Origin of the sequence: Lacibacter sp. (assembly GCF_035299325.1) — a bacterium.
Taxonomy (GTDB): Bacteria; Bacteroidota; Bacteroidia; order Chitinophagales; family Chitinophagaceae; genus Lacibacter.
The window spans coordinates 115344-157712 of record NZ_DATGWT010000029.1 but is presented as its reverse complement, the minus strand read 5'-3'; the positions used below and the strand labels follow the sequence as shown (position 1 = coordinate 157712).

The 42369-nt window shown below is 40.4% G+C and carries 40 protein-coding genes and 1 tRNA gene; 28 read left to right on the top strand and 13 right to left on the bottom strand.

The genetic code is table 11. From position 1 onward, the window contains the following. On the bottom strand, positions 1-854 hold an 854-nt coding region (locus tag VK159_RS17720), incomplete at its 3' end, for a UvrD-helicase domain-containing protein (RefSeq protein WP_324231501.1). Between the two features lie 429 nt (positions 855-1283). After that, on the bottom strand, positions 1284-1943 hold the full coding sequence (locus VK159_RS17715) for a hypothetical protein (protein ID WP_324231500.1): 660 nt from the start codon (positions 1941-1943) through the stop codon (positions 1284-1286). 115 nt (positions 1944-2058) lie between these two features. On the opposite strand from VK159_RS17715, the gene VK159_RS17710 reads away from it, so the two are divergent. After that, positions 2059-2133, top strand: a tRNA-Arg gene (locus tag VK159_RS17710). 73 nt (positions 2134-2206) lie between these two features. Here VK159_RS17710 and VK159_RS17705 read toward each other — a convergent pair. Beyond that, entirely contained in the window at positions 2207-2596 is a 390-nt protein-coding gene (locus VK159_RS17705) for a hypothetical protein (protein WP_324231499.1), read from the bottom strand. Between the two features lie 409 nt (positions 2597-3005). Here VK159_RS17705 and VK159_RS17700 point away from each other — a divergent pair, with 409 nt between their 5' ends. The 4 genes from VK159_RS17700 (at position 3006) to VK159_RS17685 (ending at position 7657) form a co-directional block, all read left to right on the top strand. Next, entirely contained in the window at positions 3006-3650 is a 645-nt protein-coding gene (locus tag VK159_RS17700; RefSeq protein ID WP_324231498.1) for a carbohydrate-binding family 9-like protein, read from the top strand. A 12-nt stretch (positions 3651-3662) separates the two neighbouring features. After that, positions 3663-4700, top strand: a complete 1038-nt coding sequence (locus tag VK159_RS17695; protein ID WP_324231497.1) for a LacI family DNA-binding transcriptional regulator — start codon at positions 3663-3665, stop codon at positions 4698-4700. 428 nt (positions 4701-5128) lie between these two features. After that, positions 5129-6481, top strand: coding sequence for a Gfo/Idh/MocA family protein (locus tag VK159_RS17690; protein ID WP_324231496.1), 1353 nt, complete (start codon positions 5129-5131; stop codon positions 6479-6481). Between the two features lie 108 nt (positions 6482-6589). Next, on the top strand, positions 6590-7657 hold the full coding sequence (locus VK159_RS17685) for a phosphotransferase enzyme family protein (protein ID WP_324231495.1): 1068 nt from the start codon (positions 6590-6592) through the stop codon (positions 7655-7657). A gap of 36 nt (positions 7658-7693) precedes the next feature. On the opposite strand, the gene VK159_RS17680 is transcribed toward VK159_RS17685, so the two are convergent. Together VK159_RS17680 and VK159_RS17675 are read right to left on the bottom strand one after the other, a co-directional pair. Further along, the gene (locus VK159_RS17680; protein WP_324231494.1) at positions 7694-8107 is read right to left on the bottom strand and encodes a DUF4345 domain-containing protein; all 414 of its coding nucleotides are present in this window, start codon (positions 8105-8107) and stop codon (positions 7694-7696) included. Positions 8108-8192: 85 nt separating this feature from the next. Then, on the bottom strand, positions 8193-8408 hold the full coding sequence (locus tag VK159_RS17675) for a hypothetical protein (protein ID WP_324231493.1): 216 nt from the start codon (positions 8406-8408) through the stop codon (positions 8193-8195). A gap of 250 nt (positions 8409-8658) precedes the next feature. Between VK159_RS17675 and VK159_RS17670 the strand changes: the two genes are divergently transcribed. The 10 genes from VK159_RS17670 (at position 8659) to VK159_RS17625 (ending at position 18978) form a co-directional block, all read left to right on the top strand. Then, a complete protein-coding gene (locus VK159_RS17670; RefSeq protein ID WP_324231492.1) occupies positions 8659-9603 on the top strand; it encodes a cytochrome c in 945 nt (314 codons plus the stop codon). Positions 9604-9614: 11 nt separating this feature from the next. After that, positions 9615-10889: an OmpA family protein gene (locus VK159_RS17665; RefSeq protein ID WP_324231491.1), complete on the top strand. Its 1275-nt coding sequence runs from the start codon at positions 9615-9617 to the stop codon at positions 10887-10889. An 11-nt stretch (positions 10890-10900) separates the two neighbouring features. Beyond that, positions 10901-11365 carry a hypothetical protein gene (locus VK159_RS17660; RefSeq protein ID WP_324231490.1) on the top strand — a complete coding sequence of 155 codons (465 nt, stop codon included), beginning with the start codon at positions 10901-10903 and terminating at the stop codon, positions 11363-11365. A 95-nt stretch (positions 11366-11460) separates the two neighbouring features. Further along, positions 11461-12054: a c-type cytochrome gene (locus tag VK159_RS17655; protein WP_324231489.1), complete on the top strand. Its 594-nt coding sequence runs from the start codon at positions 11461-11463 to the stop codon at positions 12052-12054. A gap of 79 nt (positions 12055-12133) precedes the next feature. Further along, positions 12134-12817 (top strand): CPBP family intramembrane glutamic endopeptidase, encoded by a 684-nt coding sequence (locus VK159_RS17650; protein WP_324231488.1) that lies wholly within the window; start codon positions 12134-12136, stop codon positions 12815-12817. 102 nt (positions 12818-12919) lie between these two features. After that, complete coding sequence (locus VK159_RS17645) at positions 12920-14326, top strand: S41 family peptidase (protein WP_324231487.1); 1407 nt, start codon at positions 12920-12922, stop codon at positions 14324-14326. Positions 14327-14441: 115 nt separating this feature from the next. Beyond that, entirely contained in the window at positions 14442-15797 is a 1356-nt protein-coding gene (locus tag VK159_RS17640; RefSeq protein WP_324231486.1) for a nucleotide disphospho-sugar-binding domain-containing protein, read from the top strand. A gap of 148 nt (positions 15798-15945) precedes the next feature. Further along, entirely contained in the window at positions 15946-17010 is a 1065-nt protein-coding gene (locus tag VK159_RS17635; RefSeq protein ID WP_324231485.1) for a sensor histidine kinase, read from the top strand. After that, positions 17003-18094 carry a sensor histidine kinase gene (locus VK159_RS17630; RefSeq protein ID WP_324231484.1) on the top strand — a complete coding sequence of 364 codons (1092 nt, stop codon included), beginning with the start codon at positions 17003-17005 and terminating at the stop codon, positions 18092-18094. The genes VK159_RS17635 and VK159_RS17630 overlap by 8 nt, the downstream gene beginning before the upstream one ends. A 104-nt stretch (positions 18095-18198) precedes the next feature. After that, complete coding sequence (locus tag VK159_RS17625) at positions 18199-18978, top strand: LytTR family DNA-binding domain-containing protein (protein ID WP_324231483.1); 780 nt, start codon at positions 18199-18201, stop codon at positions 18976-18978. Between the two features lie 76 nt (positions 18979-19054). Here the strand turns inward: VK159_RS17625 and VK159_RS17620 are convergent, their stop codons facing one another. Both VK159_RS17620 and VK159_RS17615 read right to left on the bottom strand, forming a co-directional pair. Next, positions 19055-19567, bottom strand: a complete 513-nt coding sequence (locus VK159_RS17620; RefSeq protein ID WP_324231482.1) for a GIN domain-containing protein — start codon at positions 19565-19567, stop codon at positions 19055-19057. 117 nt (positions 19568-19684) lie between these two features. After that, positions 19685-22750 (bottom strand): ligand-binding sensor domain-containing protein, encoded by a 3066-nt coding sequence (locus tag VK159_RS17615; protein WP_324231481.1) that lies wholly within the window; start codon positions 22748-22750, stop codon positions 19685-19687. A 260-nt stretch (positions 22751-23010) separates the two neighbouring features. Between VK159_RS17615 and VK159_RS17610 the strand changes: the two genes are divergently transcribed. From VK159_RS17610 to VK159_RS17600, 3 genes are all read left to right on the top strand, one after another. Then, a complete protein-coding gene (locus VK159_RS17610; RefSeq protein WP_324231480.1) occupies positions 23011-23778 on the top strand; it encodes a hypothetical protein in 768 nt (255 codons plus the stop codon). A gap of 230 nt (positions 23779-24008) precedes the next feature. Further along, on the top strand, positions 24009-24689 hold the full coding sequence (locus VK159_RS17605; RefSeq protein ID WP_324231479.1) for a hemerythrin domain-containing protein: 681 nt from the start codon (positions 24009-24011) through the stop codon (positions 24687-24689). Between the two features lie 28 nt (positions 24690-24717). Beyond that, a complete protein-coding gene (locus VK159_RS17600) occupies positions 24718-25557 on the top strand; it encodes a hypothetical protein (RefSeq protein WP_324231478.1) in 840 nt (279 codons plus the stop codon). Between the two features lie 54 nt (positions 25558-25611). Here VK159_RS17600 and VK159_RS17595 read toward each other — a convergent pair whose 3' ends face one another. Beyond that, complete coding sequence (locus tag VK159_RS17595) at positions 25612-27009, bottom strand: MATE family efflux transporter (RefSeq protein WP_324231477.1); 1398 nt, start codon at positions 27007-27009, stop codon at positions 25612-25614. Between the two features lie 272 nt (positions 27010-27281). On the opposite strand from VK159_RS17595, the gene VK159_RS17590 reads away from it, so the two are divergent. Next, positions 27282-27896 carry a PsbP-related protein gene (locus tag VK159_RS17590; protein ID WP_324231476.1) on the top strand — a complete coding sequence of 205 codons (615 nt, stop codon included), beginning with the start codon at positions 27282-27284 and terminating at the stop codon, positions 27894-27896. Positions 27897-27963: 67 nt separating this feature from the next. Here VK159_RS17590 and VK159_RS17585 read toward each other — a convergent pair whose 3' ends face one another. Beyond that, entirely contained in the window at positions 27964-29475 is a 1512-nt protein-coding gene (locus VK159_RS17585; protein ID WP_324231475.1) for a peptide MFS transporter, read from the bottom strand. Between the two features lie 151 nt (positions 29476-29626). On the opposite strand from VK159_RS17585, the gene purD reads away from it, so the two are divergent. The 8 genes from purD to VK159_RS17545 all read left to right on the top strand — a co-directional run bounded on the left by purD (position 29627) and on the right by VK159_RS17545 (position 38207). Then, entirely contained in the window at positions 29627-30931 is a 1305-nt protein-coding gene (gene purD / locus VK159_RS17580; protein ID WP_324231474.1) for a phosphoribosylamine--glycine ligase, read from the top strand. Positions 30932-31123: 192 nt separating this feature from the next. Then, positions 31124-32152, top strand: a complete 1029-nt coding sequence (locus VK159_RS17575; RefSeq protein ID WP_182803849.1) for a rod shape-determining protein — start codon at positions 31124-31126, stop codon at positions 32150-32152. A 44-nt stretch (positions 32153-32196) separates the two neighbouring features. Continuing rightward, a complete protein-coding gene (mreC, locus tag VK159_RS17570) occupies positions 32197-33045 on the top strand; it encodes a rod shape-determining protein MreC (protein ID WP_324231473.1) in 849 nt (282 codons plus the stop codon). Further along, positions 33042-33572 (top strand): rod shape-determining protein MreD, encoded by a 531-nt coding sequence (locus VK159_RS17565; RefSeq protein WP_324231472.1) that lies wholly within the window; start codon positions 33042-33044, stop codon positions 33570-33572. Before mreC ends, VK159_RS17565 begins: the two co-directional genes overlap by 4 nt. 32 nt (positions 33573-33604) lie before the next feature. Next, entirely contained in the window at positions 33605-35695 is a 2091-nt protein-coding gene (gene mrdA / locus VK159_RS17560) for a penicillin-binding protein 2 (protein WP_324231471.1), read from the top strand. After that, positions 35695-37038 (top strand): rod shape-determining protein RodA, encoded by a 1344-nt coding sequence (rodA, locus tag VK159_RS17555; RefSeq protein ID WP_324231470.1) that lies wholly within the window; start codon positions 35695-35697, stop codon positions 37036-37038. Before mrdA ends, rodA begins: the two co-directional genes overlap by 1 nt. A 54-nt stretch (positions 37039-37092) precedes the next feature. Beyond that, positions 37093-37386, top strand: coding sequence for a hypothetical protein (locus tag VK159_RS17550; protein WP_324231469.1), 294 nt, complete (start codon positions 37093-37095; stop codon positions 37384-37386). A gap of 77 nt (positions 37387-37463) precedes the next feature. Then, positions 37464-38207, top strand: a complete 744-nt coding sequence (locus VK159_RS17545) for an MBL fold metallo-hydrolase (protein WP_324231468.1) — start codon at positions 37464-37466, stop codon at positions 38205-38207. A gap of 268 nt (positions 38208-38475) precedes the next feature. Here the strand turns inward: VK159_RS17545 and VK159_RS17540 are convergent, their stop codons facing one another. From VK159_RS17540 to VK159_RS17530, 3 genes are read right to left on the bottom strand one after another with little or no spacing between them, the layout of a single operon-like run. Continuing rightward, positions 38476-38904, bottom strand: a complete 429-nt coding sequence (locus tag VK159_RS17540; protein WP_324231467.1) for a hypothetical protein — start codon at positions 38902-38904, stop codon at positions 38476-38478. Positions 38905-38924: 20 nt separating this feature from the next. Further along, positions 38925-39695 carry a hypothetical protein gene (locus VK159_RS17535; protein ID WP_324231466.1) on the bottom strand — a complete coding sequence of 257 codons (771 nt, stop codon included), beginning with the start codon at positions 39693-39695 and terminating at the stop codon, positions 38925-38927. Positions 39696-39731: 36 nt separating this feature from the next. Continuing rightward, positions 39732-40280, bottom strand: coding sequence for a sigma-70 family RNA polymerase sigma factor (locus VK159_RS17530; RefSeq protein WP_324231465.1), 549 nt, complete (start codon positions 40278-40280; stop codon positions 39732-39734). Positions 40281-40677: 397 nt separating this feature from the next. On the opposite strand from VK159_RS17530, the gene VK159_RS17525 reads away from it, so the two are divergent. After that, positions 40678-41259 (top strand): hypothetical protein, encoded by a 582-nt coding sequence (locus tag VK159_RS17525; RefSeq protein WP_324231464.1) that lies wholly within the window; start codon positions 40678-40680, stop codon positions 41257-41259. Between the two features lie 147 nt (positions 41260-41406). Here VK159_RS17525 and VK159_RS17520 read toward each other — a convergent pair whose 3' ends face one another. Then, positions 41407-42366, bottom strand: a complete 960-nt coding sequence (locus tag VK159_RS17520; protein ID WP_324231463.1) for a transketolase family protein — start codon at positions 42364-42366, stop codon at positions 41407-41409. Between the last annotated feature and the right edge of the window lie 3 nt (positions 42367-42369).

Below are 42369 nucleotides of genomic sequence, written 5' to 3'. Positions count from 1 at the left end.
TTATTTTGTGTGCCGCTTGAATCCTGGAACTCATCAACCAATATATATTGAAACTGTTCCTGGTAGTTGGCCAACATGTTTTTATTTTCTTCAAATGCTTTGATGACCCATGTAATCATATCATCAAAATCATAACGGTTGCGTTTACGCATGAGCTGTTGAAAACGATCGAACTCTTTTACAGCTGCACGGAGTTTTTCCATGCGTTCGGTTTCTTCATCCAGCTTTTCTTTCTTCAGATCGCCTGCGTTGAATTGTTTGTACTTGCGTTTGTAAACATATTCATCACGTGTTGGGAGGTCGGTCAGGTACTCATCGATCTTTTGTTCAATGAAAGTTGCTGTCCAGCCTTCTTTTTTCATGGTGCTGAACAAGCGATCAAGATTCGTTATCTCAAAATACACATCACCTCTGTATCGTTTCAGTGGATGATTTTTCGGAAATGAATCAATGAGTTCTTTAAACAATTCGATCTTCTCCAGTTCAGATAAAGGATCGAGTGCTGTTTTCTCAAACTGCGAAAGATTTTCCTGTATTACATCATTACAAAAAGCATGATAGGTGTAGATGTTTACTTTGTATGCATCGGGCCCGATAAATTTTAATAAACGTTTACGCATGGCAACAACACCTGCATCGGTATAGGTAAGGCATAAAATGTTTTGTGGCAGTGCATCGGTTTCCAGTAAAATTTTTCCAATGCGGCTGGCAAGGATTTGCGTTTTACCGGTGCCGGGTCCGGCAATCACCATTACCGGTCCTTCGATATGATCAACCGCCAGCTTCTGTTTTTCATTCAGGCGTTCGTATTCTTCAAGGAACCGTTGTTCCAGGCGTTCTTTGTTAATGGACATGCTTCAAAGTTAATTCTCTGGTCTTGTGCCCGTAAAGATTTTTGAATAGTCGGGAAATGGCTTTTCACCCGTTTGTGGATAAAGCTTGCAAAAGATAAAGTGGCAAAAAGTTAAACAGAAATGGTTTTAGCCTAATTTCCATGTACTAACTACGAAGCCCGTTTTTAAAATCCAGCCAGCCGTACAGTATTGACCGTCTTTTTTAGTAAAAAAGACGGTTTTTTAATTAAGTGAGGTATAGAATATACCCTAAAAGTGGTATTTTTTGAATGAGGTGGTAGGGGTACTTTTACAAAGTTGAAGGTTTTAGCCGTTGTTTATCCTACACACCCGCTGATTATTCATCAGCTTACCTGTAAAGAGATTTTAAGAGGCAGAACGAATAGCTATCCATTCACAAAATACCCTTCTGCCTCTTACTTTACTTTCTTAGCCCGGCATCCGGGAAATATATTTCTCCATTTGTTTGATCTGGTCGGCCAATTGTTGTGTTGAAGGTTTTAGCGCTTTTGCTTTACGGAAAAACTCTTTTGCAGCCCTGAACTCCCTCTTGTTCATCATAATACTGCACATCTGCAGGTTGGCAGCAGCCTGGTTTTCTTTGTCGGGCAAACCTTTACGCAATGCCTGGCGGATATAGCTTTCAGCTTGTTTGAAATTGTTCTTCTGCATGGCCAGCATACCCATCTGTAATAAGCTTGCACCTTCCGTACCCTGCATGAGTGAAGAACCTGAGCCGAGATCCATTCCTTTCTTCATCATTTTTTCGGCACCATCAAAATCCTGCTTCATCATAGCGATATTACCCTTCAGGGTGTAAAATACTGAGCGGATTGGCTTGAAGAGTAAACCGGGAAACGTAACTGAATTGAGGATCTTTTCTGCACCATCCATATCACCGGCTTCCATATACTCCTGAATGAGACGGAGAGGACCAAAGAAGAAATGGCCGAAAATGCTTACTACGGCGATAAGGTAAATAATAAAGGATGGCCAAAAGCTTGTATAATAATGAACAACACCGGCAACTACCAGTAATACTATTCCGATAATGAGTCTGTAGCGTATATAAACGTTTAAGAGTTTCATATGTAAAACAAATTGGGCTGCAAAGGTAGGGTTTGAGGGTAGATTTTAGGTTGGAGATTGCTGAATTCTGTTATTTTTGCCGCCCGAGGTAAGCAGAATCACTGTATTTTCTTGCGGTCCCGTAGTTCAATGGATAGAATAGAAGTTTCCTAAACTTTAGATACAGGTTCGATTCCTGTCGGGACTACCAAATAAACAAAAGCTCCTTACCATTAAGAAGTAAGGAGCTTTTGTTTTTAACAGGAGCATTGCGTTTTACCCCTTTATCTTTTCAGATTGATGCTGTATTCAGAGTAACTGCCTGGAGAGTAATCATAGCGATAATATAGCACTACAGAACCAGCAGTTAAATTCTTTATTTCATAGATCTCACCATCAAGATCCAGTTTACTGTTGTTCAGAATCTTGTATTGAAACATTTCACTGCCATATTCGTCTGTAATAACCAGGTAGCCATTGTTTTGAAAATCATAGGTTGTTTTTTCGGGTGTTTCGGTGTAGCTGTACTGCAATGTAGAATTGTCAAAATCTTGGTAAACAATGCTCTGAGGTGTCCATTTGCCTTTTAAAGAAATTACAACTTCTTCATTTTTTTTCTTGCAAGCCGATAGTATAAATAATACTACCAAACTGAGGAGTAATGTACGTTTCATGATGTTTTGTTTTGATTGTGAAAGTTGATTTGTTTACTACTAATCCCACAACAAAGATGATTCGCCCAAGTCCCGATTACTAATCGATTGCTGTCATGAAAGAGGAATTGTTTTGCAGCTTTTCCCGAAAAAATCAATCGCTTATAATGCATTAGTAAGAATTAATAACAAACGAAACCGGACTTGCAGTTATATCAAATTTTTGAAGAAAGACATTCCCGGGTGAATGATGAAACAGGTGGTTTTGTTGTTGTCAGCCTTAGTCAAGATGAACTTGAACCTTTTCAACGGGCAGTTTTTTAACTGCGCATACGTTTGTGCAAAAGCACCCAATGATAATTCTTTACATTTATAGGCCGGGCACACATCAACAAAACCATTTGTAACCGACAGTGATTTAATTAATAGCATGCGTTCTCTTACCATTCCATATCTATCTGCAGGCTCCGATTTGTCATCAGCTGATTATTTATCTGCATTATTACAGCCATTGTCAATGCAGGAAGTTGGTGAACAACCCTGGCCATCATATGCCTATAAACCTGATGTAAAGTTTTCTATTGCTCATACGGATGAGCATATTTTACTGGCCTTTAAAGTGCGTGAAGCAGAAGTGCGTTATGTAAATACTATGCCTAACTCGGCTGTGTGGGAAGATAGTTGTGTTGAATTTTTTATCAGCTTCGATGACAGCGGATATTACAATTTTGAATTTAACTGTATAGGTACTGTGTTAGTTGGTTTTGGGAAAGACAGAAACGATCGGAAATTGCTTCCCGAAACATTGGTAAAACGTGTTGAATGTTTTTCCTTTATGAACGAAGCAAAGGGCGATAATAAGTGGCAACTATTGGTGAAGATCCCCGTAACTGTGTTTATGTATCATCCTGTTTTTAAGCTCGATGGGAAAAAATGTAAGGCTAATTTTTATAAGTGTGGAGATAAGCTGCAGCAACCACATTTTCTTGCCTGGAATAATATTGAAACAGCCGAACCGGATTTTCATCAACCGGCATTTTTTGGTGATATTGAATTTGAAGCGAAAGTTTCATAAACTTCTAGAGATATGGAGAAACTGCCAACAATAAAAGAAATTGCCAAACAACTGAAGGTATCAGTATCAACAGTATCAAGAGCGTTGAGCGATCATCCACGTATTGGTCTTGGTACAAAACTGAAAGTACAACAGTTGGCAAAAGAGATGGGTTACGAACCCAATGCACAAGCCATCTTTTTCAAGCAAAAGAAAACTTATGTTATTGGTGTGGTGATCCCGTATATACGGGAAGAATTTTTTTCGCAGGCTATCAGTGGTATTGAAGCTGCTGCTATGGAACATCAATACACCATTTTGTTTGGTCAGAGTTACGACGATCCGGAAAGAGAGAAAGCTGTTGTGGATGCGATGAAAAAGCAACGGGTTGATGGGTTGATCATTTCTTTATCGAAACAAACAAATAAATACGATCACCTTGAAGCGTTGAATAAGTTTGAAATACCGGTTGTGTATTTTGATCGGGTACCTCCGTTCAAAGAAGCACATAAAGTATTTTGTAACCTTTACAAAGGAACGGTTGATATGGTAGGATGGCTGTTCAACAAAGGCTACAGACGTATTGCATTTATTAACGGACCTGATAAGCTGAATGCAAGCAAAGAACGCATGAATGGATACATTGAAGGCATCTCCAAGCAAAAACTGAAAGTGGATATGCAGATGGTGGAGAAAACAGACCTTTCAAAAGAAAGCACACATCATGCAATGAAGAAATTGCTTGCATTAAAACACCCGCCAACAGCAATTATTACATTTAATGACTATGTGCATATGGATGCTGTGCAGTATGCACAGAAACATAATATACTGGTGAATAAAGATATTGTGTTTGTGAGTTATGCCAACCTGCCCATTACAAGTTACACGGCGTTCCCTCCGCTTGTATCAGTTGAACAATATCCTTACGGTCAAGGTGAGCGTGCCATGGAGCTGATGATAAAAATCCTCAGCGAAAAAACTGATAACAAGATCACCTCTTCCTCTTATTATGTGGAAGAATTACCGGCAACTTTAGTTGCATATCAACAGGCAACAACCGGTGCCTGATGAATTTCTGTTATACCGGTAATTTTCTTTTCCTTTAACTCCTTTCTGAATAGATAGTATTAAGACGGCTGCTTTTCCAGCTTGTGGACGATTTTGCGCACCCGATTGCATTTAAAAAAGTCTTCCCGGCATAATAACTTGCTTCCTGTTTACTGAAAAGGCATATAAGCAGTTTTCTCATAATCAATAGTTATAGTTTACAACCGAACCGGCTTTTCAGTCGGTTTTTTTTATAAGTGTTGCCCAATGGCCGCTTCAATTTTGCGCACCCGTTTGCATGCTAAAACTGAAAATTTATGTATTATTTTCATTCTTCCAAGGAAGAGTACAAACTTTCGGATACTCCGGTTTACTGCAAGGGCCGGCACTAACGGTGTTTTACAACTGCTTGTTATAACCAATTCATCTCTAATTTTTCAATCGCTTATATGAATAGAAAAGATTTTATAAAGAATACCGGCCTTACGGCTGCTTCACTGGCGGTATTACCCACCGGCAGTTTGTTTGCTTCAAATGCAGATGCAAAAGTGAAAATGGTAATGATAGGTGTTGGCCTTCGTGGACAAAATCATCTTGATCTTGTGTTGCGTCGCAATGATGTAGATCTCATTGCGATCTGCGATATTGATGACCGTATGCTTAGTCGTTCAAAGGAAATGATCACCAAGAGCGGAAAGAAAATGCCACAGATCTTTACCGGCGATCCTTATGCATGGAAGAAGATGCTGGAACTGAAAGGCATTGATGGTATCATCATTTCTACACCGTGGGAATGGCACAAAGAAATGATCATTGGTTCTTTGCAGGCCGGTATTAAATATGTGGGTAGTGAAGTAATGATCGGTATTACATTGCAGGATCATTGGGATGTGGTGAAAGCTGCAGAGCAATACAATGCGCATGTAATGATGCTGGAAAATGTTTGCTACCGCAGAGATGTGATGGCAGCGTTGAACATGGTGCGCCAGGGATTGTTTGGCGAGCTGGTACATTTACAAGGCGGTTACCAACACGACCTGCGTGAGGTGAAATTCAACAACGGTGTTGATGCATATGGTAAAGGTTGTGAATTTGGTGATAAAGGATGGAGTGAAGCAAGATGGCGTACACATCACTCAGTACATCGCAATGGCGATTTATATCCAACACACGGCATCGGCCCCGTAGCGCATTATATCAACATCAACCGTGGCAACAGGTTTGTCAATATCTCTTCCTTCTCATCAAAGGCGAGAGGCCTTCATGAACATATTGTAAAGAAATGCGGACCTGAACATCCCAATGCAAAAATTAATTTCAAATTAGGTGATGTTGTTACTACTTCTATAGGTTGTGCAAATGGAGAAACCATCTTGTTGCAACATGATACCAATCTGCCACGACCTTATTCATTAGGTTTCCGTGTGCAAGGCACCAACGGTATCTGGATGGATGTAAATAAAGGTGTACACATCGAAGGCAAATCAAAACCACATCAATGGGATGCTTCAAAAGATTGGTTCGATAAGTATGATCACCCATTATGGGCACGGTGGAGTAAAGAAACGGAAGGCGCTGGTCATGGTGGTATGGACTTTTTCGTGATCCATTCCTTTGTTGAAAGCATTAAACGCAAAACAGCTACCCCAATGGATGTTTATGATGCTGCTGCATGGAGTGCCATTACACCCCTGAGCGAACTCTCCATTGAAAAAGGAAATGAAACAATTGAGTTCCCTGATTTTACCGGAGGTAAATGGATGTACCGCAAACCTGTGTTTGCATTGAATGATGATTATTAATAAAGATGTGGCTGTTACTGAACGAATGATCGATGATGATTGTATAACAGGAATGGAACTGCCATAAGCGAGAATATGACATATAATATATTGGAATATCAGCAAATAATGTCGCAATCCGTATTGCCTGTTTTTGGCCTCACGGAAAAGAAAGTGAAACTGGAAGCTTTTGGAAGCGGCCTGATCAACAGCACCTGGAAAGTAACCACCACGTCGGATGAATATATTCTGCAACGATTAAATCATTTAGTTTTTAATGAGCCGGAAGATATTGCATACAACATCAGTTTAATTGCATCTTATCTCAAACAACACTATCCTGCTTATTCATTTGCTGCACCAATAACTGCAGAAGATGGAGCTTCACTTGTTTACTTAGAGAACGAAGGTTTTTTTCGGATGTTTCCCTTTGTAAAAGGTTCATATGCAAAAGAAGTGGTAGAAACTGCAACGGAAGCGTATGAAGCAGCTGTACAGTTTGGACGGTTCACGCATCTGTTAAGTGGGCTTGATGCAACGAAACTGAAAATTACCATTCCTTCGTTTCATGATCTTTCGTTGCGTTACCGTCAGTTCATGCTGGCGTTGGAAACCGGGAACGCAGAACGCATTATTGAAGCTGATGCGCTGATAAAGAAAGTAATGGATAACAGATCCATTGCAGAACAGTATCAGCTGATCAAAACAAACCCTGAATGTAAGCTGCGTGTTACACATCATGATACAAAGATCAGCAATGTGTTATTCAATAAAGATGGCAATGGATTATGTGTGATCGATCTTGATACGGTGATGCCCGGCCATTTCATCAGTGATGTTGGCGATATGATGCGCACTTACTTATCACCAGTTAGTGAAGAAGAAAGTGATTTCAGTAAAATTGAAATACGTGCATCAATTTTTGAAGCGATCGTTCAAGGCTACTACAGTGAAATGAAAACCGATCTTACAGAAACAGAAAAGCAACTCTTCTTTTATGCCGGTAAGTTCATGATCTATATGCAGGCCATCCGTTTCTTAACTGATTACCTGAATGATGATGTGTATTACGGTGCACGTTATGAAAAACATAATTTCATCAGGGCATCAAACCAATTGGCGCTGCTTGAACAACTTATTGCAAAAGAAAACGAACTAGTTCCTTTGATCAACCGAATTCTTTCAACCAATGAATAAGAAAATCCCCCGCAACTACGGGGGATTTTTTATTGCTTATCTTTTTGCTTCCTGCAGTTTAACCCGAATGATCAATAAAGTAACAGCTGCAATACAAAGTATACTCTCGATCATTAACCATTGCTGACCGAAAGCACCCAGTGGTCCTTCAAGCGAAATGGTCATCAGTCTTGATAATGCATAGCTACCCCAGAGAATAGATGCAAATGCCAGTCCTCTGGTATGATCTCTAAAGGCGAGGTACACTAAGCTGATGAAGATGGTAAGCCCAACGCCACCGTATACTCCACGAATAGAACTGAAGGCATCGTTGTTGGTGAGCTTTACCTGCACCAGGTCCATCACGGCTTGCGGGTTTTGAAAAGCCATGAGGCTTACCATTAAAATAGAAAAAGCTGAAAAGCCGATGAGTGTGGCAGAAGAGATGCGTAAAAGTTTGTGCTGTTTCATATATGTGTTTTTTGTTAACACAAAAATCGAAACAGCACAGAACTTGGTTCTTGGTGTTTGCCAAGATTTTCAGATGATCCTGTGGTCAGGCTGCAAAAGATTGTTTGTTGCTGTTGAAAATCCTTGCTTTTAATTCTTCACTTGGCTGCAATTGAAACGCAGCTGCATCGCACAATGCCTGCCAGAATGAATAAGGCTGATGCATACATCCACGATAGGTGTAGCAATTACTGCAGGTATTTGTACTGCACTGATCTCCCGCAACGGGTTCCCCGTTTTTTAAAGGTTGTTTTTCGGTCATGATAAATAAGGTTAGATGATAAGGTTTAATAACAATACAAACATAAGTTCACTCAGCTCCCATACAAATAACTGCTAACATGAACTGGAAAAACAAGTGCATGAATTGTTTTATTCCGGCCGGTTAACAGCACAGGGGAGTGGGTAATTAACACTTTTGCAGTTCATCAACCAAAAAATACAATTCATGCAAAGCCTGTTATGGAATGCAGTTGCATCCAGACATCTTTGCCATCCAAAACCTTATTATCATGAAGCGATTTAAAAAAATTGCGAAGTGGACAGGCTTTATTCTGCTGTTCATTATCGTTGCACTTACGGCTTTAACCGCCACACGTCAGGATCTTCGTTTTGAAGCACCTTATCCAAACATAAAAGCATCAACCGACAGTACAACCATTGCACAGGGAAAACATCTTGTTTACAGTATGGCGCATTGTGCCGATTGTCACAGTAATCAAAACACCGATTCATTATCACAGCTTGGTATTGAACCCACATTGAGTGGCGGGCGTAAATTCGAATTCGAACTTGGAACATTTTACAGCAGAAATATTACAGCCGATGAAGAAACAGGCATTGGTAAATTAACTGATGCTGAGATTGCACGTACGTTATATTATGGTGTAAATTCAAAAGGGCAGACTATGATCGACTTTATGCCTTTTCATAATGTAAGTGAAGAACACATGACGGCGATCATTTCTTACCTGCGCACACTAAAGCCCGTAAAAAACATTGTGCCTGAAAATGAATACAGCGCCTTGGGTAAAGTGTTGAAAGCATTTTTAATAAAACCTGTTGGCCCCAAAGGCACCATTCCAAAAAAAGTAACACCTGATACAACGGCTGCTTATGGTAATTACATCGTAAACAATGTGGCCAATTGTGCCGGATGTCATACACTACGTGGCCCAACCGGTGATTACATTGGTGAACCTCTTGCAGGTGGTAATGCATTTGTTGAACCGGGATTGGATACATTAACACCTCCTAATCTTACGCCACATCCTGAAAGCCGCATCTACGACTGGAGTAAAAAGAATTTCATTGATCGTGTACGTATGGGTAAGCTTATTAAGCATAGTCATATGCCATGGAACTCTTATAAGAAAATGACCGATGATGAATTGACAGCGATCTATAATTACCTGCAATCGGTTAAACCAGCTAAAACATCAGTTGAAGAAAAATAAACTAATTAACCATGAACAAACATCTTCTTATTGCAGCTTTGTTTTTATTGCCGATAATGACACAGGCGCAGATCGGCAATGTATTGAACCGGGCAAAAGCAAAAGTAAACCAGCGTGTCAATAATAAAATTGACAAAGGAATTGATGAAGCCTTGGATGAAGTGGAAGGAAAAGGCAAATCAAAGCCTGCTGCAAACAACTCAACAGATGCAGCTGCTCCTTCAACCAAAAAGAATGTGGGATATGCCAGCACATTCGATTTTATTCCGGGTGAAAAGTTATTGTACACTGAAGATTTTTCGCAGGATGCTATTGGTGAGTTACCACTTAACTGGAACACAACCGGCAAAGGCGAAGTAGTAACTGTAGATGGCCTGAGTGGTAAGTGGACAAAGATGTACCAGAATTCTTTTTACTTAACTGGTAACAAAACAGAGTTCCCTAAAAACTTTACTGTTGAGTTTGATCTGTTGTTAGCATTCAACTACAAAAGTTATACGCTTCCATTGGTTACGTTTGGTATGCTTGCAAGCAGTGAGCTTGCAACAACCGAAAATGAGTTGATGACCAACCACAGCAAGTACCAGTCAACAGAAATAATGCTTCGACCCGGTTATAAGAGTACACCCAGTTATGCAACTGTGAAAAGTTTTATTGAACGAAGAGATTATTACAAAAGTGCCGACCAGGAACTGGACAGGTTCGATGACAATTATAATAAAGTAATTCACATCGCTATGCAGATGCAGGAAAGTCGCTTACGTATCTGGATCAACAGTGATAAAGTTTTTGATATACCAAAGGCATTGGCCACCCAATACATGTTTAATCAACTGTTCTTTAAGATCCATAACTCCGGATACAAAGAAAATGAAATTGGTTTTTATCTCGGCAACATCAAAGTGGCAACAGGCATCCCTGATACAAGGCATAAACTGATGGAAGAAGGAAAGTTCTCTACCACAGGAATTCTTTTCAATGTAAACGAAGCAACATTACAACCTGCATCGTATGGTGTGATCCGTGAAATAGCTGCTGTGTTAAAAGCAAATCCATCTGTTCGCATCAGCATTACCGGACATACAGATAGTGATGGTGCCGATGCTGCCAATCTCAGTCTTTCACAAGAAAGAGCAGCTACTGTAAAAGATGTGTTGGTCAATGAATTTGCAATTGATGCAGCAAGAATGGAAACTGATGGTAAAGGCGAAAGTAAACCGGTGGCTGATAATAAAACCAAAGAAGGGAAAGCAGCAAACCGCAGGGTTGAATTTGTAAAACTATAAATACAGTGTTTATGGAACTGAAAATTTTGATTTTACTAAATCTTCTTATTTACAGTGTGATTGTAAGTCAATCGTTCATGTACATGATTGCATTGCGTAATGTGCAGGAAAGTATGGGAGCAGCTTCATATATTGAATTGAGAAAACTTTTAGACAGGAATTTCCTGAAAAAATTTAAGCCCGTTGTTTATTCTGCATTAGTGCTTGGGTTTGCATTGGTAGTGGCAGCTTTATTTCAGTCATCAGCGCTTTTACTTGCAGGCAGCAGTATTGCTTTTGCAGGTTTGCTGACAGATGTTGTTCTGATCTTAAAAGGCGATATGCCTATTAACCGCATCATCAATAGCTGGTCGTTGGAAACATTCCCAGCTAATTGGGTTGAGTACCGGAGTAAATGGTTGTACTGGTTTTCATGGCGACAGCTTGCAAACATCAGCGGGTTTATTGCTTTACTGATTGCAGCGGTATTCAGTTAATCAATTCATCCTTTATTTTACGCAATTCAGTCACACATCACTTGAGTTCGCTTTAGTTGTATTCTACCTTGCAATTGAATTAAACCTTATCAGAAATGAAGAAGACATTTATTCTTGTTACGCTTGTAGCAGCTGGCATCGTAACATTTGTAACAGCTTGTACCAGCACATCAGCAAACGATGAGTCAACTAAAAAGCCTCTCACCAATGCACAGCTTATCAAACGGGGTGAATACCTGGTGAGCGCCGTTGGTTGTGATGATTGTCATTCACCAAAAATTATGGGACCCGGTGAACCGCAAATTATTCCTGAGCTGCGTTTCTCAGGTTATCCATCAGCAAGACCTCTGCAAAAGGCCGATAGTAATGTAGTGAAAAGCGGGTGGGGTTTGGTTGGCAGCGATCTTACTGCATGGGTTGGCCCTTGGGGTATGTCGTTTGCAGCAAACATCAGCAGCGATGCAACCGGTATTGGTAACTGGACCGAAGCGCAATTCTTTAAAGCAATTCGTGAGGGTAAATACAAAGGACTTGACAACAGCCGGCCAATGCTTCCACCTATGCCTTGGTTTGTATATAAGAATTTCAGTGATGAAGATATTAAGGCAATCTTCGCTTTCCTGAAATCAACAAAACCGGTTGAAAATGTTGTACCGGCGCCCGTTCCCTTTACAGCCTTGAAAAATTAATACGCATTAGGATTGTTTAGTGTTTAGGTATAATTACCTGCCCGGCGGGTTCTCCCGTCGGGCTTTATTAGTTACAACTATGAAAAAGAAATTGTTTTACTTATTACAGGTAGTGCTTCTGTTTGGATTTATGTTTAACCCGTGGACGACATTTCCATTTACTTTTTTACTATTGAGTTTGTTTGTATTACTGATCTGCTATGTTGAAGATGGCAATCTTTCTGCAGTTGGGTTAACTGCAAAGGGAAGTTTTTTAAAATTACTTCTACAGGCTGCAGGATTATTTTTGCTTGTAGAACCGGTGATGGATTTTATTATACAGCCAACTATCAACAGGCTTGCGCAGGATGTGCCGGACTTCAGTGCTTTTCAATCTATTGAAAGCAACACAGGAAAGTATCTGAAATACCTTGCTTATATCTGGATCAGTGCTGCGTTTGGCGAAGAATTATTTTTTCGGGGTTTTCTCAACAGCCGGCTTTCGGAATTATTCTCCGGGTTACGTGGCAAGCTGTTAATCGTAGCAATCGGATCTTCACTCTTGTTTGCAGCTCCGCATTTATACCAGGGCACGGCAGGCTTGATCATGACCTTTTTGTTCGGCTTGGTTTTCTTTTTTATCTACAGAAAATTCGGCTATAATTTATGGGTAACTATTCTGTTGCATGGGCTCGTTGATACATTTTTTATTACACTGGCTTATACGGGCGACCTGTCGTATTATAAACTTGCAGATTCTCTTTTGAATAGTATCTATCTCTGACCTATGCCTTCACCTATAAATTTTAAGAATTACAGATCGTGGAGAACTCACCCATTTATGTGGTTGCTCCGCTATGCCGTACAATTATCTTTACCATCGTTTATGAAAAAAGTAATACCTGTTTTTATCTTCTTATTTTCTTTTGGAAGTGTTTACGCCCAATCAGCCAACACGATATTTAGTGCGGAACAATTGCGTGCGGATCTTGATACACTTCATAGCTGGGTTCTGTCTTCTCACCCCAAACTGTACAGCAATGCCGACAGCGTGGAAACAGAAAAAAAGTGGCGGCAGGTAAGGAGTGAATTAAAAGGAAGCATGTCCCGTTCGGCATTCATGAAAGTGCTGGCTCCTTTGCTGGCCCAGTATAATGATGGACATACGTTTGTGGAAACTGATTTTGAAAGCCCCGAGCTGGATGTGTTTAAAACAAATGGTGGTCGTTTTCTTTCTTATGAAGTAACAATTCAAGAGAATGAAGTTTGGGTGAAAAAAGATCATGATACTGTTGCACAGGTAAAACCCGGCAGCCGTATTTTATCCATCAACAGTAAACCAATCAATGAAATTATAACGGAGTTGTATAATGCAATGTCTGGTGATTACAAAGCCAACCGCCTTGCAAGTGTTTCACGTTTATTTGGGTTTTTATTGTGGAATCAATACGGTTGGTCTGCACCATACTCCATTCAATTGAAAGAGCCGGATGGAACGGTACGAAGCATAAAATCCGCTGCAGTTTCTGTTGATGATTACCTGAAGAATTTATTTCCTTCACCATTATGGAAGATGGATATTTTTCCCGAAGAAAATTTAGCTGTAATTGAATGCAGAAGCTATTCCGGAAATATGGAGCGCATCCGTGAAAAGCTCGATTCTTTTTTCACGATCATCAAGCAAAGAAATATTCAGCATGTGGCGCTTGATCTGCGCAGGAATGGCGGCGGAAACTCAATGATCGGCACGTTGTTTTTATCTTATCTCACGCAAAAACCATTACTATCGGTCAATTCAAAATCATTTCGTGAATCAAAACGCTTGCATGCGTTGCCTGCAGACTTTTGGTTGAAGAAGCAGTTTGATAATGCGTTAAAAACCTGGAAAAGAGACGGCGAATTTCTTACCACTTATTTTGAGTCAGATAATCCATTGCAACTAACAAAGCCGGAGTTGTTTTTTAACGGTGATTTTTATTTGCTTACCAGTGCCCGCACTTATTCATCGGCACACATGACGGCCATGCAGGTGAAATGTTCAAAACTGGGAGTCATCATCGGTCAACCAACCGGAGAACAAATTGATCTTACAGGCGAGATATTGAACAGTAAATTACCTCATACAAATATTTTGGTGTACATACCTACAGCCATGTTTACTGCATCCTGTAGATGGAAAGAAAAGATGGGTGTGCAGCCCGATCATGTTGTTGCATTTGATTCAAAGCATTTAACAAATGCTGTCGATACAGAAATAGCTTATCTCAGGCAACTCATCAAAACAAAAAACTGATTTAGCCAAACAGATCATGCAATGAAATAAACAGTTCATGCATGTATAATAAGTGAAGGTCTTTCTTGTAAGTTAAGTTTGTTCATCATTCTAAACCTTATCAATTTATTCTACCATGAACAAACAACTTACCGCAGGTAACGGAAAAAAAATTCTGTTTGCCTCAGTTCCTGCCGATGGACATTTCAATCCGCTGACAGGCCTGGCCAAGCACCTGCAATCACTAGGCTATGAAGTGCGTTGGTACACATCATCTTACTATGCACCTAAATTAAAAAGGCTCGATATTCCTCACTATCCGTTTGTGAAAGCAAAAGATGTTTCGGGTGACGAGATCGATAACATATTTCCGGAACGTACAAAGATCAAAAGCAAAATCAAAAAACTCAACTATGATCTAAAGAACTATTTCATTCTTCGTGCGCCGGAGTATTACAATGATATCAAAGATATTTACAGGGATTACAAGTTTGATCTGTTTGTTGCTGATGTATTATTCACGGCCATTCCCTTTGTTGCTGAGCTGATGGAGATACCTGTTTTCTCCATGGGTATTGTACCGTTGATGCAAACATCAAAAGATCTGCCACCTGCAGGTTTGGGATTAACACCAGGCACTACATGGCTTAGTAAAGTAAGAGACAGCATCCTTCGTTTTATGGCTGAGAATGTTTTATTCAGCAAAGCAGATAAGTTGATGAAAAAAATAATGGAAGGATACTATATTGAACATGATAATAAATTCCTGTTTGATCTTGGTATCAGCAAGGCAACTTATTACCTGCAAAGCGGCACACCTGGCTTTGAATATAAACGCAGCGATATGATGGAGAATGTTCGTTTTATCGGGTCGTTATTGCCTCACAGTAATAATCAAAACAGTGAGCAGTGGTTCGATGAACGACTGAATCAGTACAAGCGTGTGGTGTTGGTAACGCAGGGAACCGTAGAAAAAAACATCAACAAATTATTAGTCCCAACAATAGAAGCATTTAAACACACAGATACGTTGGTAGTAGTAACAACCGGTGGTTCACAAACAAATGAGTTGCGTGCCAGCTATCCGCAGAATAATATCATCATTGAAGATTTTATTGCCTTTGATGATATTATGCCTTACGCCGATGTGTATGTAACCAATGGCGGTTATGGCGGTGTTATGCTGGCAATTGAAAACAGGGTGCCAATGGTAACTGCCGGTGTGCATGAAGGCAAGAATGAAATCTGTGCAAGAGTTGGGTATTTTAAACTTGGTGTTGATCTGAAAACAGAATTACCAAAAGCCGAACAGATCAGAAAGGCTGTGGATGAAGTAACGGGCACAGATCAATACAGGATCAATATTCAAAACCTGGCTAATGAATTTCAGCAATACGATGCTAACAGGCTGTTTGCAAACCTTGTTGCTGAAGTGTTGCAACCGGTAAATGATCTTGCGTTTTCAAACAAATACAGCGAAAAAATATTTTAGGATTGACTGGCCTGGCCGGATGGTTTTTTAACCGTCCAGCCAGGCCTACAATTCATCCCCGTTTTTACTCAATTCATACAGGATGATCCGTTTTTCCTTTCCGTCATATCAACAAAACCGGCAAAAGATGGTAATTTGTAAAATAGATATGCAGATTAAATTACCATCTTATACCACAAGGGATTATGCGGTTCTTGCGATCATTCTGTTACCCATCAGCATCGTTATAAATTCTATTTTGCTGGGGGCTGGCTATTACTCAAGCCTTGGGGTTTTTTTGCTTGCTACCGGTATCGGTTGTGCAGCTTTTGCTGTCAACTTTACACTTTGTGGCGGATGGGCTGTACTCATGAAAAAGCGTTTTCCCGACGAAAGGCAAATCAGCCTCCGTCTAACGTTTATGATCCTTACATTCATTGTTATTACCGGATTGTTTTTGTTAGCAATGTTTAAAGGCTACGAACAAATTGAATTGTTCAATTACAGGTTTAATGAAAACATGTTTTTGTTAGCTTACATTGGCATGGGTATCGTAAATGTATTTATTACGTTAATGATGGAAGGGGTGGACCGATATGAAAAGTGGAAAGACAGTTTAAAAGAAACAGAAGAGTTACAGAAAGTATTCAGACAAAGTCAGCTGCAGGGGTTAAAGAGCCAACTGAACCCGCATTTTCTGTTTAACAGCTTAAACTCTTTATCAAGTCTTATCAGTGAGGATGAAGAACAGGCAGAAAAATTTCTGAATGAAATGAGTAAGGTATATCGTTATATGCTGCGTAATGACGAAGACCAGATGGTGACCTTAGAAACTGAACTACAGTTTGTAGATTCTTATCTCTACCTTTTAAAGGCAAGGTATGGTGATGGGTTGCAGTTGTCAGTAAAAGTTTCTGAAGCAGCGATGCAGACAATGTTACCACCTCTATCGTTGCAGGTGTTGATCGAAAATGCGTTTACACAAAACAGCATGAGTAAATCAACTCCATTAAAAATATATATTGAATCGGAAGACGATAAGTGGATCGTTGTAAGAAACAACCTGCAGCCAAAAGTAGTTGCCGAAACAGTTGATGTGGAAGCAGGACTTGATAACCTCATCAACCGTTACCAGTTGATCAATCGCTCAGAAGTTATCATCACAGATCAGCCGGGTGAACGTATCATTCGTTTGCCGTTGATCTGCAAAACAGCGGAGGTGCAGTATGAGTAAGTGGAGTAAACCAACAAAGCTGCAGTTATTTTCCTTTGTGGCATCTATGCCTATTATAGACATACTGCTCAATTTTATTTTGTATGATGAGAAGTTGTTTCACGACGTCAATATCTGGCTCGTTTCTTTTCCATTGATCTTTTTGTTTGGTATAGGCTCATGGCGTGGGCATGTCTATATTGGCAACTACATTAAATATCGCTTTCACGGATTAGAACAAACAAAAAAGAGAATATTGTTGCAGGCATTCTGTCTTATTCCTTTCATGTCGTTCTCGGTTACGCTGATCTTCCTTGTTTACGATGCATTTCATATTCTTGGTTATAATTTTTCAATGGAGGATTTCAAACAGGGCCTGATCGTGGGCTTTTGTGTAAACCTTGTTTTTGAAACCTTGTATGAGGCAGATTATGTGCTGGAGCAATACAAAGAAAGTGTTGAGGAGAAACAGCACATGCAGCAGCTTTCCACGTTTCATGAGTTTGATAGTTTAAAGAACCAGGTAAATCCTCATTTCCTTTTCAATTGTTTCAACACACTCTCATCACTCATCAGCGAAGACAAAAAGAAAGCGGAGAAGTTTTTGAATGAGTTAAGTAAAGTGTACAGGTATCTTTTGCGTAATAACGAAGATGGGTTGAGTACCGTAGACAATGAAATAAGATTTATCCGTTCGTATTATCAATTACTGCAAACAAGACATGGGGAGGCGGTTCAATTAAATATTGAAATTGACAAACGTTACGATTCGTACATGCTTCCATCGCTTACTTTACAATTATTGGTAGAGAATGTGGTGAAGCATAATGTACTATCAAAGAACAAACCATTGGTGATCGATATTTTTACCACGGCAGGAAACAAACTTGTGGTGAATAACAACCTGCAACGCCGCACAGTGAAAGCACCCAGCAACAGAGTGGGATTAGAGAACATCCGTGCAAAGTATGATCTGCTGAAACAACCGGGTTTCCAGGTAATGGAGGATGAAAAGAATTATACTGTGGTGCTTCCGCTTATGTGGAATAATAATGGAGAAATAAAACGGGCGATATTAACTGAAACGAAAAACATCTTAACGTGAAGAGAATAAAATTTCGAGATGAGTTAAAATTGGGCCGATTAAAATTTTAAAAAAGATAACTCCGATGCGTATCGGGAAGGCAATAATCAACAAAAAACAGGCACATGAGAATACTTATTGTAGAAGATGAAGAACTGGCAGTAAAGAAACTGCAAAAAACATTGGCAGCAGTAGATGCCACTGCATCGGTAATAGGTGTAACCGACAGTATCAAGGCAACTGTAGACTGGTTGCAAACCAATCAGCAACCTGATCTTATCCTAATGGATATTGAACTTGCCGATGGCCAGAGCTTTGAAGTGTTTAATTTAACAGAAGTAAAGAGCCCCGTGATCTTTACTACTTCTTACGATGAATATGCATTAAAGGCATTTAAAGTAAACAGTGTTGATTATTTGCTGAAGCCCGTGCAGAAAGAAGAGTTACAGGCAGCTTTGCAGAAATACCGTCATCTGCATGCAACAGCCAAAGCCCCCGATGGAAAATCGGATATGAATCTTGAAAGTCTTGTACGTGAGCTGCAACAGAAACTGCAACCGAAAGAATTCAGAAAGCGCTTCCTGGTGAAGCATGCGCAGAAATTGGTGTCAGTTGAAATTGACGAGATCGCATATTTCTACAGCGATGGCCGGCTCAACTTTTTCAAAACAAATGATAACAAAAAATACGTAGTGGATTATACCATGGATGAACTGGAAGATATGCTTGATCCGGAAAAGTATTTCCGCATCAGCCGTTCGTTCTATGTTTCAGTCAGCAGTATCGATAAGATCGACGATTACTTTGGTAACAGGCTTATCCTTCAGTTAAAACCTGCGGTTGACAAAGAAGCATTGGTGAGCAGGGAGAAAGTGACTGAATTTAAAAAGTGGATGGGTAAATAATATCCATCTTGTCAGCAGATAAAAAAAGAACAGCATTTGCTGTTCTTTTTTTATTTGCTGTTGTAATGCTGTTCTTTTATTTCCTTGGGCTGTTTCTATATTCCTTCGGTAGTTTTTTCAGGAAGCTGTAACTAACGTCATCGCTGCTTCTGATCTCAATAGTACCTGTTGATTTCAGGTTTACCATACAATCGTCATACATGGTAATCACAAGATCTTTCGACTGTAAGGTGTTCATACCTGTAACAAATGATTTTGCATAAATATCAATTGCTGTAAGATTTTTGACCGGCAAGCCGATATAAATTTTATTCTTATAGCTTTTGTCTTTGCTGGCGTTAACAGTCAGTACGCCGTTTTCCTGTTTCACAGAAATATCATCGAAGAATTGTTTATCTCCTTCAATGTAAAGAATACCGGGTTCATTGTCTTCGATCAATAACACATCAATGGAGGCATTGATCACGAGTTTTTGAAAAGGCTGTACGTGAACTTTAGTAATGGCTGATTTCTTTTTTTCCGTTGTTTGTGCTGAGGCTGCAGTAGTAACCAGCAAAAGAACTGCAGTGAGCAGGTGTTTTACATTCATGATGAAAAGGTTTAATGATGATAAAGTTTATAACAATACAAAGATGTACTGTTATAGCAGTCATTAAAAGCAATTCCTGAATGAAGCGTTGCAGAAACTGTATGAAGTGTAGATTGTTTATTGTGTTACCGGCACCAGCAGCACAAAAATGGAGCTGCTTTTGTGTACCTGCACATCAAGCTGGGCTTTTATGGTTTTGAGCCTGTTTTCCATATCCTGTCGCTGCAGCAGATTGTTGAGTTGTTGCATATCGCAACAGTCATTTTTAAACTGCATGGTAAACTGCAGCTTAGGTTTTTCGTAACTGATATGAATATTACATTTTTGAGCACCTGCATAGATGAGGCTTTTCACCGCTTCTTTAAACAGGAGAAATGATTCGTGGCGTAGTTTCATATTCAGTGAAAGAGCTTCCACGTTTTTATCAACAAGTATATCTATCTCAGCACCGTTTCGGTTGTTGAGTGCATCAAGGTATTCTTTCATGCGTTCAACCGTTTTCGTCATATTATCATTGTCTGGATCAATGCTCCATAACATGTCATCCATAGCAATCATCATATTATGGCTTTTGGCATGGATCTGTTCAATATATTCTTTCGATTTTTCAGGATCCTTATCAGCTTTCAGCTTTGCCATTTCACTCAGGATATTAATATTGTTGAGTGCCGTGTTCACTTCTTTGTGCAGATTATCTGCAATACCTGTTCGCATTTCCTGCATCGCTTCTTTACGTTTCATCCGTTCACGATCGAGCCAAAAGATGATTGCACCACCGGCTAATATCAATAAGCTGTAAAACCACCACGATTTCCAGAAGGGGGGATTCATTTTAATGATCAGTTTTGTATCCTGTTCTGTAAAGCTGCCTTCTTCGTCCATTAACCGCATTCGAAATTTGTAAGTGCCCGCCGGCAAATACGAATAAACAGCCTGGTTATTATTATCTGCCGATTGCCAGTCTTTATCGATCTTATCCATTTTATATTGAATAACACTTGCAGAGTTGTATTGCAGACTCGAAAATTCAATGATCACCGAGTTATTACCCGGCCTCAGATTAATCAGCTCAAGCTTCAGCAGCGAATCAACAGGAATTGATTTGTTGCGTACTTTAAAATCGGTAATAATCGCTTTGGGTTTGGTATTATTGAGAATAATTGAAACAGGGTCAAACACAACAAATTGATTACTGCTGCCAAAAAGCAAACGGCCATCACGCAATCGTCTTGAAGACGCCAGGACGAAATCTTCGTTATCAATCCCGTCTGTTTTGCCGAAACGGATAAAAAGATTTTTTTGAATGCTGATACGATACAATCCACTGGTGCTGGCAAGCCATACATAACCGTTTCGGTCTTTCTCGAGCGATGCGATGTAACCGGAAATGGTTTCAGCATTACCGAGTAATCTCGATTTATTCGTTTGCCGGTTAAACAATAAGATCTGTGAACCGGTGCTGATGATCATTGTGCTGTCACTATATTCCAATACAGACGATACGCCTTCCTGGGGTAATTTGTATGCACCGGTACCGGACATACTAAAATGATAGATCACTTTATCAGTTGCAGGATCGAATGCATAAATGCCACCTATTGCAAATGCAACCCACACCAAACCTTTTGAATCAACAATGATCTTGTTTACCTGGTTTGAGGGTAGTGATGTGAATAGTTTGATTCCATCTGTATAATCTTTTTTACCCGTTGCGGCATTCCATTTGAATAAACCGATCGATTGCATACCAAACCAAAGATTACCCAATTTGTCTTCAGCAATTTGCCTCACTGTTCGGTTCTGTAATGCAGGAGGATTATAATAGGAAGAAGTACGTGTTTGTAGATTTACTTTCACAAAACCCGGCTGTGCAGACAGCCAGATCGTATTACTATCAGGTGACGCAAACATGCTCCAGATTGAGTAAGTGAGGCGTTCGTCAATTCCTTTTATGTTGATAGGAATGGGTTTTAAATTTTTATCGTAGTGATACAGTCCATCACCCCAGGCAGAAGTAAGAAGTGTGCCATCTTTCAGTTCAATTGACGCAAGTACCCCACCACGTCCGGGTTTATCGGTCACACGGTTTACATGCGCTATATTCTGAAAAACATGTTGCGCCGGATTAAAGCGATATAATCCATTGTTATTTGTGGCAACCCAGATATTGTTTTCACGATCTTCAGTTAAGCCACGCACGTGTTCATAGGCAATACTTCTTTCGGAAGTATAACCGTTGTTTACAAAATCGAAGGTCTTGGTAGTTTCATTAAAACGTGCAAACACCTGTAGCCCACGTATCCAGATGCTCCCATCTTTCTGTTCAAGGAAACCATGTACCTCGTAATACGATTTGAGATATCCATGTAATTCCGATCGGGGTAAATAAAAATCATTTTTCTTCAAATCATAGCAATAAATAAATGGAAAGCCGTATCCCCAGCTTAAAAACCAAACACGTTTTTCTGAATCAAAGAAATAGCCATAAGGAGTAATTACTCCTTTGCATTGATCGATGATCTTTTCTTTATCAACGTTGTTGAAAGCTGTGCTTAAATTTTTGGTTGTTTCATTGAAAATGGCAATGGTTCCGTCTTTTGTTGTGAACCAGTATTTGCCTGTGCCCGGTTGTTGTGCAAAATCACCAATGTTCCAGCCTTCCGGAATTTTGAATCGTTTATGCGTAGATACAAAAGCTTGTTTACCTGAATCGAATACTAAGAGCTCATGACCACCAAATAAAAGGAATAGATCGCCCTTGCTATCCAGTACTAATTTTTTTATTGCGGTACCTGTTGCATTCTTATCGAGTGCATAAACAGGTGTTTCGCTGAACCTGAAATTCTTTGTGTTGAAAATGCCGATGCGCCCTTCGGAAAGTAATACCCAGAGATTTTTACTGCTGTCGATCAGCAATTGCATGATCGGGTTAGATGGGATGGTTGTATTATCGTTTTTTCGATGGCGGAATGTTTTGTAACGGATGCCGTCGAAACGTTGTAGTCCGTCAACAGAGCCGGTCCAGATATATCCCTGCTCATCCTGCACCACGGTATTCACCTGGTTCGATAAAAGACCGGAGCTGGTATTGTAATGTGTAAATGTATAGTTGAGGGTTTCTTGTGCAGCTGCGCTGTTCAGGAAACAGAAAAATATACAAATGAAGGATAGTTTGTGGAGCATAGTGTTCAGGTACTTCAAATTTAATGATTGCCTGCATAAACTGGAGAAATGGCTGTATGAACTGTTGATATCGTTATTGAATTGTGCGATTGTACGGATGAGTTGTAAAAGCCAAATGGATGATTAGTTGTTGCTGTAGACATGCAACTACAATTCACTGCCTTAATACTGCAATTCATGCACAACAGTATTTCTTTCTGCTGCTGTCCATAACATCTTTGTGTCGTTAATCATTCAATCATTAAACCTCAAACAAAACAATGAAACGGTTTTTTATTTTAACTCTGTTGGCAGGCACCATTTTAACTTCCTGTAAGAAAGAAGACAAACAAAAAGTATTTAACGGTCCGGTAGTTCCATTTCAACACGGAAAAGCGTGGACATGGTACGAAGTAGATGAAACTGATAAACCACTTCGTTTAGCTGTTGCTATTGATGAAGCAGCAATGAGCAGTCTCGATCGTGGCGGCGATAATAACGGCGGACATGATCACAGCAATAATGTTACATTACAGTTTCATCCTAAAGTGAAATCAGTATTCAATCATGTTGGTCTTGGATGGAACCCGCATGGTCATGAACCGGAATTCATTTATGGATTGCCTCACTTCGATTTTCATTTTTATACCATTTCACCTGCAGAGGTAGATGCAATTCCTCCATACGAAGTTGACAGCAGCAAACACAAGAACTGGCCTGCACCTGCGTATTTCCCTGCTACTTATTTCAATCCCGGCGGTGGTGTTCCAAAGATGGGTGTACACTGGCTCGACTTTACTTCTCCTGAATTAAGCGGCGCACCATTTACCCAAACATTCATCTATGGTTCTTATGATGGTAAAGTAACATTTTATGAACCAATGATCACAGAAGCTTTTATTTTAGCTAACTCCGGTTTTGTGCGTGATATTCCTCAACCGGCGAAGGTTCAGGCAACCGGTTACTACCCAACCAAAATGCGCATTGAAAAGATCGGTGGTATTACAAATATTATTCTGGAAGGATTTGTATTGAGACAGGCATCGTAAAAGCGGGTTCACTCCGTAAAGTGATCACTGCAATCTGAATCATGAGAAATAAGCCGGGAGTGCCGTAACACTCCCGGCTTATTTATTTTATCAGGATGGCATATGCGATTTTTTTAGTCATCAACATTTCATGCAGCAAAAAAGCCAACTCATCACATCATGCGTTTTCCATGCAGCAATTGTGCATCAATTTTACATCATCATCATTTTTTCACCATTAAACCTTATTTATGAAACGTTACAATATTTTCAACCAGGTACATAAAGGTCTCCGTGCATTACTTTATGAAACCATCATTAAACTGCAGCAAACAGATTTTACCGATGCAGAAGATGCTGATGAAGCTGTACAGCAGGTAAAGATCATCCTCGATCTGTTTGATGAACATGCGCATACAGAAGATACATTCATACTGCCGGCTATTGTAGAGTATGAGCCATCCGTTGTTGATGTGTTTGCACAGGAGCATGTAAAAGATCTTGCACTCAGCAATAAACTCAATGGCTTGTTGCAGGCTTTTTCACTTACGATTTCTCCCGATGCTAAACGTGAAATTGGCGCTGCCATCAGCAACGCAGTATTTGAATTCATGCTGTTTAACCTTGAGCACATGAAGAAAGAGGAAGATGTGCTGAATAAATTATTATGGCGCTATTATGATGATGAAGTATTGCACGGCATCACCATGAAGATTATTGCACACGTTCCTGCCGATAAAATGCCTTTGTACAATAAATGGATGATGCGTGGTCTTTCTAACACAGAAATTATTGACTGGTTGAAGCAGGTAAAAAATAATGCGCCTGAATTTGTCTTTAACTCCTATGTTGACCTGGCTGTAAATGAACTGGCAGAATGCCGTTGGCAAAAAATACAGGAACAACTTACTGAAGGAGCTATGCTCGCCTAATCATTACTAAATAATAAACACCATCACAATGAAAAAAACTAATTATATAGCCAAGGGCTTTAAAGTGTTAAGTATTGCTGCTGTAATAACAGTAGCAAGTTGCTCACTTATTTCGTTCACTGTACGTTCACTGGGCGATGATTTCTTAAAACAACTGGGATTAACAAAGCCCGGTGCTGAAGAAAAGATCAGGCAGGGGATTCTGGGCGGTTCGCTTGATACGTATGGTATCAAGGGTATTAAGAATATCGCAGCAGGTAACCGTGCTGCGGTGGCAAGCGATATTCTCTCTTACACAAAAAAATATGTAAGCACAGCCGACTTTATTAAGAACTACAATGAAATGCGGGATTATTATAAACCTAAATTTCAAAAATTGCAGACACCTGAAGAAATGCGTGCGGAGGCCGTTGCTAACCAGAAAAAAGGGATAGCTCAATTGGAAGAAACCATTAAGAAAGCAGATGCTGCTAACAAACCAATCTTTGAAAAAGTACTCATTAGTGCTAAGGAAGATCTAAAGAAAGTGGAAGATCCCAATAGTAAACACAATGCTGCCTATGCAAAAAATTACGAGCAGGCGGTAAAACAAAATCAACAGAATTACGACAGGCAGATAGCTGATTGGGAAGCAAAATATCCATCGAATCATTTACTGTATGTGAAGAAAAGACTGCAGGAGTTTTTAATTGAAACAGCTGATATTGATTTTGAAGCAGAACTTATTACGAAGAATGGTAAGAAGTATTTTGTAAACCGGGCTTACGAAAGCAAAGGCAACCGTTGGAAAATGGCTTTTCGTGCAGGAAAGGATGTTATTACAACAGCAAGAACGTTTACTGAAAAATGGATGAGCGAGATCAAATAATATTGACAGTCGGTTTCCTGGTTAAAGCCCCCGTTGCAACGGGGGCTTTGTTTTTTATACCTGTACTGTTTTCCATTTGCCTTTTTTGAAATAATACCAGGCCATTAATGCAATCAACGTTTCTGCTACAGGTATGGCAATGAATGCACCGGTTGATTTCAGATCAAGTCCTTTTGCTAATAAATAAGCAAACGGTATCTGGAACAACCAGAAGCAAATAAAATTGATCACCGTTGGTGTTTTGGTATCACCGGCTCCATTGAGTGCCTGCACCATCACCATACCAATGCCATAAAAAATATAACCGGCACCAATAATCTGCAATGCTCTTGCACCATAGGCAACAACGGCTTCTTCCTGTGAAAAGATGCGGATGATTGGTGTGGCAAAGAATACAAACAACACTGTTACGAAGCTCATGAAAATAGCGTTATACTTTGCTGCGAGCAAAACACTTTGCTCTGCACGTTGTATTTCTTTCGCACCAAGATTTTGTCCAACCAATGTTGCTGCTGCGTTACTTAACCCCCATGCAGGTAAAATAAAGAACACTACATTACGGATGGCTATCTGGTAACCTGCCGATGCTGTAGTGCCGCCACTTTCAGCAACTAATTTTGCCAACACGATCCAGCTACCGGTTGCAATAATAAATTGGAACGTTGCGGGTGATGCTATAGTTGTGAGTGAACGGATCAATGGACCATCGAAATGAAAATGTTTCTTTTTCATTTGCAATAAACCACTGCCTTTAAACAAATGCCAGCATTGATAAGCCACACCTGAACTTCGGCCAAGTACCGTTGCAATAGCAGCACCTTTCAAACCCATAAAATGAATGAGAATGGGGCAGAGGATGATATTCAACAAGCTGGCGATCCATAAACTTTTCATGGCCATGGCTGCATCACCTGCTCCCCTGAAAATACCATTAATCAGGAAGAGAAGAAGGATCACAACACTTCCGCCCAACATAATGCGGGTGAAAATTGCGCCTTCTTTTACAACATCACTTGCAGCGCCCATTAACTGTAAGATCTCGCTTGCATAAATTACTCCAATGATGCTGATGACTATAGCAACGCTGATGCCCAGCACCATTGCCTGTGCACCGGCATGTGCCGCAGCATCCGGATTTTTTTCACCAATCCGTCTTGCTACAACTGCTGTGGCAGCAGTACTTAAGCCAATGGCAACAGAGTAAACGATCATGATCACCGATTCTGTTAAGCCAACTGTAGCAATGGCATTTTTGCCCAGCTTGCCTACAAAGAACATATCCACTACTGCGAATACGCTTTCAAGGCTCAGTTCAAGGATCATGGGAATAGCCAGAAGAAACACGGCTTTACGGATACTGCCCTGTGTATAATCCTGCTCCTCACCATTGAGTGATTGTTTAAATGTTTGATAGATATATGATAGCCTGTTACGGTTATTAATCGTCGTCATGAAAAAGGTTTAATAGTATATAAAATGGAATAGCTGAAGTGTTACTTCAGGTAATTGGTGTTTCGGCGTGAGTGTCTTTTATAAAAAGACAGTAAGGAACTTCATATGCGTAGAAATAAGAGTTGCAAAACTAATCTTTTTCTTTTTTAATCAAAAACATGGTTGTTGACCAATGGAAACTATCCGTGGAAGACGGTATTTTAAGCGGTTGACAGGGTTTTCATTGCATGATGTGAAACAAGTTTGTACTTTTATACCACAACCATCAAGAAATGAAAAAGTTAGTCGTAGCCCTTATCCTTGTTGTGTCTTCTGCTGCTGCATGGGCGCAGCCGGCACGTATTCCGGTGAATGACCTGAATACAGGTACCAACAACAAGCCAAATAATAACACAACAAACTCACCCAACACTCCCTCTACAACCAGTAGCGAGTTAAAAAAGTATAGCGATCCGAAAGGCCGTTATACCATTGGCTATCCCGGCGATTGGAAGTTTGATGACAAGTCAGAAAATGCTGTTTTTAAATTAACGTCACCGGCAGAGAATGAAGACGATAAATTTTTCCAGAACCTCAATCTGCAGATCGAAGAAATAAACTCCGGCACCACGGTTGATGATTATGTAAAAACAAATATGGATGCAGTAAAAGGTTTGGTGAAAGGCTATCGTGAAGTTTCATCGATGTTCTTTAACCGGAACGGGTCACGTGCTTACCAGATCATTTACAAAGGAAAATATGGTGAAATGACAAGTGAGATCCAGATCAAACAATTGTTCTGTGTGAACAATGGGAAAGGTTATGTACTCACTTATGTAAGTAAAGAAGGTGAACGTGATGCATATGAAACAACGGCTAATAAAATATTCAACTCATTCAAATTCTAAGAAAGCCTTTTATAAATAAAGAGGGCGGTCGCAAAGCGACCGCCCTCTTTATTTTATTTTAGTTTGACTATTGCTGATCCGTATGCATCATCGTCTGTAATTTCTTTGTAAGGAGAAAGAGAATGAGCGATGCTACACCTGCCATCACTACAAAAAGCATGAAGAAGTCATAATTGTCATTCATTTCATACCCCAGGAATGTCTTAGTTTTTCCATCGGGATATAAAGCACTTAATACTCCAGCAAGCTTATTCGCAAATGCGTTACCTAAAAACCAAACAGCCATCAATAACGATGCATACTTAAATGGTGCAAGTTTGTTTGCTAATGATAAACCGATCGGCGACAAGCAAAGTTCACCCCAGGTGTGCAACGCATACATTCCTGTTAACCAGATCATACTTACTTTAATTCCTGTGCCAACATTCTTTACTCCAAATGCGATCCACAAATATCCAATGGCAAGTAAGAATAAACCAATGGCCATTTTTGTTGGAGCGGAAGGCTCGTTTTTGCCAAGTTTTATCCATAACCATGCAAAAACCGGGGCGAACGCTACTACAAATATTGAGTTAAGTGATTGGAACCAGCTTGCTGGAACAGTAAAAAAGCCAAGGTCACGTTGGGTTTGCTCTTCAGCAAAGAAAGTAAGTGACGCACCAGCCTGTTCAAAGGCACTCCAGAAAAAGATCACAAAAAATACAACGGTGAAAAGAACGATCACCCTGTTCTTTTCAAATTTGTTCAATGTTTTGTCGGTCATTACCATCACAAAAATCAGAATAGCTGAACCGGCAAGCAGATAAGTCATGTAGCTTACCACTTTCGCATCAATATAAAGCATGCCGATCGCTAATGCCGAAAAAGCTGCAAGGCCAAGAATAATAGCAATCGGTTTTATCCAGATGGCTGGCGAGTTTGTCGGAGTAAGACCAAGCACTTTATTATCAGGGCCAAGCACATATTTTTTATGAAACATTAATTGCACAGCCACACTTATCAGCATACCAATACCGCCGGCTAAGAATGCCCATTTGAAATCAGCAGGGTCGCCGGTGTCGCCAACAAGTCCGCAAATAAACGGACCAAGAGCGCCACCCACATTAATACCCATATAGAAAATGGTATAAGCCGGGTCAATTCTTTTATCGTTCTTAGGGTACAGTTGCCCAACGAGCGACGAAATATTCGGCTTGAAAAAACCATTACCGGCAATCATTAAACCAAGGCCGGAAAAGAACAATAAAGAAGATAATTCCGGTGAAGAAGAGTAAGTTGATCCGCAAAAGAATAATAAAAATTCACCTAAGGCCATTACAATACCACCTGCTATGATCGAACGTTGGTTGCCCCAATAACGATCTGCAATATAACCACCAATTAAAGGAGTGAGGTAAACTAGACTGGTGTAACTGCCATATAAATTAGAAGCAAATGCTTTATCGAACATCAAAGCTTTGGTCATGAATAAAACCAGTACGGCACGCATGCCATAATAGTTGAATCGTTCCCACATTTCTGTGCCAAATAAAACCCAAAGACCTTTCGGATGTCCTTTTTGTGCCGTTGTTTCGCTCATACAATTGGTTTAAGTTTTTTTAATCGTGGAGTGCCGAAAGTAAGGAATAAATGGAAACGGCTAATCACTGTTCGCATTCTTGCAGTTTTGATGAAAGGTTTAGGAAGTTGCAGCAGTATAGGCTAATTTCGGGCCTGAAGTAAAATCCGACATGAATATACTACTGCTTGGCTCCGGTGGCCGTGAACATGCCTTATCCTGGAAATTTGTACAAAGTCCTTTGTGTGATGAATTGTATATCGCTCCCGGCAACGCCGGCACTGCTTTGTGCGGCACCAATATTTCTTTACGGGTGGATGGTGATTTTGAAGCGATGGAACAGTTCTGTCGTTACAAACAGATTCACTTGATAGTTGTTGGTCCCGAAGATCCGCTGGTGAAAGGAGTGTATGATCATTTTGAAGAAGCACATAAAACCAACCCTTTTGCTGAAGGTTGGTTAGGTGTGATCGGGCCATCAAAATATGCAGCCCAGCTCGAAGGAAGTAAGGCCTTTGCCAAAACCTTTATGGAGCGCCACAATATCCCCACTGCTTCTTACAAAGAGTTTACCGACGAGAATTTTGATGAAGGCCGTGAATATCTCATGAACCATGCGTTGCCTGTTGTGTTGAAAGCCGACGGACTGGCGGCAGGTAAGGGAGTGATCATCTGCAATAATCATCTGGAAGCGGTTGCTGAATTTGACATGATGATCAATCAGCACAAATTTGGTGATGCTGGTAAGAAAGTGGTGATCGAAGAATTTCTGAATGGTATTGAAGTAAGTGTATTTGTGTTAACCGATGGCAAAAACTATTGCATTTTGCCCGAGGCCAAGGATTACAAACGGATTGGGGAAGGCGATACCGGTCTTAATACGGGTGGCATGGGTGCGGTAAGCCCGGTACCTTTTGCAGATGATGTGTTTATGCAAAAAGTAAAAGAGCGGATCATCGAACCAACTATCAATGGCTTTAATCAAGAGGGATTTGTTTATAAAGGATTTGTGTTTATCGGTCTCATTAAAGTGAACAACGAGCCTTATGTAATTGAATATAACTGCCGCATGGGCGACCCCGAAACAGAAGTGGTGATTCCACGACTGAAAAATGATCTTGTTGAAATGCTTGTTTCAACAGCTAAAGGAGAAGTAGATCAAATCAAAATCGAGCAGGACCCTCGTTTTGCTGTAACAATGGTAGCTGTAAGCGGCGGGTATCCAGGCGATTATATTAAAGGTTATGAAATTACCGGCCTCGATCAGTCAAATGAAGAAACAGTCATTTTCCATTCCGGTACTGTGGCAGAAGAAGGCAAAATCGTCAGCAATGGTGGCCGTGTGCTTACAGTTACTTCTTTTGGAAAAGATGTGGCTGAATCGGTAGCAAGATCAAAGCAGGTACTTGAAGGTATACGCTTCATGAAAATGTATTACCGCAGCGATATCGGTTATGAGTTCATAACAACTAACTGACAAGCGTAAACGAAGTTTTAGAAACACCCGTTTTGTTTTTCATGCTATTGATGAAATGCTTTGCAGGCAAGGGTTCAACCAGTTTTTAAAAATTTGGCTGGAAAAACACTTACGGGCACGGTTTTAGCGTTGTTATTCCAAATTTTTCACTCAAATTTGCAACCATCGGAATTATAATTTCCAGTAACCAATATGGGACTCTTCAACTTTTTTATTCAGGAAATAGCAATGGACCTGGGTACCGCTAATACCCTCATTATACATAACGATGAAATTGTGGTGAATGAGCCATCCATCGTTGCTCTCGATCGAAATAACCCCAAGAATGTGTTGGCTGTGGGTAAGAAGGCATTGATGATGCATGAAAAAACCCATGAAAGCATCCGCACTGTTCGTCCGTTGAAAGATGGCGTAATTGCCGATTTCAATGCGGCTGAGTTAATGATCCGTGAACTCATCAAATTAGTATTGACCAAAAAGCCTTTGTTCGCCCCAAAATGGCGGATGATGATCTGTATACCTTCCAGTATTACCGAAGTGGAAAAAAGAGCTGTGCGTGACAGTGCCGAACAGGCCGGCGCACAGGAAGTATATCTTCTTCACGAACCAATGGCAGCAGCCCTTGGTATTGGTATTGATGTGGAAGAACCGGTTGGTAATATGATCGTTGATATTGGTGGTGGAACTACCGGTATAACTGTAATTGCCCTTGCCGGTATTGTTTGCGACCAAAGTATCCGTATTGCAGGTGATGAATTTACGGCTGATATTATGGAAGCACTTCGTCGCTATCACAGTTTACTTATTGGTGAACGTACAGCCGAGCAAATTAAAATACAGATCGGTGCTGCTATGAAAGAACTGGATAGTCCGCCCGATGATATTCCGGTGAACGGTCGTGATCTTGTAACAGGTATTCCTAAGCAGATCATGGTAAGCTACCAGGAAATTGCTGAAGCTTTGGATAAAAGCATTTTCAAAATTGAAGAAGCTATCCTGAAAGCACTTGAGATGACTCCTCCTGAGCTGGCTGCTGATATTTACCGTCGTGGTATTTACATCACCGGTGGTGGTGCCTTGCTCCGTGGCTTAGATAAACGTCTCAATCAAAAAATTAAATTACCTGTTCATATAGCTGATGATCCGCTGAAGAGTGTGGTAAGAGGCACAGGTATTGCACTTAAAAATTACAATCGCTATCCGTTTGTGATGCGCAATTGACTGGGACATCTATAAACGGAAGAACCAATTAAAACCCACCTTTCGTGCGGAATCTTTTTGCTTTTATCAGGCGCTTTTCGGTTTTGTTGTTTTTCCTGCTTTTACAGGTAGTGAGTATGTCCCTGCTTTTCAGGTATAATAAATTTCACCAGGCCGCTTATATGGATACCGCCGGTGAAATAACCGGCAGGATTGAAAAACAGTACAGCAAAGTGAGCGGTTACTTCAGTCTAAAAAAAGAAAATGAAGCACTGCGTAAACGACTGGCCGAAGTACAAAACAAACTGGCTGAAAATTTTCAAAGCCCCGATACTACACAACGTGTTGTTACAGATTCAATCCCTGTAGATACAACCGGTGTTTTGCGTAAGTATCTTTATATGGAGGCTGCTGTTGTAAATAATTCAATTACTCAGCCTAATAATTATTTCACCATTCATCGTGGCAGTAAACAAGGGGTGCAACCTGGAATGGTAGTGATTACTGCCAGTGGAGTTGCAGGTGTTGTGCTGGATGTAACGGAAAATTTTTCTACGGCCATGAGTATGCTGAACAAGCAAAGCCGCATCAGTGCAAGGTTGAAGAAAACAGGCGAGAGCGGACGTATTGAATGGGATGGAAAAGATCCAAGAATTGTGCAGTTGCGTGACATACCAAAGAGCGTAAAGCTTGCAAAAGGCGATACTGTCCTTACAAGCCAATACTCCGATTTTCCTTCGGGTATTATGATCGGTGTTATTGAAAAAGTGCTGCTTGAAAAAAGTACCAATAATTACCTGTTGTATGTTCGTCCTGCAAATGATTTCAGCAGCTTGCAGAATGTATTTGTGGTGGCTAACCTGCAGCGTGAAGAACAACTTGAACTGGAAAAACGCACCAAGCAAAAGAAATGAGCAACCTCTTACGAAATATCATCCGTTTGATCTTATTCACATTGTTGCAGGTGTTTGTCCTTAACCAGGTGCCGCCTTTGCATCAATACATCACACCCTATATTTATTTCCTGTTTATTTTGTGGTTGCCTTTTAGCATCAGTCGCAGCAGTTTGTTATTGGTGTCATTCATTTGCGGCATCAGTCTCGATTTCTTTACAAAAACACCCGGCCTGCATGCTGCTGCCTGCGTGTTCTTAGGTTACATGCGTCCTTTTCTTATTAATCTGCTTGTACCGCAACAAGGTGTTGAGTTTAACTATCGTGAACCTTCTGTTGCAAGTCTTGGGTTTACACAATATGTTACCTATGTTTCTGTACTCACATTGTTTCATCATGGGTGGTTGTTTACCATCCAGGCATTTCAATTTGGCAACATCTTATATCTTTTATTAAAAACATTAGGCTCAACCGTAGTAAGTTTGTTGCTGATAACAGTAATTGAAATTATCTTTATACGAAAGCAGAAGTTTTTAACCAATACCTGATACGCAAATTTTGAAAAACCTTATAAAAGGCCATGGCCGAATTTAATCAATCACGACAAACAACCATCCGTATTATTATAGCAATTGTGTTTGCCATCATCCTTGTACGATTGATGACATTACAACTGTTTACTTCCAAGTATTCAAAGCTTGCAAACGACCAGGCTATATTTCGAAAAATTGTTTATCCAAGTCGTGGTATTATTTTCGACCGTAAGGGCAAAGCAATTTTAGATAATACAACGATGTATGATCTGATGGTTACACCATCGCAATTAAAAGGGGTAGATACTTTCACCCTTTGCCGGATTCTCGAAATTGATACTGCAGAGTTCAAACAACGGATTCTTACTGCTATCATCAAAAATTCACCAAGACGCCCATCGGTATTTGAGGCTTTGTTATCTCCTGCTAAATATGCAAGAGTAAATGAGAATTTGTTCCGGTTTCAACCTGCTTTCTTTTTACAGGAACGACCGATTCGAACGTACCCTTACCGTGCAGCCGCTCATATTCTTGGTTATGTAGGTGAAGTTGATTCGCCCATGTTAAAGCGTTCCAACTTCTTTTACCAGATGGGTGATTTTGCAGGGCGAAGCGGATTGGAAAGTTATTACGAAAAAATATTGATGGGGCAGCGGGGTATTCAATACATCCTGCGTGATAATTTCAACCGGCCTATTGGTAAATATGAAAACGGTGAGTTTGATACTGCTTCTGTTGCAGGTCGTCATCTCAACACTTACATTGATGTGGAAGTGCAACAACTTGCTGAGAAATTAATGAATGGCAAAGTTGGAAGTGTGGTGGCCATTGAACCAAAAACAGGCGGCATCATTGCCATGACATCGGGCCCGACTTATGATCCTAACGAGTTAACAGGTTCTGAATCGAGAAAGAATTTCAGCAGATTGTTTTTAGATCCTGCATCGCCGTTACTGAATCGTGGTATGCAAGGTGTTTATCCTCCGGGTTCAACCTTTAAACCATTAGGTGCCTTAGTTGCTTTAGATGAGGGATTAATTACTCCTGAATTTGGTTACTCCTGTTTTGGACGTTACGGTCCTTGTGGCCGACCAGCATGTACACACAGTAATGCCGGCCATGCTGCCAATTTAAGTTTATCCATTGCCAATTCCTGCAACTCTTATTATGCGCATGTATTTCGAATGGCACTAGATAATAATAAGATTGGAAATATTGAAGGTGGTTTGATGAAGTGGAAAGAATATATGTCGGGGTTTGGATTAGGTCATCGGTTGGGTATTGATCTGCCTGGTGAATACGCTGGTTATATTCCTGATACTGCACGTTACAACAAAGTTTTTAGAAAGGGCGGCTGGAGTTCATGCACCATTGCATCACTAGGTATCGGACAGGGTGAAATACAGGCCACTCCTATGCAAATGGCCAATGCCATGTGTTTAATTGCAAACAGGGGTTGGTATTACACGCCTCACTTTGTAAAAAATATCGATGGTGAAACTGCAGAAGATACCTTGCTCAACAAGTATCGTCAAAAGATCTCACCTCTGCATATTCCAAACGATTATTACCAGGCTGTAATTGACGGTATGGAAATGGTGGTAACCAATGGTACAGCTCGTAACGCTGCTATTGATGGCTTCGCAGTTTGTGCAAAAACAGGAACCGTAGAGAATTATTTCAGAAACAAGAAGCAGCAGAACCATTCATTCTTTGTGGCATTTGCACCGAAGGATAATCCGAGGATCGCTATTTGTGTGGTGGTGGAAAATGCAGGCTATGGTTCAACATGGGCAGCACCAATTGCATCGTTACTGATGGAAAAATTCCTGACCGATTCTATTGCTGGTGATAAACGTAAAGCAGAGATCGAACGTATCAGTAATGTGGTGATCACACCGGCAAAGATCAGATATGAATTGCACAGAAGAGATTCGATCAGACAGTTGAGAGATTCTGCCCAACGTGTGAAAGAAAGACGCATGCGACTTGATTCAACAGCAATTGGTCAGTTGAGAACTGCTCCATTTTCCCCGGCAAAACAACCGGCAAGAAAAGAAAAGCAAACAAAGCTTATTGCTATTATACCAACTGAACGATTACAATCATTTAAAGAGGCGAAACAACGTAACAGCTGATGGAGAAACAGGCAAGCATAGGAAAAGGGGTTGATGCTACAACGGTTTTGTTGTATTACGCCTTAGTGCTGGTGGGTTTTATTGCCATATTCTCTGTTGAGTTTCGTATGGGCGATTCGTTTGTTCAATCATTGCTGGAGTTAAAGAAAAACTATTCACGGCAAGTGCTGTTCATTGGTATCAGCTCACTCGTTGGTGTATTTATTTTATTAACCGACAGCAAGTTCTTTACCACCATTGCCAATCTGTTGTACATGGCTGGTATCTTACTGATGTTATTGACATTTGTGATCGGGAAAGATATCAGTGGTTCAAAATCATGGATCGCTTTAGGTGGTGGCTTTAACTTGCAACCTGCCGAGTTATGTAAAGTATTTACTGCATTGGCGTTGGCAAAATACTTAAGCAGGCAGGAAACAGAGTTTAATAATCTTCGTTCGCATCTCATAGCTTTTGCTTTAACACTCGGTCCTGCACTATTATCTATTGCGCAAAAGGAAACCGGTTTGGCATTGGTTTACTTTTCTTTCTTTTTGGTGATGTACCGGGAAGGGTTACCTGCAATGTATCTGATCGTTGGCTTCTCCTTTGTGGTATTGTTTATCTCATCCATCGTATTGTCGTTTATGGTTTATGCAATTGCGTTGGGCATTATTGCATTGATCATTATTTATTATTTCTGGCGACCGATCAAGCGTAACCTGTTTTTATTACTCGCTATGATCATTATTTATCTCGTGTTGCTGGGCTTTCACATGTTTGTGAATATTGTTGTATTTGATAAGATCATGAAACCTTACCAGGCCGCACGTGTGTTAAACATGTTTGGTAAAAGTTACATTCCAAGATCGGCTGAACGTATTGCACAATTTGAAAAGGAGCAGGCAAGTGGCAAAAAAAGAGATTACACTTACAACGTAAAGCAATCAAAAATCGCAATTGGTTCCGGCGGATTGGCTGGTAAAGGATTTTTAAAAGGTGTTACCACGCAAGGCGATTTTGTGCCTGAGCAGCATACCGATTTTATTTTCACAGCTATTGCTGAAAGCTTTGGTTTTTGGGGCAGCGCTTTGCTGCTCGGGTTATATTTCTTTTTACTTTATCGGATTATAACACTGGCTGAACGACAACGAAGTACCTTTTCACGGGTGTATTGTTACAGCGTGGCGGCTATTCTTCTCTTTCATGTCATGATCAATATCAGCATGACAATTGGTTTAATGCCCGTAATCGGGATTACATTACCTTTACTAAGCTATGGTGGATCATCACTTGTTACATTCACCATCCTGATCTTTATTATGCTGCGTCTTGATGCTGACCGTAGTATGGTGCTTCGATAAGAAGATCAACGTTTGCATGCTGTTCTGTTATTGATCACGTTAAATCCTTCGTGTATGAAAAAATATCTCTGCACATTTTACCTCCCCGATTTACTGGAAGATGATTTTTGGGCAATCATACCAAGTCATCGGCAACATATCAATGATTTAATGCGTGAAGAAGTGATCATTACTTATTCTGTAAATGGCTTACGCACCAAAGGCTGGGTAGTGTTGAATGCTGAGTCTGAAATGGAGGCTGCAGAAATGATCGATAAGTTTCCTATCCGTAAGTATATTCAGTATGAACTGGATGAACTATTCATTTTTGATACCATGATCGGCGCACCAAAACTGGTGATGAATTGATTAAACTTCCTGCCTGTATCTTTGCAACCTGTTACATGAATTCAGGCAACAGCAGTTGCACGTAAATAATAAGATACATGAGAATAATTCCACTTTCAGAAGGTAGTTTCACAGTTGATGGTTCCAAGAAATTTGTTCCTTTTGATCCCGAAAAAGATAATATCAAAGATCGCCCTGCAGGTAGTTTACTGGTTGAAGTGCAGCCATTTGTTGTTATTACGGAGAAAGATATTTTGTTACTTGATACTGGCTTAGGGTTTACAATGCCCGATGGCACATTGCAGATACATCATAACCTCATGCAGGCAGGCATTAATCCAATGGAAGTAACAAAAGTGTTGATGAGTCATTTGCATAGAGATCATGCAGGTGGTGTGAGTAAAGAAGATGCTGTATTACAACAACGTTTCATCAGTTTTCCAAACGCAACATATATTGTAAACAAGCAAGAGCTTGAAATTGCTGTAAGCAAATTATCAAAGTCGTATGCAATTGATGATGTAAGCATATTGCCTCAATCAGATCATTTGCAGCTTGTAGAAAGCTCAGGCGTGATCGATGATTATATTCATTATGAATGGACAGGTGGGCATAGTCCATGGCACCAGGTATTCTGGATAAAAGAGAATAACGAAACCGTTTTCTTTGGTGGTGATGTTGCGCCGCAGTTGTTTCAAATGAAAACAAAGTTTGTTACCAAATATGATTTTGATGGAAAGCTTGCTGCTGATCTTCGTGTGAAGTGGTGGGCACAAGGCCAGAAAGAAAACTGGAAGTTTTTATTCTATCATGATCTTAAAACACCTGTGTTTAGCTTTTAAGGCGAGCACTTTTAAACACAGAATGCACGCTTAAGGCACACATATTTTTTTCTTTAAAGTCATCATTAAACCCGTTGTTTTTGTAAAGTTGTCTGAAGTAAACTACTGGCAGAAGATGGCTTTATTATTTTTATTGGATGGTTGAAATGCAGTGCTGCAGCGGGTTTCAAGGCAAAAAAATAGGCCAACCCTGAAAAGAGTCGGCCGTTGCTAACCTATGAAAAACACCTATTCGCAAATTTATAACATAAGAACCTAAAATTCCAAATTAATTTCTCTTTTGACGTTGCAACATTGGCTTGTTTGGGCGGTTCTTTAACTGATTCAATAACACTCCACGAAACTCACGTTCTGCCTGAAAGAATTTATTCATTCTGGGCTGTCCTATTACACCAACAAAACGATCACGATACTTTTTTCTTACATCTAATATCCTTTGTTCATCATCCACCACATCTTTGTTTGGATTGTTCCGTTGTGTAAGCATTACCTGGTTTACATCACGTTTATATTCGTTGTAAATAGGCCAGAACCGTTGCGCTTCATTTTCAGTTAAGTTGAGCTTACGACTGATGAATGCAATTTCAAGTGCTTTGATCTTTTCATGATCCTTAGGGTCGGGTTGATTTTCCTGTGCATACACATAACCTGAAAGGCTGAATGCAAGAACCAACATCATTGTCATTATCTTTTTCATTGTACTATCCTCCGGTGTTTTTAATTTATTTGTGTGTTAGTAGTGGTCGTTGTTTTTTCAAGTTCTTTCATGAATGATTCAAGAAATTCTTCATCCATGTAATCTGTTTCTTCAGGCAGCTTGCTTTGATCAATTGATTCTTTGATCTTGTCGATATCTTTTGTATCGGCTGTTAGCTTCAGGTAACTTACAATTGCATCATCACTCAATGCAGCCAATTCGTTATTGAATTGCTTTTGTGTTTTAATTGGATCTACGCCGGCTATTGCGAAGGCTACAGAGGTTGATTGTTGTTTCATCACCATATTTATTCCAAACGCAATCATGGTGAATACAACTGCTGCTGCTGCATAACGGATGATCAGTTTGCGGCTGAAGATGGAAACAACTTTTGTTTCTTCTTTCACCTGTTTGCTTACTGTATCTGCCACTGCATCGAAATACCCGTCAGGTACTTCATACACGTTGCTTTTACTGATACCTGCCAACAAAGGCGATAATACATTCAGTTCTTCAGTTGCTGTTTGCTCCGGCTGTGCTTTCACTCTGGCCAGGATTGAATCGCTCAGGGTATCGAAATAACCGGCAGGAACATCCTGCGGCATTTGCTTACCCGCCACCTGTAACAGGGTGTTTTCTTCATGCCCACCTGCCGCAATACGAGCCATGATCACTGAGCTGAGTGTGTCGAAATAAACCTCCGGCACCTGGTAAGGCACCATGGGGTTGATCTGCGCTACAACTGCACTGATCTGCTCCAATTCATTCACTATGTCTTTATTCCTTGTCATTTTCTGTTTCTATAGATGTTTATTGAGGTCCTTCGTTTAACGGTTGAGGATAAAATCCTCTATTTTTTTTACTGCGTGATGATAGCTGGCCTTGAGGGCGCCCTCGCTCGTTTCCAGTACACGGCTCATTTCCTCGTACGGCATCTCATCATAATACCGGAGATTGAACACAGCCCGCTGTTTTTCAGGGAGTTGTTGAATGGCCAGTTGTAATTTCCACTCGAGGCGATTAGCATCAAAATGCTTATCGGCTTTAATGGTATTGCTGAGACCTGCTTCCACCTGATCCATTGAAACGGCGGTCCGTTTTTTACGCTGTTCAAGGAAAGTGAGGCTTTCGTTGGTGGCAATGCGGTAAAGCCAGGTGTAAAGCTGGGCATCTTCCCTGAAGTTTTCCAACCCATTCCACACTTTGATGAACATATTTTGCAGCACATCGTTGGCATCTTCATGCTCTACCACCATGCGGCGGATATGCCAGTAAAGTTTTTCCTGGTATTTTTTGATGATACGGGTGTAAGCCCGCTCTTTTGTGGCAGGTTCATGGAACTGCAGCAGTAATTCCTTGTCGTCTGGTTGCGTCATTGTTGAATAGAGGTTTTCTGGTTTGGATCTTTCTATCGGGTTATAAAAATAGAAAAAGCCAGGGGTAAGATGGCTTTTGGGGTGAAAAGTTTAATGGCAATTTATAGGTTCCGGAAGTAGTAAGAAGGAATTGTTGTAAATGTTTGAGATGTGTTATGTGTACTCAAGCTTATACGAATGGGCCTTGTTTACAGGAGGGGGACTGCCAGTTTGAGCGCTTTTAATAGCTGGAAAGGTGGGCGTAAAGTGCCTTTATCCCGGCATTGGTTAGCCATACATGATTTGTTCAAAAGTGCTATAAACGCTCTTTTGCGGCAAAAAGTGGCAAAAAGTGATAAAAACGGCATAAATGGCCGTTTGTTTTTTTGCAAAAATCTGTAGTTTTTATCTTGTGTGTATGGCGAAACAAATCGGGTTATTACAAATCGTCGGTACGGTTCATGGTATTTGCTTTTACAAAATGGACGGCAAGTACTATGCACGGAAGAAGAGCAGTCTGTCGGCAGAACGGGTGAAGCATGATCCTGCCTTTGCGGAAACGATGCGGTATGCAGAGCGCTTGGGGATTGCCTCAAAGATTGCGTCTGTTGTTTACAAGCAGCTTGTGCCCGTGGGTGAACGAAGCAGGGAGAAATACAGAGAGGTTGTGGGGATGGTGATGAGAGAGCTGGCTAAAGGCGGAAGCATTTCTTTAAAGGAGGAAGGCAGCCGTGGAGACACAAAGACAGGGAGATACACGAAGGTTGCTGACAAATTACAAAGACATCCAGCAATGAAGTGGATGCCAAAGAGTTTCGTTGATCGGGCCGGCAGGCTTAACCTGTGTTTTACTGCAGGCATTGCTGATTGGTGCAGCTGTTGTACTTTTTGCAATAATAATTCAAGGTTGGTGAGTGCAGGTGAAAAATCATCCTCATATCGTGCAGCGATATATGCATCGTCGAGAATTTTCAACAGCCGTTTCTCTTCTTCCGTATAGTTTGGGAAAGAAGATAAGGTAACTCTTCAGAAGGATGATTTACGAAATGTAGAAATCCATTTTAGTTAAACTATTTGTGGATTTTTGAACATAATACAAAACCCCAACACTGCGGCCGGGGTTTCTTATTCTAAGCAAGTAGTTCTCTTATTTTCTGCTCATCACTTTTTCAGCAGCAGCCACAATATCCACTACATCCAAACCATATTTTTTCAACAGATCAACAGGTTTGCCACTTTCACCGAAGGTATCTTTTGTGCCGATCATTTCAATCGGGATAGGGAAGTTCTTTGCTGCAACCTGTGCAATGCTATCGCCTAAACCACCAATGATGTTATGCTCTTCAGCTGTAACAGCACATTTTGTTTTTTTGATGGACGCCAATACCGCTTCTTCATCCAATGGTTTGATCGTATGAATGTTGATCACTTCAACAGAGATTCCTTTTTCCTGTAATTGTAAACCGGCTTGTATAGCATACCAAACCATATGGCCACAAGCAAAGATGGTCACATCAGTACCATCGCTGAACTTCTGTGCTTTACCAATCACGAAATCACCTTCTGCAGGGGTAAAAATGGGCCATACCGGACGACCGAAACGCAGGTAAACAGGTCCGTGGTGTTCAGCCACAGCCATTGTTGCCTGTTTTGTTTGGTTATAATCGCAGGGAACGATCACCGTCATGCCGGGTAACATCTTCATCAAACCAATATCTTCTAAGATCTGGTGTGTTGCACCATCTTCACCCAGCGTTAAACCGGCATGTGATGCACAGATCTTTACATTCTTATCACTATACGCAACTGATTGACGGATCTGATCATACACACGACCTGTACTGAAGTTGGCAAATGTTGTGGTGAAAGGAATTTTACCGCCAATGGTTAAACCTGCTGCAATACCGATCATGTTTGCTTCTGCAATACCTACCTGTATAAAACGCTCAGGAAATTCTTTCATAAAAGCCTGAAGTTTCATGGAGCCGGCGAGATCGGCTGTTAATGCTACTACGTTTTCGTTCTTGCGTGCTGCTTCTAAAATACCATCGCCAAAACCGCTACGGGTATCTTTATTGCCGCTTACCTGGATATCCTGTAATGCCATTTG

Coding starts and splice junctions, on each gene's coding strand:
- VK159_RS17715 (WP_324231500.1), bottom strand. CDS start 1,943: ATGAAACTCTTAAACGTTTATATACGCTACAGACTCATTATCGGAATA.
- VK159_RS17705 (WP_324231499.1), bottom strand. CDS start 2,596: ATGAAACGTACATTACTCCTCAGTTTGGTAGTATTATTTATACTATCG.
- VK159_RS17700 (WP_324231498.1), top strand. CDS start 3,006: ATGCGTTCTCTTACCATTCCATATCTATCTGCAGGCTCCGATTTGTCA.
- VK159_RS17695 (WP_324231497.1), top strand. CDS start 3,663: ATGGAGAAACTGCCAACAATAAAAGAAATTGCCAAACAACTGAAGGTA.
- VK159_RS17690 (WP_324231496.1), top strand. CDS start 5,129: ATGAATAGAAAAGATTTTATAAAGAATACCGGCCTTACGGCTGCTTCA.
- VK159_RS17685 (WP_324231495.1), top strand. CDS start 6,590: ATGTCGCAATCCGTATTGCCTGTTTTTGGCCTCACGGAAAAGAAAGTG.
- VK159_RS17680 (WP_324231494.1), bottom strand. CDS start 8,107: ATGAAACAGCACAAACTTTTACGCATCTCTTCTGCCACACTCATCGGC.
- VK159_RS17675 (WP_324231493.1), bottom strand. CDS start 8,408: ATGACCGAAAAACAACCTTTAAAAAACGGGGAACCCGTTGCGGGAGAT.
- VK159_RS17670 (WP_324231492.1), top strand. CDS start 8,659: ATGAAGCGATTTAAAAAAATTGCGAAGTGGACAGGCTTTATTCTGCTG.
- VK159_RS17665 (WP_324231491.1), top strand. CDS start 9,615: ATGAACAAACATCTTCTTATTGCAGCTTTGTTTTTATTGCCGATAATG.
- VK159_RS17660 (WP_324231490.1), top strand. CDS start 10,901: ATGGAACTGAAAATTTTGATTTTACTAAATCTTCTTATTTACAGTGTG.
- VK159_RS17655 (WP_324231489.1), top strand. CDS start 11,461: ATGAAGAAGACATTTATTCTTGTTACGCTTGTAGCAGCTGGCATCGTA.
- VK159_RS17650 (WP_324231488.1), top strand. CDS start 12,134: ATGAAAAAGAAATTGTTTTACTTATTACAGGTAGTGCTTCTGTTTGGA.
- VK159_RS17645 (WP_324231487.1), top strand. CDS start 12,920: ATGAAAAAAGTAATACCTGTTTTTATCTTCTTATTTTCTTTTGGAAGT.
- VK159_RS17640 (WP_324231486.1), top strand. CDS start 14,442: ATGAACAAACAACTTACCGCAGGTAACGGAAAAAAAATTCTGTTTGCC.
- VK159_RS17635 (WP_324231485.1), top strand. CDS start 15,946: ATGCAGATTAAATTACCATCTTATACCACAAGGGATTATGCGGTTCTT.
- VK159_RS17630 (WP_324231484.1), top strand. CDS start 17,003: ATGAGTAAGTGGAGTAAACCAACAAAGCTGCAGTTATTTTCCTTTGTG.
- VK159_RS17625 (WP_324231483.1), top strand. CDS start 18,199: ATGAGAATACTTATTGTAGAAGATGAAGAACTGGCAGTAAAGAAACTG.
- VK159_RS17620 (WP_324231482.1), bottom strand. CDS start 19,567: ATGAATGTAAAACACCTGCTCACTGCAGTTCTTTTGCTGGTTACTACT.
- VK159_RS17615 (WP_324231481.1), bottom strand. CDS start 22,750: ATGCTCCACAAACTATCCTTCATTTGTATATTTTTCTGTTTCCTGAAC.
- VK159_RS17610 (WP_324231480.1), top strand. CDS start 23,011: ATGAAACGGTTTTTTATTTTAACTCTGTTGGCAGGCACCATTTTAACT.
- VK159_RS17605 (WP_324231479.1), top strand. CDS start 24,009: ATGAAACGTTACAATATTTTCAACCAGGTACATAAAGGTCTCCGTGCA.
- VK159_RS17600 (WP_324231478.1), top strand. CDS start 24,718: ATGAAAAAAACTAATTATATAGCCAAGGGCTTTAAAGTGTTAAGTATT.
- VK159_RS17595 (WP_324231477.1), bottom strand. CDS start 27,009: ATGACGACGATTAATAACCGTAACAGGCTATCATATATCTATCAAACA.
- VK159_RS17590 (WP_324231476.1), top strand. CDS start 27,282: ATGAAAAAGTTAGTCGTAGCCCTTATCCTTGTTGTGTCTTCTGCTGCT.
- VK159_RS17585 (WP_324231475.1), bottom strand. CDS start 29,475: ATGAGCGAAACAACGGCACAAAAAGGACATCCGAAAGGTCTTTGGGTT.
- purD (WP_324231474.1), top strand. CDS start 29,627: ATGAATATACTACTGCTTGGCTCCGGTGGCCGTGAACATGCCTTATCC.
- VK159_RS17575 (WP_182803849.1), top strand. CDS start 31,124: ATGGGACTCTTCAACTTTTTTATTCAGGAAATAGCAATGGACCTGGGT.
- VK159_RS17565 (WP_324231472.1), top strand. CDS start 33,042: ATGAGCAACCTCTTACGAAATATCATCCGTTTGATCTTATTCACATTG.
- mrdA (WP_324231471.1), top strand. CDS start 33,605: ATGGCCGAATTTAATCAATCACGACAAACAACCATCCGTATTATTATA.
- rodA (WP_324231470.1), top strand. CDS start 35,695: ATGGAGAAACAGGCAAGCATAGGAAAAGGGGTTGATGCTACAACGGTT.
- VK159_RS17550 (WP_324231469.1), top strand. CDS start 37,093: ATGAAAAAATATCTCTGCACATTTTACCTCCCCGATTTACTGGAAGAT.
- VK159_RS17545 (WP_324231468.1), top strand. CDS start 37,464: ATGAGAATAATTCCACTTTCAGAAGGTAGTTTCACAGTTGATGGTTCC.
- VK159_RS17540 (WP_324231467.1), bottom strand. CDS start 38,904: ATGAAAAAGATAATGACAATGATGTTGGTTCTTGCATTCAGCCTTTCA.
- VK159_RS17535 (WP_324231466.1), bottom strand. CDS start 39,695: ATGACAAGGAATAAAGACATAGTGAATGAATTGGAGCAGATCAGTGCA.
- VK159_RS17530 (WP_324231465.1), bottom strand. CDS start 40,280: ATGACGCAACCAGACGACAAGGAATTACTGCTGCAGTTCCATGAACCT.
- VK159_RS17525 (WP_324231464.1), top strand. CDS start 40,678: ATGGCGAAACAAATCGGGTTATTACAAATCGTCGGTACGGTTCATGGT.
- VK159_RS17520 (WP_324231463.1), bottom strand. CDS start 42,366: ATGGCATTACAGGATATCCAGGTAAGCGGCAATAAAGATACCCGTAGC.